Genomic DNA, 40,852 nt, shown 5'->3' on the forward strand with positions numbered 1-40,852 from the left:
CTTGGGCGCGCCGTTCCGCGCCGCCTTCATCGCCGACGCCTGCGTCAGGATCGCTTCGAGGTCGGACGGGTCTGTCTTGTGGATGTCGAGGAAGTGGTTCATCGGTTTATGCTTTTTGTCGGTAGCGGATCCGGGGGCCAGCCCCCGGATCCGCGGAGTATTTTTGCCAAGAAGAAGATCAGGCCGGGGCCTTTGATTTCAGCGAGACGGCGGTGGCGGTGCGGTCGAGGCGGTGCACCGCCTCCGCGATGTCCTCGTCGGTGAGGGTGAGCGGCGGCAGCAGGCGCACCACGTTGTCTCCGGCCGGCACAGCGATGAGCTCGTGCTCGTAGCAGGCCTGCACCACGTCGGTGTTGGGCACGACGCATTTGAGGCCGAGCATCAGGCCGTGGCCACGGACCTCTTCGAAGACGTCGTAATGCGTCGCGACGATGCTCTCGAGCCGCTGTCGCAGCGCTCCGGCCTTGCGGCGCACCTCGGAGAGGAAGTCCGCATCGGCGACATGCTTCATCACCTCGAGCCCGACCGCGCAGCCGAGCGGGTTGCCACCGTAGGTCGAGCCGTGCGTGCCCGCCGTCATGCCCGAGGCGGCCTCCTCGGTCGCGAGGACCGCGCCGAGGGGGAAGCCGCCGCCGATGCCCTTGGCGACCATCATGATGTCGGGCGTGATCCCGGCCCATTCGTGGGCGAAGAGCTTGCCGGTCCGGCCCATGCCGCACTGCACCTCGTCGAGGATCAGCAGGAGCCCCTTCTCGTCGCAGAGCTGGCGGAAGCCTTGAAGGCAGTGATCGGGCATCGTGCGGATGCCGCCCTCGCCCTGAATGGGCTCGAGAAGGATCGCGCCCGTGGTCTCGGTGACGGCGTCGCGGATGCCCTCGTGATCGCCCCAGTCGACATGGGTGAAGCCGGGCAGGACCGGGCCGAAGCCCTTGACCATCTTCTCCGATCCCGCGGCGGCGATCGCGGCGCTGGAGCGGCCGTGGAAGCTGCCCGAGAAAGTGACGATGTCGGTCTTCTCGGGATGCCCCTTCTCGGACCAGTACTTGCGCGCCATCTTGACCGCAAGCTCGCAAGCCTCGGTGCCGGAATTGGTGAAGAACACCGTATCGGCGAAGGTCGCCTCGACCAGCCGGTCCGCCAGCGCCTCCTGCTCCGGGATCTGGTAGAGGTTCGAGACGTGCCAGAGCTTGCCGGCCTGTTCGGTCAGCGCCCTGGTCAGTGCGGGATGCGCATGGCCGAGCGCGTTCACCGCGATGCCGGCCCCCATGTCGAGAAAGCGTCGACCATCCGCCTCGACCAGCCAGGAGCCTTCCCCATGCGTGAAGCTCAACGGGGCGCGGTTGTAGGTGGGCAGGACGGACGGGATCATCGGATCGCTCCTTCGCGACAAGAGCCCAAGAGGTGCCAAGGGCCGTTCATATAGTCAACATGGGATGGGAGGGGTGACGGGCAACGCACCGCGCGCCCGGGCCGGGCGGCGGAGGGGAAAGGCTCAGCGGCCTCGTCGGATCGTGGTGTTGCCGGTCATGACCCGTCTCGAACCATGCGGGCGCCGCCTTGGCAAGAAAAAACCGCGTCAAGCGGGGTTTTCTTTCACGAAGTGACGCGTATAGTCGCGGCCATGACCAGCTTGGCCCATATCGCGACGCGCGTCCGCCCTTCGGCGGCGCTTCCGCTCGGCCTGCTTCTCCTTACCCGCCTCTGAGCGCGGCCTTCTCGGCGCGACCGCTCAGAGGACAGGGAGCCCGCGCCGAGAGAGCCATTCCGAGAAGCAACCAAAATTCCGAGACCCGAGCCATGACCGATAGACCCAAGGACCGCGTGCTGATCTTCGACACCACGCTGCGCGACGGCGAGCAATCGCCCGGCGCCACCATGACCCACGCCGAGAAGCTGGAGATCGCCGAGCTTCTCGACGACATGGGCGTCGACATCATCGAAGCGGGCTTCCCGGTCGCCTCCGAGGGCGATTTCCGTGCGGTGAAGGAGATCGCCGAACGCTCCAAGCAGGCGGTGATCTGCGGGCTGGCCCGCGCCAACCCGACCGATATCGACCGCTGCTGGGAGGCCGTGAAACACGCGGAGCGCCCGCGCATCCACACCTTCATCGGCACCTCGCCGCTGCACCGGGCCATCCCCAACCTCGACAAGGACCAGATGGCCGAGCGGATCGAGCAGACCGTGACCCATGCCCGCAATCTCTGCGACAACGTGCAATGGTCGCCTATGGACGCGACGCGCACCGAGTGGGATTACCTCTGCCGCGTGGTCGAGATCGCGATCAAGGCGGGTGCCACGACGATCAACATCCCCGACACGGTGGGCTACACCGCGCCCAACGAGAGCGCCGACCTCATCCGGCGGCTGATCGCGACGGTGCCGGGCGCGGACGAGATCGTCTTCGCCACGCATTGCCACAACGACCTCGGCATGGCGACGGCCAACAGCCTCGCCGCGGTCGAGGGCGGCGCGCGCCAGATCGAATGCACGATCAACGGCCTCGGTGAGCGCGCGGGCAACACCGCGCTCGAGGAGGTGGTGATGGCGCTGCGCACGCGCGGGGACATCCTGCCGTACGAGACCGGCATCGACACCAGGAAGATCATGCACATCTCGCGCCGCGTCGCGACGGTCTCGGGCTTCCCGGTGCAGTTCAACAAGGCGATCGTGGGCAAGAACGCCTTCGCCCACGAGAGCGGCATCCACCAGGACGGCATGCTCAAGAACGCCGAGACCTTCGAGATCATGCGCCCCGAGGATGTGGGCCTCGCCGCGACCAACCTCGTCATGGGCAAGCATTCGGGCCGCGCCGCGCTGCGCGCCAAGCTGAAGGATCTCGGCGTCGAGGTAGGGGACAACCAGCTCAAGGATCTCTTCGTGCGGTTCAAGGAACTCGCCGACCGCAAGAAGGAGGTCTACGACGAGGACATCCTCGCGCTCGTGACGGCGACCACGACTGACGGGATGGCCGACCGGCTGCAGCTCCTGAATCTCAGCGTCACCTGCGGCACCGGGGGCCCGGCGCGCGCCGAGATCGAGATGGAGATCGACGGCGCGGAACACTCGGCCACCTGCGAGGGCGACGGACCGGTGGATGCGAGCTTCAAGGCGGTCCGCGCCCTGCACGAGACCAACGCGCATCTGCAGCTCTACCAGGTGCACGCAGTGACGGAAGGCACCGACGCGCAGGCGACGGTCAGCGTGCGGCTCGAGGAGGACGGCATGATCGCCACGGGGCAGTCTGCCGACACCGATACCGTTGTCGCCTCGGCCCGCGCCTATATCAACGCGCTGAACCGCCTGCTCGTGCGCCGCGAAAAGACCGGACCCGGCGCCGACGCCCGCGAGATCAGCTACAAGGACGTCGGCTGACCGAGAGGGCGGCGCGTCCTCAGGCGCGCCGTCTCCGCATCACCCAGAGCGCGACGCCGACGATGGCGAGCGGCAGGATCAGGGTGCGCAAGAGCAGAAGACCGATCACCGTCAGTGACGCGGAAAGGATCGTGTCCGCCTCCGAGAGGAAATACCCCACGCTGTCGCGATAGGCTGCGATCCCGTCCCAGACATCGCCGATGCTGTCGCCGCCGAGATCGGAGAACCACGAGCCATCCTCCTCGGGCAGGGCCTGCGGCTCTTCCGGGGTGATGCCGCGCGCCCGGTCCGCGATCTCGGCAAGCTCCGCCCGCGCCTCCGTCAACCGCGTCTCGGTGAGCCTGTCGGCCATCCCGGCGCCGGACCAGAAGAGCAGCGGCAGGACGAAGGCGAGCGCCGCGCCCGCGACCACCGCGCGGTCGAGCAGCATGCCGACCCGCCCCCCGCGCGGCGCGATGAACCAGGGCACGAGAGCGGCCAGCAGCAGCCCCGCGCCGAGCACGCCGAGCGGTCCGACCGCAACCGACAGCGTTGCGGCTACCACCGAGACGGCAAAGACCGCCGCCGCCACGCGCTCGACCGTGTCGTCGACCGGCTCGAGCACCTTGATCGGCTGGGCATTGACCGACGCCACCATCGAGCCGCCAACCTCGATCTCCTGCGCGACCGAAAGCGTCGCGTTGATGGCACGAAGCGAGACGTAGACGGCGCCCGCCGCCACGGCGATGCGGCTGGCCGCGCGTTCGGCGCCGCTCACCGCGGGGTTCTCGACCGACAGCGACAGCACCGCCGCCAGCGCGAGCACAAGAGCGGCCAGTGTCCGGCGCAGGCTCATCACAGCATGGACGGCAGCACCTGATCCGGCGGACGATGCCCGTCGGCGAAGGTCTTGACGTTGATCAGGACCTTCTCGCCCATCTCGGTCCGTCCTTCATGCGTCGCCGAGCCCATATGCGGCAGCAGCACCACGTTCTTCAGCGCCCGAAGCTCCGGGTTCACGTCCGTCCCGCGCTCGTAGACGTCGAGGCCTGCCCCGGCGAGATCGCTTGCCTGCAGCCGGCGGATCAGCGCGTTCTCGTCGATCACCTCGCCGCGGGAGGTGTTCACGATCACCGCCTCCGGCTTCATCAGCCGCAGCCGCCGCGCATTGAGAAGATGGAAGGTCGCCGGTGTGTGCGGGCAGTTCACCGACACCACGTCCATGCGGGCGAGCATCTGGTCGAGACTGTCCCAGTAAGTCGCCTCCAGCGCGCTCTCGGTCTCTTCGCGCAGACGCCGGCGGTTGTGGTAATGCACCTGCATCCCGAAGGCCCTGGCGCGGCGCGCCACCGCCTGCCCGATCCGGCCCATGCCGAGGATCCCGAGCCGCTTGCCGCCGATGCGATGGCCGAGATACGCCGTCGGCGCCCAGCCGGTCCAGGCGCCGTCCTGCATCGTCGCGAGGCCTTCGGGGATGCGCCGCGTCACGCCCAGCATCAGGGCCATGACCATGTCGGCGGTATCCTCGGTCACGACGCCCGGCGTGTTCGAGACCAGGATCCCGCGGGTCCTTGCGGTGTCCACGTCGATGTGGTCCACACCTGCACCATAATTCGCGATCAGCTTGAGCCGCTCGCCCGCCTGACCGATCAGCCCGGCATCGATGGTGTCGGTGAGCGTCGGCACCAGGACGTCGGCATTCTGCATCGCATCGAGCAGCTGCCCCCGGCTCATCGGCGTGTCGTCTTCGTTGAGCGTGACGTCGAAGAGTTCCTTCAACCGCGTCTCGACGACCTGGGGCAGGCGTCGCGTGACGACAACACTCAGGCGCTTTGATGGCATCCCTCGGTCCCCCGATCTTCAAAGCAACATTGTTTCGGCGCACAGTGTCCCAAGACGGATCGGGGCACAAGAACCCCGGCCGGGATAAAACGAGCAGGACGGAAAACGTCATGATCATGAGACGATGGGGATGGGCGCTGGCCTTGGTCCTCGCCGGCCTCGCGCCCGCCCAGGCGGCCGAGCGGGGCCCGGTCACCAACCTCCCGCTGCCGCGCTTCGTGTCGATGAAGGCCTCGGAGGGCAACGTCCGGCGCGGACCGTCGCTCACCCACCGCATCGACTGGGTCTATATGCGCCGCGACATGCCGCTCGAGGTGACCGCCGAATACGGCCACTGGCGCCGGGTGCGCGACCGCGACGGCGCAGGTGGCTGGGTGCATTACTCGCTCCTCTCGGGGGTCCGGACCGTGCTCGTCGAGGAGGACATGCTGCCGCTCTACACCCGTCCCGCCGAAGGTGCGCAGGTGGTCGCGAAGCTCGGCCTCGGGGTCATCGCCCGGCTCGGCGAATGCCTTGAAGCATGGTGCGAACTCGAGGCGGCGGGCCATTCCGGCTGGACCCGCAAGACCGCGCTCTGGGGCGTGGCACCGGACGAGCTCCGCGACTGAAAACCGGCTGGCGGCGGAGCCGGGGGGCCTCCGACCGGTAGGCGTTCAGGCGCCCCGCGCCGCAATGCCCCGGATAGCGTCGCGCGCGACACGTTCTCGTGACTTCATTGACAAGTGTCAATTATCTGCCAGATGAGGACGATGGACAAGCGCCGCCTCCGTTCTCGTCTCCGTCTGCAGAAGGCTCTGCGCGATCTCATGCGCGAGTCGTCGCCGGAGGACGTTTCGGTCGAGACATTGGCCCGGAAGGCGGGCGTCACACGCCAGACCTTCTACACCCATTACGGCAGCATCTCGGCCATGCTCGACGAATATCTCGACGGATTGCTGGACGAGATGGCCCGCCGGCACGCCGCGACCTTCGCCGATACCGCTCCGGGCGAGATCCCGGACAAGCTGCACCGCCACGTGACGTCGGTTCTGACCGATCTCGATGCGGAGGATCCCCGCCTTGGAGCCCTGCTGCTCGGGAGCGCTGCGACGGACACGGAACGCCGGCTTGCCGCCCTTGTGTCGCGCTTTCTCGAACACGGCGATCCCGACGGCAGCAGGTCGCTGTCCGCCACTGTCCAGGAGGTCCAGGCGCACTACTTCGCAGGCGCGTTCCTGGGGCTCCTGCGCTACTGGATCAGCCTCGGCCCCGACAGGCCGCCCCCCGACGTGATGGCCGGACACTTCGCCACCTTCTCCCTCTACGGCCGCAAAGGCCAATGTCTCTCGCCTGACGGAGCCTCCTCATGATCCGCCGCCTTGTCCTTTCGCTGCCGCTCCTCCTTGTGCCGATCCTCGCGGTCGCGCAGGACGAGACCGCGCAGAGCCCCGACCGCCCGCCACGTCCGGCCAAGCTCATGACCCTCGACGGCGGGGCGGACACGATCGCGCGCCGCTTCTACGGCCGCGTCCGCGCCAAGGAGACCGTGGACCTCGCCTTTCAGGTCGGCGGACAGATCGTGACGTTTCCGGCGGAAGAGGGCAGTTCCATTCCCGCGGGCGATCTTGTGGCGCAGCTCGATCTCGACCCGTTCGAGCGGCAGCTCGCCGAGGCCCGGGTGAATCTCGACAAGGCCGAGCGCGACCTTGCGCGCCTGCGGCAGCTCGAGGGCAACGCCGCCTCCGAGGTGCAGGTCGAGAACGCCCGCACGCAGGTCCGCCTGGCCGAGATCGCGGTCGAGAACTCCGAAAGCCAGCTCGAGGACGCGACGCTCGCCGCCCCGTTCGATGCGCTTGTCGCCAGACGGATGACAGCGAACTTCTCGACGGTCTCCGCGGGCACCCCCGTCGTCCGCCTGCACGACATGAGCGAGAAGCGCGTCGCCATCGACGTTCCTGAGGTCCTCTTCCGCCGCGCCGCCGGCGGCTCGAACGTCGAGATCACCGCCACGTTCCCGGAACGCGACGACAGCTTCGAGCTCAAGCCCCGGGAGTTCGAGGCCGAGAGCTCGGATGTGGGCCAGACCTTCCGTCTGACCCTCGCCTTCACCGAGGATCCGGGCGAATGGGTCCTGCCCGGAGCCTCGACCACCGTGACCGTGGTCTCTCCGCTCGGCGGCTCCTCGGGCATCCTGATCCCCGAAACCGCGCTGCTCTACGATCCCGAGCGCAATCCGTCCGTGCTGGTGTTCGAGCCCTCGGAGGAGAACCCCGAGATCGGAACCGTGGCGCGCAGGCCGGTGTCGATCGAGGCGCGCCCCGACGGGCGCATCGCCATGACCGACGGCCCCGAGACCGGGACCGAGATCGTCATGACCGGGGTCAGCCAGCTCGAGGACGGTCAGACCGTCCGCCGCTTCAAGGGCGTCGGGGAGTAACGGCATGCAGATCGCACGCGGCGCCATCGACCGCGCCCTCATCACCTGGCTTCTGATGATCGGCTGCCTTCTCGGCGGGCTCTGGGGCTTTTCGACCATCGGCCGGCTCGAAGACCCGGCCTTCACCATCAAGAACGCCATCGTCCTCACGCAATATCCCGGCGCCTCTGCCGAGGAGGTCGCGCGCGAGGTGTCCGAGCCGCTCGAAAGCGCGATCCAGCAGATGTCCGAGGTCGACACGATCACCTCGTCGAACAAGCCGGGCGTCAGCCGCGTCGAGGTGGAGATCGAGGACACCTTCGACGGCACCGAGCTGCCGCAGATCTGGGACAAGCTGCGCAACCGCGTGAACGACGCGCAGGGCGAGCTACCCGAGGGCGCCCGGCAATCGATCGTCAACGACAGTTTCGGCGACGTCTACGGGCTCTTCTACGCCGTCACGACGCCGGGATTCACCGACGCCGAGACACACGAGCTCGCCAATTACATGCGCCGCGAGCTTCTGGCCGTCGACGGCGTTGCGGACGTGGCGCTTGCCGGGCTGCCCGAAGAGGCGATCTTCGTCGAGCCCGAGACCGCCATCAGTGCCAATATCGGCATCCCTCCGAGCGCCCTTCTGAACGCCATATCGACAGCCGACACGGTGACGCCGGCGGGATCGGTCGATCAGAGCGGTCAGAGCATCCGCATCGCGCCGCCCCAGGGCTCGGATTCCGTCGAGGAGATCCGCAACCTCACCATCGGCGCGAGCGGCGAGGTCATCGACCTCGCCGACATCGCGAACGTGCACCGCGGCCGGGTCGACGATCCGCAGGAGATCATCCGCTTCAACGGCGCGGAGGCGTTCACGCTCGGCGTCTCGGGCAAGCAGGACCTCAACATCGTCGATGTGGGCCGCCGGGTGGACGAGCGCTTCGACCAGATCTTCAACGACATCCCCTTCGGCGTCGAGCTTCACCCGATCTACCAGCAGCATGTGGTGGTCGACGAGGCCTCGACCGGGTTCCTCGTCAACCTCGCCATGTCCGTCGCCATCGTGGTGGTCGTGCTCGCCCTCTTCATGGGCTGGCGCGCGGCGGTCGTGGTGGGGGCGACGCTGCTGCTGACCGTGGTCGGCACGGTCTTCTTCATGGCGATGTTCGGGATCGAGCTGCAGCGCATCTCCCTCGGCGCCCTGATCATCGCGATGGGCATGCTCGTCGACAACGCCATCGTCGTGGCCGAGGGCATGCAGGGTGACATGGCCGAGGGCAAATCCTCGCGCGAGGCCGCCTCGGACGTCGCCGGCAAGACGCAGATCCCGCTGCTCGGCGCGACCGTCATCGGCATCATGGCCTTCGCCGGGATCGGCCTCAGCCCCGATGCGACGGGCGAGTTCCTGTTCTCGCTCTTCGCCGTGATCGGCATCTCGCTGCTGCTCTCCTGGGTGCTGGCGATCACCGCGACACCGCTCCTTGCGCATTACTTCTTCAAGCGCGGCGGCGTCGCGGAGGGCGGCGCCTATAACGGCCCGGTGTTTCGCGCGTATGCCGCCACCCTGCGCCTCGCGCTCAGGCTGCGCTGGCTGGTGGTGGTTGCACTGATCGGCATCACCGTGGTCTGCTACATCGGCTTCGGCCAGGTGAAGCAGCAGTTCTTCCCCGACAGCAACACGCCGCTCTTCTACGTGCATTACAAGCTGCCGCAGGGCGCCGACATCTCGCGCACCGCCGCGGACATGCAGGTGCTGGAGAACTGGCTCGACGATCAGGACGAGGTGGCGTCGGTCGCGACCTTCGTCGGCGGCGGCGCGTCGCGCTTCATGCTGACCTACGCCCCCGAGGAGGCGCTGCCCACTTACGGGCATCTCATCATCCGCACCTCGACGCTCGAGCAGATCCCCCCGCTCCGCGACCGGCTCGAGGAGTTCGGCCGCAGCGCCCTGCCCCAGGGCGAGTTCCGCACCGAACGTCTGGCCTTCGGCCCGGGCGGCGGTGCTCCGATCGCGGTGCGGTTCTCGGGCAGCGATCCGAACGTCTTGCGCGCCCTCGCCGAGGAAGCCTCGTCCCGCATGTCCGAGGCCTCGGACCGGCTCATCGACCTGCGCACTGACTGGCGCGAGCGCGAGATGGTGCTGACGCCGCTCTACGCCGCCGAACGTGCGCAGACGGCGGGGGTCGCGCGCGAGGACGTTGCCGACGCGCTGGCGCTCGCCACCGACGGCACCCGCGCCGGCACCTATCGCGAGGACGACCGGCTGATTCCGATCGTCGTACGCGATCCCGATGCCGGGCGCACCGGGGCGGACCATCTGATCGACCGCCCCGTCTGGTCCGAGCCCGCGGGCACCTACGTGCCGCTCGAGCGGCTCGTCGACGGCTTCGGCTACGAGGTGCACGACACGCTCTACCAGCGCCGCAACCGCGTACCGACCATCGCGGTCGAAGCGGGCGTGCCCCCCGGCGTCAACGCGATGGAAGTCTTCGCCGAGATCCGCGGCACCATCGAGGCGATGACCCTGCCCGAGGGCTACCAGCTCGAATGGGGCGGCGAATACGAAAGCTCGACCGAGGCGCAGGAAAGCCTCGGGCAGCAGCTCCCCGTCTCGCTGCTGATCATGGTGATCATCTCGGTGCTGCTCTTCGGCAAGCTGCGCCAGCCGCTGATCATCTGGCTGCTGGTGCCGATGTCGGTGAACGGCGTGGCGATCGGTCTCTTGGGCACCGGGCTGCCGTTCTCCTTCACCGCTCTCCTGGGCCTGCTGTCGCTGTCGGGCATGCTGATCAAGAACGGCATCGTTCTGGTCGAGGAGATCGACCTTACCCGGGCCGAGGGCGTGCCCTTCCGCGAGGCTGTGGTCCGCGCCTCGACCTCGCGCCTGAGACCGGTGGTGCTCGCGGCGGGCACGACGATCCTCGGGATGACGCCCCTCCTGTGGGACGCGTTCTTCGCCTCGATGGCGGTGACGATCATGGGCGGGCTGGGCTTCGCGTCGATCCTGACGCTGTTCGCGGCGCCGGTCCTCTACGTAATCTTCTTTCCGAAGGCCTGGAAGGCGGACTCCCCGGCGAAGGGGACGTCCTGACCCCGAGGGGGTGCGAGAGGCTCTGCCTCTCGCGCTCTCCCGAGTATTTCTTCCAAGAAGAAGTGGGGATGCTCAGTGTTTGGCCGCGGCCGCGATGAGGTCCGCGGCCTTTTCCGCGATCATCGCGGTCGGGGCGTTCGTGTTGCCGCTGGTGATCGTCGGCATGACGCTCGCATCGACGACCCGCAGGCCCGCGACGCCGCGCAGGCGCAGCTCTGCATCGAGCGGCGCGCCGTCGTCCATGCCCATGCGCACAGTGCCGACCGGGTGGAAGATCGTCGTGCCGATGGCGCCGGCCGCCCGGGCGAGCTCCTCGTCGGATTGCGCATCCGTCCCCGGCTTCACCTCCTCCGGCGCGTAGCGGGCCATGGCGTGCTGCGACATGATCCGGCGGGTGAGGCGGATGGCGTCCGCGGCCGTGCGGCGATCGCCTTCGGTCGAGAGGTAATTCGGCGCGATCTCCGGTGCGGCGCCGGGGTCGGCCGACGTGAGGCGCACCGTTCCGCGGCTTTCCGGGCGCAGGTGGCAAACGCTCGCGGTGATCGCGGGAAAGGTGTCGAGCGGCTGACCGAAAGCCGCGAGCGACAGCGGCTGGACATGGTATTCGAGATCGGCCGTCGCGACGTCGGGGCGGGACTTCGCAAATGCGCCGAGCTGCGAGGGCGCCATGGACATCGGCCCCGACCGGAAGAGCGCGTATTCGAGCCCGATCCGGGCCTTGCCGAAGAGCGTGCTGGCGAGCTCGTTCAGCGTCTTCGCGTTTCCAAGCCGCCAGGAGCAGCGCAATTGCAGATGGTCCTGAAGGTTCCTGCCGATGGCCGGCACGTCCCGCCGCGTCGCGATCCCCTGCTCGGACAGCCATTCCCCCGGGCCGATCCCCGAAAGCTGCAACAGGTGCGGCGAGCCGATCGCACCGGCACAGAGGATGACCTCGGCGCGCGCATGCGCGGTGACGCTCTTGCCGCCGCGGGTGAAGGTCACACCCGTCGCGCGGCCCTCCGAGAGCTCGATGCGGGAGACCTGCGCGTTCGTCTCGATCCGGAGCCGCGTCTTGTCGGCCCCGCGCAGGAAGGCTTTCGCCATGCTCATGCGCCAGCCGTTCTTCTGGCTCACCCGGAAGTAGCTCACACCCTCGTTGTCGCCGGTGTTGAAGTCGTCGACCTTGGGGATGCCGGCGGCCTCGGCCGCGTCGGCGAAATCGTCGAGAACCTTCCATTTGAGCCGCTGGTTCTCGATCCGCCACGGACCGCCCGCGCCGTGGTGCTCGGAGGCGCCGCCGACGTAATCCTCGGAGCGCAGGAAATAGGGTCGCACGTCGTCCCAGCCCCAGCCCGCAAGGCCCCTCTGCCGCCAGCCATCGTAATCCGCGGCCTGGCCGCGGATGTAGAGCATGCCGTTGATCGAGGAGGAGCCGCCGAGGATGCGGCCGCGCGGATAGACGAGCGAGCGGCCGTGCAGGCCCGGCTCCTCGCGCGTGCGAAACATCCAGTCGGTGCGGGGATTGCCGATGCAGTAGAGATAGCCCATCGGGATGTGGACCCAGTGGTAATTGTCGCGTCCCCCGGCCTCGAGCAGCGTGACGCTGTGGCCTGCGTCGCTCAGGCGGCGCGCGAGAACGCAGCCCGCGGTTCCGGCCCCGACGATGACGTAGTCGCTCTCCATGCACCCCTCCCCTTTTGCGCCGCCGCAGACTTGCGCGGGACGGGGGCAAGCGCAAGGCTCTGACATGAGACGCCCCGCCGGTGGGGCGGGGCGTTTCGGGCTTGGGTGTATCTCAGATCATTCCGCCGGATTCGGTGCGGGATCGGGCCGCGGAGGCGGGGTCGGATCGGTTCCGTAGAGCTCGCCGGGAAGCTCGTTCGGCATCGCGTGATCCGCCTCCTCGTCGTTGCGGTAAGCCTTGTTGTGCCGGTAGATCATCAGCGGATCCCAGGAGAGCGCCTTCACCAGCCCGACAAGGATCAGCACCACCACGATGGCGAAGGGGAAGCCCGCGACGACCGCCGCCGCCTGAAGGGCCGAGAGACCGCCAGCCAGCAAAAGGACCGACGCGACCGCGCCCTCGGAGATCGCCCAGAAGATCCGCTGGACTTTCGGGGGATCCGGGTCCCCGCCCGCCGTGAGCATGTCGATCACGAAGGAGCCCGAGTCGGAGGAGGTCACGAACCACAGCACGATCAGGATGATCGCGAAGCCGGACATGAGATCCGAGGCCGGGAAGAAGTCGAGCAGGGCGAACATCGCGTCGCCGTAGCTTTCCTTTGTGGCTTCCACGAGGCTGGTATCGCCGTCGAGCGAGATCTTGAGGGCCGTGCCGCCGAAGGCGCAGAACCAGAAGAACATGATCGAGGCCGGCAGGAGCATGACGCCGATCAGGAACTCGCGGATCGTCCGGCCGCGGCTGATGCGCGCGACGAACACGCCCACGAACGGCGCCCAGCTGACCCACCAGGCCCAGTAGAAGATGGTCCAGGAATTCTGCCAGGTGCCGTCCTCCTGCCACGCCTCGGCCCAGGTGCCCCATTCCACGAGATCGCGGACATAGGCGCCGTAGCTCTGCACGAAGGTGTCGAAGATGAAGAGCGTCGGGCCGACGATCAGCATGAAGGCGAGGAAGACGGCACTGAGGATGATGTTGAGGTTCGAGAGCCGCTTGATGCCGCCGTCGAGACCCGCGACCACCGACATCGTCGCCATCGCCGTGATGACCGCGATGATGATGATCTGAACCACCGGCGATTGCCCGATCCCGAAGACGGTCCCGAGGCCCGAGTTGATCTGCATGGCCCCGAGGCCGAGCGACGTGACGATGCCGAACATCGTACCGAAGACGGCGAGGATGTCGACGACGTCGCCCCAGAACCCGAAGATCTTCTCGCCCAGCAGCGGATAGAGCGCCGAGCGGATCGTCAGCGGCAGCCCCTTGCGGAAGTGGAAATAGGCAAGCGCAAGCGCGACGATCGCGTAGATCGCCCAGGCATGGAAGCCCCAGTGCAGGAACGAGAGCGTCATGGCCTGCCGGGCCGCCGCCTCGGTTTCGGCGTCGCCCACGGGCGGCGCGAAGAAATGGTAGAGCGGCTCCGCGGCCCCCCAGTAGATCAGGCCGATGCCGATCCCTGCCGAGAACAGCATCGCGGTCCAGGAGAAGAGATCGTAGGCGGGCTCCTCCGTCATGCGCCCAAGCCGGATGTCGCCGAACCGCCCGAAGGCGAGCCAGATCACCGCCAGAAGCAGCACGTTCACCAGGATGATCATGGCCCAGCCGAACGTATTGGCGAGCCAGGCCTGCGCCGAGCTGAACACGGTCCCGGCCGTCTCGGAAAACAGCCCGCCGAAGATTATGAAAGCGATGATGAGGATGGCCGAAACGCCGAAGACGCGGCGGTTCACCTTCGGGAAGAACAGGAGCGACTCCTGGTTCATCTTGTCATGCATGACATGTCCCTGTTTGTCGTTTTTTAGTGACGATGTGTCGCGGATATTTGACCGAAGTGGACCGGAACCGGCGGAAGTCCACTCAAACAGGCAGGGCGGTCGTCGAAAACACTGTCCTCAAAGCGAAACTCGACTGCATCTGCGTGACGTTCGGAAGGCGCGTGAGATACTGGCGGTGGATGCGGGCGAAGTCCTCGGTATCCTCGGCCACCACCTTGAGGAGGTAGTCGGCCGATCCAGCCATCAGGTGGCATTCGAGCACGTCGGGCACGCGCCGCACCGCCGTCTCGAAGGCGTCGAGCACCTCGTCGGACTGGCCCGAGAGGGTGATCTCGACGATCACCGTCGTGGGCAGGCGGAACTTGCGGTGATCGAGGAGCGCCACGTAGCCCGAGATGTAGCCCTCGGCTTCAAGCCGATGCACCCGGCGATGGCAGGCCGAGGCCGACAGATGCGCTGCCTCGGCAAGATCGGCGTTCGAGATGCGCCCCCTCTTCTGCAGCACGCGCAGAATCCGCAGATCCGTCTCGTCGAGCGCACTTCGCGCAGAATCCTTTCGCATGACGCGCTCCTTGCCGCAGAACGTTCGATGTTTTCCGCTAACAGCGGAGCAATTTTGCCGGGAAATTGCAAGCCGGCAGCGCCATCTTGAATGTCAGAAGCCGAGAGGAGGTTCGCCATGAAGATCGGATGCCCCACCGAGATCAAGCCGCAGGAGTTCCGCGTCGGCGTGACGCCCGCCGCCGCCGCCGAGGCCGTCGCGCATGGACACGCCGTGCTGATCCAGACCGGCGCAGGCGCCGGAGCCGGGTTCGAGGACGCCGACTACGAAGCCGCCGGCGCCCGGATCGCGAGCAGCGCCGAAGAGGTCTTCGCCGAGGCCGACATGATCGTGAAGGTGAAGGAGCCGCAATCTCCCGAGCGCAAGATGCTGCGCGAGGGGCAGATCCTCTTCACCTACCTCCACCTTGCACCCGATCCCGAACAGACCAAGGAGCTGATGCAATCGGGCGCGACCTGCATCGCGTACGAGACGGTGACCGACGAGCGCGGCGGACTGCCGCTCCTGTCCCCGATGTCCGAGGTCGCGGGCAAGCTCGCGCCTCAGATGGGCGCGTGGACGCTGCAGAAGGCCAATGGCGGCCGCGGCGTTCTCATGGGCGGCGTGCCGGGCGTCACGCCGGCGCGCGTCTGCGTCATTGGCGGCGGCGTGGTCGGCACCCATGCGGCCCGCGTCGCCTCCGGCATGGGCGCGGATGTCACCGTGCTCGACCGGTCCCTGACCCGCCTCAAGCAGCTCGACGACATGTTCCGCGGCGAGTTCAAGACGCTCTACTCCTCCAAGGCGAACATGGCCGAACAGGTGCGCGCCGCCGACATGGTGATCGGCGCGGTGCTGATCCCCGGCGCCGCCGCGCCCAAGCTCGTCAGCCGCGCGGATCTCAAGAGCATGAAGCCCGGCGCGGCACTCGTTGACGTGGCGATCGACCAGGGCGGCTGCTTCGAGACATCCAAGGCGACGACGCACCAGGATCCGATCTACGAGGTCGACGGGATCATGCATTACTGCGTCGCCAACATGCCCGGGGCCGTCGCGCGCACCTCGACGCTCGCGCTCGGCAACGCCACCCTGCCCTTCATGCTCGAGCTTGCCGACAAGGGCTGGAGGCAAGCCTGCGCCGACGATCCGAACCTCCTGAACGGCCTCAACGTCCACGCCGGCAAGCTGACCTACTACGCCGTCGGCCGCGCGCTCGGCATCGACGTGACCTCCCCGCAGGTGGTTCTGAAGGCCGCTTGACCTTGCACCCATGCCGGGGCACCTCGTCCCGGCATGGCGCTTCTGGTCCTCGACAACCTCTTTTCCGACCGCGGGTCGAAATATGCCGCCGCCGGCGGGCCGGCCGCCTCCCGCGGCGAGGCCAAGGCGCTCGTCAAGGAACTGAAGCGCCGCAAGGCCTTCGCCAAGGCGACCCACAATACCTGGGCCGCGCTCCTGCCCGAGGGACCGGTCAAGGACGACGACGGCGAATCCGGGGCCGGCATGGTCATCCTGCGCATGCTCGAACGCGAGGAGCTCCAAAACCACGTGGTGATCGTGACCCGCTGGTTCGGCGGCAAGCATCTCGGTGGGGACCGGTTCCGCCACGTGCAGGCGGCGGTGCGGGCCTATCTCGACGAGATCCGCTAGATTGCCAGCGCGCCGACCTGGTGCGCCTTGTGCTCGGGTTCGACGTGGATCGTGATCCGCGCATCCGGCAGTTCCGATTTCAGACCCGCCTCGATCCGGTCACAGATCCCGTGCGCAAGGTCGACGCTCATCTTTCCCGGCACGACCAGGTGGAACTCGACGAACCTCGCCTGCCCCGCATGGCGGGTGCGGATGTCATGGGCCTCGACTGCGCCCTCGCCCCGGGCCGCGATCACGCGCTTGATCGCCACGATCTCTTCCTCGGGAACGCTCTCGTCCAACAGACCCGAGGCCGAGGCCCAGATGACCTTCCCTCCGGACCACAAGATATAGAAGGCAACGCACGCGGCGAGCGCCGGGTCGAGCCACGCCCATCCCGTCAGCACGGCCGCCGCGACGCCCCCCGCGACGCCGACGCTGGTGACGACGTCCGCCGCGAGATGATGTCCGTCCGCGGAAAGCGCCGGCGAGCGCAGCTGTCGCCCGCGCCGGATCAAAACCGAGGCCCAGCCCCCGTTCAGCGCCCCGGCCAGAAGGTTGAGGCCGATCCCCGCCCAGGGCGCATTCGGCACAGTCAGATCGCGGAGGCTCGAGGCGACCTCGGTCAGGATGAACAACGCCGCGACGACGATCAGGATGCCCTCGGCGACCGCGGAGAGCACCTCGGCCTTGTGATGGCCGAAAGGATGATCGGCGTCGGGCGGCCGAGCCGCCACCCTCACCGCCCAGATCGCCATCAGCGCGGTACCGACGTTCACGATGCTCTCGAGCGCGTCCGACAGGAGCGCGACCGATCCGGTCACGTTCCATGCGGCGAACTTGATCGCGAAGACAACAAGCCCCACGACAAGCGAGGCAAGAGCGAGCCGGGTTGCGGGTCCCATACGCGTCTCCATCTTACGGAGGCGTGTCCCTAGGCCGTCGCGTCCCCGCTGCCAAGCACCTTTCCGCCGCCTTGGTTATTTCCTCAGCGCGTCCCGGATCTCGATCAGGATGTCGAGTTCTGAGGGGCCCGATTTCACATCCGGAGCGACATCGTCAGGCTTTTCCGCCGCCGACTTCACCCGGTTCACCATCTTCACGAGGAGGAAGACGACAAACGCCACGATGAAGAAATTGATCACCGCCATCAGGAAGTTGCCCACCGCAAAGACCGCGGCGCCTGCGCTTTGCGCGGCGGCGACGCTGGCAAAGCCGTCCTCCGGCGCCGAACCGAGCACGTAGAACCAGCCCGAAAAGTCGATACCGCCGGTGAAGATCCCGATCACCGGGTTGATGATGTCCGCCACGAGCGAGGAAACGATGGCCGTGAAGGCTGCGCCGACAATGATGCCGACCGCCATGTCCATGACGTTGCCCTTGGCGATGAAGTCGCGGAATTCCTGGATCATGATACTGTCCTCTGAGTCGTTGGCGGCCCCGCCCGGGCCGCAAACAGGCCTTTACCATGGTCGCAGGGCTCCTGTGCAGATCCGCCCCTGTCGATTTGAATGGCGGCGCCCTACCTCGCCCCGGACATCAGCATCCGACCGGAGCAGCCCATGGCCGACCTTTCCGACTTCCCGATCACCGAACGCTGGGTGCCGCAGGACCCCGGCCGCATCCAGCTCTACGCCTATCCGACGCCGAACGGCGTGAAGGCCTCCATCATGCTCGAGGAGACGGGCCTGCCCTACGAGGCGCACCTCGTCCCTCTCGGCGACGAATACGTCAAGAGCCGGGAGTTCCTGTCGCTCAGCCCCAACAACAAGATCCCCGCGATCATCGATCCCGAAGGTCCGGACGGCGCGCCGGTCGGTCTCTTCGAGTCCGGGGCGATCCTCATCTATCTCGCCGAGAAGACGGGCCGCTTCCTCGGCTCCTCACCGACCCAACGCGCCCACATCATCCAGTGGCTGATGTGGCAGATGGGCGGCGTCGGACCGATGTTCGGCCAGCTCGGTTTCTTCGTGAAGCTCGGCGGCAAGGACATCGAGGATCCCCGTCCGCGCGAGCGCTATATCGGCGAGGCGCAGCGCCTGCTGAAGGTGCTCGATTGCGAACTCGAGGGTCAGGACTGGATCGCTGGCGAATATTCCATCGCCGACATCGCGATCGCCCCATGGATCCGCGCGCTCGACTTCTATGAAGCCAAGGACATGGTGAAGTTCGACGACCTCAAGAACGTGCCGGCATACGTGGAGCGGTTCGAAGCCCGCCCCGCGGTCGAGGTGGGCTTGCAGATTCCGGCGACCGGGGACTGAACGCTGACGCGATCAGCGTTGGGCCCGGCCGGCGTCCGCCGCGGCGCGAAAGGACCCGGCCGGGCCAACGCGCCGACGCACATCGCCCGGCGCTTTGCAGTGAACAGGCCAAACAAGATTGCCGGGCCGGAGGCCTCCGGCCCGGCCCGCAGCGTCCGGAATGATCCAGGTGTCCTGCCGATACCCGGCAAGGTGCCGCTCGGGGCCAAGCGGAGCGGCCTGCCCCGCGAGGCCCTCTAAAATTTACATCGCCGTCGCGACTTTCTGGATCACCCAAATCAGGATTACGGCGCCGACGATATATTCAATGACCTGGGATCGCCGCCGACGATGCGTGTTCTTGCGCTTTTCGCGTTCCGTTTCACTCTTTAACATACCTTACTCCACTTTCTGTGGTCACCTGCCCGAAGCACTTTCCCGCGGGAAAATAGAGCTGTCAGACCGGATTTGAAGATTTCGTATCGAGGCGGATTGCCCAAAATTGGCCTTCATTAAGGCACATGTCGGCATTTTTGGGGCAACTTCATGGCGCTTTGCCGCATTAATTGCATGATTGAGACCCACACGTGTCATGGTTGATCATTCGGGCGATCCGGGCTCTGGTGGGAATTCCGAGATTGCGCTCGTGGGGCAACGCTTTCCGTTTCTCATATGCGAGCGTTTGTCGAAACGGTGGACAGCCGGGCGATGTCTGGTGCAGGCCGTTAATGCGGCCTAGCGGCTGCGAGGTCGCGACCAAACAGCGGCACACGAGGCAAAAAAAGTGAGGCAGGCCCTGAAGAACCGCCGTCACAGTTTCGGTATTCCGGCGCTCCTTGCGCTCGCCATGCTCGCCTCGTGCGGCACCTTTCCGCGAACCACTAGCGAATTCCGGGATGCGCTGGATCGCGCCCCTCAGGTGCAGCGAGGACCGTCGGATGCGTGGGTCTCCGCGCCGGAGATCGACATGGTTCTCGAACGCGCGCTCGGCCCGGTCACGGAACAGCGCATCCTTCTGCCGAACGTCACGTCCGTGTCGGGCGACAACTTCGTCCTGCTGCGCGCACGAGACACGGGTGGCGCCAGCGTCGGCCGGTTCATGCCTCTCGACCTCGTTTACGCAAACGGCGGAACGCCCCCGCCCTTCCCGGAATTCGATGACCTTCTGCTCCGCTCGCGAACCGATTCCGTCGGGGTCCTCAGCTGGGCGACATGGACGAACGATGCGGGGCTGACTTGCGTGTTGGCCTTCCGGCGCCTCGACAACACGTCGCGCATCGTCACCGCGGGCGACGCCACGATCGACATGATGCTGCGCAACTGCGTGCGCGGCGACGCAGAGACGGCGCTTGTCCCTGCCCTTCCGGAAAGCGTCGGGTTCGGGTCCACCGCAGCAGGCACCGGCGCGCCACGCATGCTGTCGCCGCTCGCCGCGCCCAATCCGTGAGATGAGACCGAGATGACGCGTTTCGCTACATGGGGACTGGCGATAATCTGGATCGCACTGATGGTGCCGGTCCTGTTCCTTGCCTCGGTTCCGACATCCATCGTCGCGCAGGGCCTCATGGCGCTGACCACCTGCGCCGTCATCTACGTCCTCAAGCCGTTCGTGACCTCCAACGCGCTGGTGCGCTTCTTTGTGCTCGCGCTCGCGAGCGTCTTCGTGCTCCGCTACTGGCTCTGGCGCCTCCTCGAAACGCTGCCCTCGACCGACAGCCCGCTGTCGCTGGCCGCGGCGCTGGTGCTTTTCGGGGCGGAGACCTTCACCGTCGGTCTGTTCTTCCTGACCGCCCTCGTGACCGGCGATCCGGTCGAGAACCCTCCGCCGCCGAAGGTCAAGCTCCGCGACGCGCCGCGCGTCGACATCCTCGTGCCGTCCTACAACGAGCCCGACGACCTCCTCGCCGTCACGCTCGCTGCCGCGAAGAACGTCACCTACCCCGCCGACAAGAAGACCGTCGTGCTCTGCGACGACGGCGGCACCGACCAGCGCTGCGCGCACGCGGATCCGGAGATCGCCCGCCAGGCAAGAGAGCGGCGCGCACGCCTGCAGAAGCTCTGCGCGGAGCTCGACGTGGTCTACACGACCCGGGCGCGAAACGAGCACGCCAAGGCGGGCAACCTCAACGAGGCGCTCAAGACGCTCGACGGCGAGCTTGTCCTCGTTCTCGACGCGGACCACGTTCCGACCCGCGATTTCCTCGCCCGGACGGTCGGGTACTTTACGGAGAACCCTCGCCTCTTTCTCGTCCAGACGCCCCACTTCTTCACCAACCGCGATCCGATCGAGCGCAATCTCGGCTTCAAGGAGACCTGCCCCTCCGAAAACGAGATGTTCTACGGCCAGATCCACCGGGGGCTCGACCGGCTCGGCGGCGCGTTCTTCTGCGGCTCGGCCGCGCTGCTGAGACGCAGCGCCCTCGACGAGGTCGGAGGCATCTCGGGCGAGACCATCACCGAGGACGCCGAGACGGCGCTCGACATCCACGCCCGCGGCTGGGAGAGCATGTATCTAGATTACGCGATGATCGCCGGGCTCCAGCCCGAGACCTTCGCGTCGTTCATCCAGCAGCGCGGACGCTGGGCCACCGGCATGATCCAGATGCTGATACTGAAGAACCCGGTCTTCCGCAGCGGTCTGACGATCGGCAAGCGCCTCTGCTATCTCAATTCCATGAGCTTCTGGCTCTTCCCGCTGATCCGCACGATCTTCCTCGTCAGCCCGCTCATCTATCTCTTCTTCGGACTGCAGATCTTCGTCGTGAATCCGGCCGAGGTGCTCGGCTACATCCTGCCCTACCTTCTGATCGGCTTCATGGTGCAGAACGCGCTCTTCGCGAACGTCCGCTGGCCCCAGATATCTGAAGTCTACGAGATCGCGCAGACGCCCTACCTCTTCGCCGCGCTGATCGAGACGGTCCGCCACCCGCGGGGCGCCTCGTTCAAGGTGACCGCCAAGGACGACACGCTCGACCGGGCGTTCATGTCGCCGATCGCGATGCCGCTCATGGTTCTGACCGGGCTCTTGCTGGCCGGCATCGTCGCGGCGGTCGCCCGGTACATCGCGTTTCCCGGCGACCGCACCGTCGTGCAGATCGTCGCGGCCTGGAACGTCTACAACTTCCTGCTGGCCGCGCTTGCCCTCCGCGCGGTGTTCGAACGCCCGGCGCGGCTCGTCCGGCCGCGCACGGCCGTCTTTGTCCCGGCGCGGCTGCACATCCCGGGCGCCGACGACGACGCGGCTGATCTCGAAACGACCATCATCTCGGCGAGCCCGACGGTCATCCAGGCGCGGCTGGCTGCCGGCGCGCTGCCGAAAGGTCTCGCCCCAGGCTCCGAGGGTGCCGCCCCGATGCGGGGCAAGCTCTCTCCGGTCCTGCCTAAATCGCCAGCGCTGCAAACGCCCCTGAACGTCACCGTGAACGAGGTCCGCAGCGATCCCGACGGTCTCCTTCTGGAACTCGGGATCTCCGCGGAGCAGATGGTGGACGCAAGCCGCCTCACCGCGGTCATCGTCTACGGCGACAGCTCCCGGTGGGAATTCTTCCGCAAGGTCGTCCCGCGGAGCAGCACGCTCGTCGCCGGCCTCGCCTACGTGCTCGGCAAGGCGGCCTTGTCGCTGCCGAAGACCACTCTCGACCTTCTGCGCGAACCCGGGCGCCGCCAGAGCGAGATGCTCGAGGAGGACGCCGTAAGGGAGAACACGTTCTCCGCGGCGCCGGAGAAGGCCAGAACCAAGCCTGCAGGGCGCGCCGATCTCGACGACGACGGCTATCTGACGGTGGAGGAGTGAGGTCATGACCCGACGCCCCCTTCCGGCTCTCTGCAGCCTCGTCGCGGCGCTGGCCCTCGCTCCGGCGGCGTCCGCCCAGCAGATCGAACTCGACGGCTTCACCGACGGCCCCACGATCGAGGAGCGCTCGCGCCCGGCCCCTGCCGGCCCGGAAGCGGGAAGCGGAGACCCCGCCCCCGAACCCGAAACGCTCGTGCTGCCGCTCCGCCCGCCGCGGCTCGCCGCGAGCGATCCCGAGACCTACCGGATGTCGGGGCAGTACGATCAGGCGTCGTTCACGCTCTTCGTACCCGTGGAGATGTCGGGTGCCGAATTGCGCATCGCCACCCAGAGCGCCATCGACATCCTGCCCCAGCGCTCGGCCATCGAGGTTTCGGTCAATGGAACGCCCGTCGGGACATTGACGCCTGACAATTTCGGGGTTGCGGGCATCGACACGTTCTCCGTCCCCGACGGCCTTCTCACCGCGGGGCGGAACCGCGTGACCCTGTCGGCGCGGCAGGTGCATCGCGTCTTCTGCGGCCCGGATGCCGCCTTCAACCTCTGGACCGACATCGCCCTGCCCGAAAGCGGGATCGAGATGCCGCTCGCCGATCTGCCGGTGGGCCCGCTCGGCTTCCTGGCGGGCGCGTCTGCGCAGATCGCGCGCGACATCCCCCTCCAGCTGCGCATGCCGGATCCCGATGCCACGATGGCGGAGGCGTCCGACCTCATCGCCCGCTTCGATGCGGTCTACGGCCAGGTGCCGCCGGAGATCTCGGTCGGGAACTACTACTCGGCCAGCGAGAACGCGACGCAGCGCGCCCGCATCACGGTGCTTACGGCAGATTACGCGCTCCCCAACGGCCCCGAGTTCCGCCGCGGCGGCGATGGTGCCATCGTCTTCCTGCTGCGGAGCGGCGATTACGACAACGCCGCCCAGGTCTTCACCGGCGCGGTGCCCGCGCCAAGCTCCGAATTCACCACCCCGATCATCGAGCCCGGCCGCCCGACGACCCTGGCCGAGCTCGACACCGACGGCATCGAGGGCCGCGGGCGCTACATCCGCGAGCATGTCCAGTTCCGCCTGCCGAGCGACTGGCTGCTGCTCGCCTCCCAGACCGGCGAGTTGCGGCTGGACTGGCGTTACGACACCGACCTTCCCAAAGGCGGGCTCCTGCTCGTCAAGGTCAACGGCACGACGATCCAGCTTCTTCCGCTCGACGAGCCCGAGAATGCCGGCCGCCCCCTCCCGACGCTGCGCATCCCCTTCGCCGCGAACCTTCTGCGTCCCGGGGCCAACCGCCTCACCTTCGAGGCGCTCGTTCCGGGTGATCCGCCCGATGAGGCCTGTGTGCCGAGCGAGGCCCCGATCTTCGAGATCTCCGGCGGGACGAGCCTGACCATCCCGCCCTCGCCCAGGTTGTCGCTCCCCGGCATCGAGCGCACCCTCCAATTCGCTCCCCGCAGCGCCATCAGCCTCAGCGAGGCGGCCGAGGTCACGCTGTCGCCGGGTCTCCTGCCGCGGCTCTCGAGCGTCCTTGCCGCGCCCACGGGCCAGGACACCGATCTGGACTCGGACATCGAGATCAAGATCGGAATTCCCGCCGACATTGCCGCTCTCGACGGTGACGTCGTGGCGGATCATGCGGAGCAACTCCGCGCGGTCATGCAGTCCGAACGGCAGGAGCGGGGCAGCGCCGAGGATGCATGGTCCCAGGTCGGTGGAAACCAGTGGTGGCGGGGCCTTCTCCAGCGGGACCGGATCACGCAGTTTCCGGCTCGTCTCAACGAGTGGCTGCGCGCGATCTGGACCGGGAACGAAAGCGCACTTGCCCCCTGGCTTGCGGAAAGATCCGCGGATGCGATCCTCCTTCAACCGGACATGGAGCAGCCGGGACATCTCTGGCTCCTGCTCGAACCCGACGGGGATCATCGCGCGGTGATCGCCTCGCTGGCGGAAAGCCGGGACGCCTATCGCGGGCCACATGGGCAGGTCTCCGTGTTCCTGCCCGACACGGGCTGGGAGAGCTGGGACGCGCCAAACCGGCCGCTTCTCCTGCGCGAGCCTCTGACCGCGGCGAACGCGCGGACCGTCGTCGGGAATTACGTCACGATCATTCCGGGGCGGTATATCGGACCGATCCTCATCCTTGCGGTATTGTCGTCGATCGTCGCGTTCGGCATCGCCGTCGTCACACGAAGGAAGCGCGCATGAAGCGCCGTCAGTTTGTCTCCGCCCTGGCCGCCGGTCTCGCCCTCCGCCACTCCCGAGCGAGCGCTCAGCCGGCCGAACTCGGCGATCAGCTTCGCGACGTCTGGTCGGCGTGGCGCGACGCGCACGCCAATGGATCCGGTCGCGTGATCGACGCGCCGCAGCAGTTCGCCAGCCATTCCGAAGGACAATCCTACGGTCTCTTTCTCGCCGCACTCGCGGGGGACCGCAGGACCTTCGATCGCATCGAGACCTGGACGCGGGTGAACCTCGCCATCCGGTCCGACGCGCTCATGGCGTGGCGCTGGTTGCCGGACTCGCCGGTGCGGGTTCCGGACACCAACAATGCCAGCGACGGTGACCTCTTTCGCGCATGGGCCCTGCTGCGCGCGTCGGACCGCTTCCTCGTCCCGGAATACCGCGAGCTCGCGGCGACAATCGCGGCCGACCTGGCCGAGCATTGCATTGCGGAACGCTCCGACGGCACGCCGCTCCTCCTGCCCGCGGCCGACGGCTTTCGCACCGCGGAAGGCTTCATCGTGAATCTCGCCTATTCCATGCCGCTTGCGCTCGAGGAACTCGCTGCCGCCTTCGGTCTTCCCGTACTCGCGCAGGCGGCCGAGGGCGCGGTGCGCCTCTCGGCCGAACTGGCCGAGGGAGGCGTCGTTCCCGATTGGGTCGAAGTGACCGAGAGCGGGCTCATCCAGCCCGAGGGCTTTTCCTTCGACTGCGGCTACGAGGCGATGCGCGTGCCGCTCTTCTACATCTGGTCGGGGCTCGCCGATCACCCCGCGGTGCGCACCTTCGCGCTGGCGCAGCGCGCGGCGCCCGAGAACCGCGCCGCGACGATCATCGAGCGCGGGAGCGGAGCGATCCTCGAAACGAGTTCCGAGGCTGGGTATCGGTCCCTGTCGGCGCTGTCGGCGTGCGTGACGGAAAACAGCCTCGGCTCCGGGATGCTGCCCTTCTCTGTCGAGCAGGCCTATTATCCGGCCACCTTGCAGGTGTTTTCCATGATCGCTCAGGCACAGGGGGCTCCGCGATGCATTCCGCTCTGAAGCCACGTTTCGGGATCCTTGCAACGTCCCTGGTCTTCGCCTGTCTCGTCTGCGCCTCGAGCGCCTCCGCCCAGGAGCCCAGCGACGCGGACCTCGAGGCATTGCGGTTCTACATCGCCGAGGACAACGAGGATGCCATCCGCTCCGAGATCCGTAGGCTTCAGATCCAGTACCCGAACTGGGTGGTGCCCGACGATCTGAGCAACCTGCAGCGCGACGTGCCTTCCGCCAATATCGATCGCATCTACCAGCTCATCGAACAGGGGGAATTCGCGGCGGTGCGCGATGCGATCGACGCCACGGCAACCTCCTATCCCGATTGGTCCCCCTCCGCCGAGCTCCTCCGCACCCTGGCACTTGCCGAGGCTCAGAGCAGTTTCGACACCGCGATCGAAAACCAGGAATCCGAAACCGCGATCGGCATCGCGCGCAGCAATCCGGCCCTGCTGAGCTGCGAGCGTGTGAACAACGCCTGGCTTCTCGCCGAGCGCTACGTCGCGCTGTCGCAAGCGGACACCGCACTCGGCGTCTATTCCGGCGTCGCGCGAACCTGCACCGATCCCGACATACTGGTTTCGACGCTCGAGAAGGCGTCAGCCGTCGCGGATGCGCAGGAGCTTGGCGAGCTTGCCGATGCGGCGCGGCTCCAGGCGCCCGCCGCGGCAGACCGGATCACCACTGTAGAAACACGGCTCCGCGCCGGTATGGGCGCGGAGCCGCGCGCGACCACCGATGGCCAGAGCGCGACGATCCCCCTGCCGGACGCCGCGGCACCCCGTCCCGACGACGCGGAGGCCCAGCCGGATCCCCTCGAGCCCGCCGATACGGCCACCGCATCCGAGACCGCGCCGGCGCTCAGCCTGCGCCCTGCCCTTCGCCCCCGCTCGCTGTCGCGGAGGGTCACCGGCCCGCCGCCCCAAGCTGCCCTGGCGCCGGCGCCGGCAAGCCAGCCCGCCTCGCAAGGCTCGGCGGCTCTGGCGCAGGCCCGGCAGGCGGCCGAACGCGGAGATTGGCGGCAATGCCTTGCGCTCAGCGCCTCGGCCCGCTCGGGCGATATCGTCTCGCAGCGCGGCTGGTGCGCGCTGAACCTGGACCGTCCGATGCAGGCTCTGACCGATTTTCGGACCGGAGCGTCGACCGCGACCACCCAGCGCACGCGCATCGATTCGAGCTACGGTGCCGCCCTCGCGATGCTGCAGTTAGGCATGGTGGAGCAGGCGGCCGGCATAGCCGCGACGACGCATCTTCTCCCCGACCAGAGGCTCGAGATCGAGAGCCAGATCCTCGATAGGCGCGGCGTCGACGCCTTCAATCGCGGCGATTTCCGGCAGGCGATCGCCTATTTCGACGAGCTTGAGCGTGTCACCGGTATCGTGAGGCGCGACCTCGCGCTCCTGCGGGGCTACGCCTTCCTGAATTCCGGTCAGCGGGCTTCGGCCAAGGCCGAGTTCATGCGCCTCCACGACCAGATGGCGACCCCTGCGACAAGGCGCGCCCTCTCGCAAACGCTCGACCGCTAGCCGCCCGAGCCACCCCGAAGCGGTCTACAGCCTGGCCATCCCCTACCGTGGCCGGGTGTTTGCGCGCGGCATCTGCCCGCTCCTAATCCGTCCGGATAGTGACCCTGCCCATCGGGCCGACGCGTGAAGAAACCGGGCAGGGGCGATCGCCCTCCGCGTTCGCGGGTACCCGGCTGCAGGTAGGGCTCCAAGGCGCGCGCCGGATTACAAAAATGACATCGCCGAGGGAAAGCCGCGCGCCGCCTCTCACCACCGACGCCGCCAGATGTGGAGTTAACGATGTCCAAGCAAGAAATCGAACTCGAGCGCACCAAGAGCAACCGGGCCTGGCGCCGCGCACAAGTCCTGGAACTCGTCGTCGGCCTTGCCATCGTCGTCTGGGTTGTCGGCAAGTTCGGAATGGCGATCTGAGCCATTCACCACCGCCAGCAGGCTGTCTGACGGGCAACGCCGCCCGAGAAGCGCCGCTCGCGGCCTCGGCCGGGCGAGCGGCCCGACAGGATCGAATTCCGCTCGCCCCGGTATCTGTCCCGCGGCCGGCCAGCCGCGGATGCCGCGCTCAGCTCATGCCGAGCGCCGCCTTGTACATCTCGAGCACGGCCTCTTCCTCGGCAATGTCGTCGGGCTCGCGCTTGCGCAGGGCGATCACCTTCTTCATCACCTTGGTGTCGTAGCCGCGCCCCTTGGCCTCGGCCATGACTTCCTTCTGCTGCTCCATGATCTCCTTCTTCTCTTCGTCGAGCCGCTCGAAGCGCTCGATGAACTGCTGGAGTTCGCCGGCCGCGACGCCGTAATTGTCCGTGGGTGCACTGTCCTGCATGATCTGTCCCTTGCCTCTGGAAGGCCCCCGATACCCCGCCTGCAGCGCGGCCATCAAGGGGTTGCCCGGACGCGGGCGATGGATTACCCGCCGGGCACCCGACGCAAGCGGAGGCATGCGCATATGGAAAGCCTGATCTGGGGCGGCACGCTCATTTCGGTGATCGGCCTCGTCGGCCTGTTCTACTGCATTCTGCGTGTTGTACGGGCGCGGCGCGCGAACCTGTCCAGCGACACCCTGCGCGCGGAGATGAGCAAGGTCGTTCCGCTGAACATGGGCGCGCTGATGCTGTCGATGTTGGGGCTCGCCGTGGTGATCGTCGGGATCTTCCTCGGCTGAACCGCAGACCCGGATCAGATCGGCAGGTTGTCGAAGCGCGCCTCGAGCGCGTCCTCGCCCACATCAAGATCATCGTTGACGGCGCGTGGACGCATCCAGCCGTCCACCCCGTCGCTCAGCCGACCGAGAAGTTCCCGGCGCAAACCCGGCTCGGCGCGCGACAGATCCTCGGCCAGCGCATCGACGCGCTGCTCGAGCTCCACCTTTCGTTTCATTGCATGGCCCATCCGGTGCTTCCTCCCCATGGTACATGATCCGGCCTCTGGCAGGAGATGCGCGGCAGCGATTCCTCCTACGGTTGTTAGATTGGGCGCGGCGGGGCCGCCAATCAAGTTCCACATGGCCGTTTGAGGCGATTTTCGACGCTGCGCCGCCGCATCGGGCGGCATTTGGGCAATGCCGCGCCCGCGGGTCTCGACAGCCCCGCGGGCGCGCGCTACGCACGCGGCATGGACATTCGCCAGGTCACGCCCCGCTATCACGTCTCGCCGCAGATCTCGGCCGAGGAGGTCGCCGATATCAAAGCGGCGGGCATAACCCGGATCATCTGCAACCGCCCAGACGCCGAGGTCCCGCCGACGCATCAGGCGGATGCCATCCGCGCGGCGGCAGAGGCGGCCGGCCTCGAGTTCGAGGTCCTGCCCCTCACCCACCAGACGATGACGCCCGAGAACATTGCGCGTCAGGTCGAGATGGTCGACGGCGCCTCCGGCCCGGTCCTGGCCTATTGCGCGTCGGGCACCCGCTGCACGGTGATCTGGGCGCTCGGCATGGCAGGAGAGATGCCCGTCGACAGGATCCTCGAAACCGCGTCCAAGGCCGGTTACGATCTGTCGGGCCTGCGTGCGACGCTCGAGGCGAAGGCCGCACAGGCCTGAGCCAAGGCTCCGGCGGCAGGCGCTCATCGCTCTGCGCGAAGTCCTAATCACTCTTCGGATTCGAACGCGGAGAGATCCGGAAGATCTCCCATGGCGGTGGCGAAGTCGGGGAAATCCCCTCCCTCGCCGATGTCACCCCCAAGCGCCGCCTCGAAATCGAGGGGCGGCAGGTCCGGCAACTCGTACTCGTCGTCCCCGAGCTTCATCCCACTGCCCCCCGTCAAGGCCGGGATGCCGAATTCCATGGGCCCTTCCGCAGCCTCCTCCGGCGCGGTCTTCGGCGGCGAGACATCGATCTCGGGCCTCCCGCGCGCCTCTCCTTGCCGGCTCGCGCCGGTCGACTGGGAGATGCGGATCGCCCGTTGCCCGTTGAGCTGGCCGAGGCGGCCACGCGTCACCCGGTAGCCGCCACGCGCCACGAGTTCGGCCTGGTCGAGCACGTCGGCGGGCAGCGGCAGCAGCGCGCCGACCGTCAGCGCCTCGGCCACGGAGACGGGAAGCCGCATCCGGCAGAGCACCGCGTCGATCTCGGCGGGCAGGCTCATCATCAGCTCTTCGTGCCGCGGTGCGACCGTCTCCTCCGGGATGCGCTCGGGCTCCGCCGCCTCGTCGGGTAGTGCAAGCGATACCCGGCCCTGGCGCAGGCCCCCGCCCATGTCGAGCTCGGCCTCGAACAGCCGATAGCGCGAGGCAGAGAGAAGGTTCGCGGCGATCCGCGGGCTTTCGATCATCGCGCCGTACCGGTAAGCGGCGAGGCCCGTCCCGAGCGGGTCATTTCCGAGATAGGCGCAAAGCCGTACCAGCGCGCCCTCGATCAGGGGGGCTGCGACTGCGGCATCGGTCGGCGTGAGGCGCCTGTCGTCGAGCTCCATATCGGTGACGATCCCGAGCGTCTGCACCTCGACGAGCGCGGTTACCGTGGCCCGGTCGAGCACGGCAAAACCAATCGCCTCGCCCGGTCCGTCCAGGAGCAGGATCATGTCGCCCGCCTCGAACACGGCGACGGCCCGGTACTGATCGACCATCTGGATCTGAGCGTTGCGTGCGATCAAGGCCAGGTTCCACGCCTCTTCGGCCGTCCTGGCATAGGCGCGGCGCAGCGCCTTTTCCGCGGACATGCCGCGGGCCTCGATCGCCCGGCGTGCCGCTTGTGCCTTGCGGCTGAGCACCTTCTCCGCGGCTGCCTCCGACATACCTCGCCCGTTCTGGAATCCTGTCCTCGGCCCCGTTTATCGCCGCGACAGGTTACCAAGCCCTTTCGCGCCGCCTCACTGCGCCGCGAGTGCCGCCTCCTGTGCCAGCTCGACGCGGAATGCGGTGCCGCCCTGCCCCGGCAGGTACGAGATACCGCCCCCGAGCCGCGTCATGATCTGGCGGCAGATCGCAAGTCCGAGCCCGGCCCCGCCCGCCTTCTGCTCGGCGATGCGGCTGAACTTCTCGAAGATCGTGTCCCGCGCCTCGGCGCTGATGCCGGGCCCGTTGTCGACGAAATCGACGGTGACCCGGCCCGGCTCCCGCGCCACCCGGATCTGCAGGACCGGATGCGCCGCCTCGCAATACTTGTCGGCGTTCGAGACGAGGTTGATGAAGACCTGCGCCAGCCGGTCGAGATCGGTGTTGAGCCAGACGGCGTCCTCGGCCCGCCGGTCGCGGCGGAGCTCGATCCCGCCCGGCCCGATGCTCGCCGCCGCCACCGCGCGGTCGAGCACCTCCGACAGGCGCCCCTCGCGCAGGTTGAGGTTCACCTGCCCGTTCTCGAGAACGCTTAGATCGAGAAGGTCGTCGAGCAGCCGCGTCAGGCGCACCGCCTCGTCGTGGATGATCGAGGCAAAGCGGCTGCGCTCCTCGGCAGGCAGGGTCTCACTGTCCCGCAGGATCTCGGAGAAGGCGCGGATCGAGGTCATCGGCGTGCGCAGCTCGTGGCTGATCTGGCTGAGAAACGCGTCCTTCTGGACCGAGAGGCGCGTCAGCTTGCGGTTCGCGTCGCGCAGCTGGCTGGCGGTCAGCGCCAGTTCCTCGGACTGCGCCTCGAGCCGCGCCGAATATTCCATCAGCTGCGCGCTTTCGTCGGCGACCGCCATCAGGTCCTCGACGGAAACCGACATTCCGCCGACGATCTGTCCGACCATGGCATGCGCCGTCGCCGCGCCGACCGACCCCGCGAGCTCCCGCTCGAGCGCTCCGAGGAATTCGGGCGTCGGCTCGGGCAGATCGCCCCGTACCCCCTGACGCCGGGCTTCCCGCCGGAAGAGCGCCATGGCGTCCCGCGCCCCGAGGATGCGCTGCGCCATGATCATCAGGTCCTCGGTCTGCGCGACGCCCCCGATCCACGAGCGCGGTCCGGGCGAATGCTGGAAGACGTTGACGAACTGCGCCCCCTGCAGCCGTTCAAGCGGGGTCGGAAAGCTCGCGACGGACGCCACGAAGAAGATGCCCGCGTTGAACGACATCGACCAGAGGATCGCGTGGAGGAGCGGATCGATCCCCTCGATCCCGAAGAGCGCCTGCGGCCGCAGCCAGCCCATGCCCCAGGGCCCGGCCTCGAGCACGGCGGCCGACAGCACGCCCGCCCCTCCGATCGACGGAAGGAAGAGCGTGTAGACCCAGATCGAAAAGCCCGCGACGAGCCCCGCCAGCGCGCCGACCCGCGTCGCCCCCCGCCAGAAGATGCCGCCGAGCATGGCCGGCAGCACCTGCGCGACCCCGGCAAAGGAGACAAGGCCGATCGTGGCAAGCGCGCTCCCCCCGCCCGAAAGCGAGTAGTAGAGGTAACCCAGCATCACCACGCCCGCGATCGAGAGCCGCCGCGCGGTCAGGACCACGTGCCGGACGTCTCCCGAGACCGACGCGCCGCTACCGGTGAGACGCAGCCAGACCGGCATGACGATGTGGTTCGACACCATGGTCGAGAGGGCGATCGCCGCGACGATCACCATGGAGGTGGCAGAGGAGAAGCCGCCGAGGAAGGACAGCGCTGCGAGTCCCTCCTGCCCCTGATCGAGAGGGACCGTCAGCACGAAGAGATCGGGGTTGGCACCTGGCGGCAGGAGATCGAGTCCGACGACGGCGATCGGCACGACGAAGAGCGACATCAGCAGGAGGTAGGCCGGAAACGCCCAGGACGCGACCCGCAGGTGCGACTCGTCGCTCGCTTCGACCACGAGGACCTGGAAGATCCGCGGCAGGCAGAGGAAGGCGGCGGCCGAGAGGAACGTGATCCCCGCCCAGCGTCCGCCGTCCACGCTCCATTGCCCGAGCTCGGAGGCGTCGATCCGCTCCAGCGTCGCGGCGAGCCCGCCCGAAAGTCCCCAGACCACGAAGATGCCGACCGAGAGAAGCGCGATCAGCTTGACCACCGCTTCGACCGCGATGGCCATGACGACCCCATTGTGGCGCTCGTTGGCATCGAGGTTGCGTGTCCCGAAGATGACGGTGAAGAGCCCGAGCCCCACCGCCACCCAGAACGCCGTGGTGTTCTCCGGTCCGGGACGCGGATCGAGCGCCTGCCCGCCCTCGCTGAAGACGGCGAAACTCAGCGTCACCGACTGGAGTTGCAGGGCGATGTAGGGTGTGGTGCCGACAACCGCGAGGATCGTGACGAGGATCGCAAGTGTGTTGGACTTGCCGTAGCGCGCCGAGACGAGGTCGGCGATCGAGGTCACCCGCTGCGACCGGCCGATGCGCACGAGCTTGCGCACGCCCCACCACCAACCGAGCATCACGAGGCTCGGACCGAGATAGATCGTGACGTATTCGAGCCCCGTCCGCGCCGCTGCCCCCACGGCGCCGTAGAAGGTCCACGCCGTGCAGTAGATCGAGAGCGACAGCGTGTAGACCAGCGGCGAGCGCAGCCACCGCACCCGCCCCTCCATCGCCCGACGCTCGGCCACGAAGGCGATGACGAAGAGGAAGAGCACATAGGCGAGGCAGACCGCGACGAGCGCGTTGAGCGTGGTCATGCTCCGCCCCCCTCGGATCGATCCTCCGCGCCCGGCTCGTCACCGTCCCCGGTGAGAACCGACAGTACGGCGCCGACGGCCACGAGGACGACCCAGACCGTGAAGACGTAGATCAGCGCACCCGACACGCTCGGGGAGCCATCTTCTCCCTGGGGCCAGAGCAGCGGGATCGCCCAGGCGAAGAGCCCGAGGACCGGCAGGAGCCGCGCCGCGTCCCGCATCCGCCGCCGCCGGTAGCTGCGCCGCTCGAGAAAGACGAGCGGGGCACTGCGAGGCGGCGGCTCGGGACGCTCGCTCATGAGACCGGAACGAGGGCCCGGACCGCCTCGAGCATCTCGGAATTCGAGAACGGCTTGGTCATGAAGCGGCTGACGCCGGACTGCTCGGCCATTTCTCGGTCGCGTGTCTGGCCGCGGGCGGTCAGCATCATGATCGGCAAGTCTCGGAATTCGGGGCTCGAGCGCAGCTCGCGCAGGATGTCGTAGCCGGACCGCCCCGGCAGCATGACGTCGAGGATCACAACGTCGGGGCGCAGGCTGCGTACCTTCTCGGCGGCATCCACCCCGTTCGAATGGGTCCTGACGCGCCAGCCGTCGCGCGACAGGATGAAGCTGATCGCCTCGATGATGTTCGGCTCATCCTCGATCAGCAGGATCTCTCTGCCCATGCAGGCCACTCCTCCCCTGTCCTGCCCCTGCGCGGCGGTTTCGCCGCCGTTCCCCCCGGGCCGGATGGCTTTTTATCTCCTTTCCGTGAGGCCCTGTCAAAAGAACCGGTCAGCGTCCCCCCAGACCGTCTCGGGCGAGGATCGACGGCTCCCGACGCGCCTGGCACGGATCGTGCGGGCAGATGCGGCAGGTCACCCCGACAGGCATGGGATCCGCCGCTCCCTCCGCATCGGGCGGAACCGGCACGATGAGCATATGCGCCGAATAGAGCGGCACCTGCCCGGGGCGCAACGGCGCAACTGCAGTGGCGATCGCATAGGCCGTGAAGCTGCGCCGCGTCCGCCCCGGCTGCGCGATCGCACGCGCCACAGGCACCATCGGGTGGCTCAGCGACTGGTAGAGCGGCCAGAGCGGGCACCCTGCGCCGAAGCGCGGCAGAGGGAAATCGGGCAGCGGCTTTCGATAGGTCAGCGCCCCGGCGCCGTCGCTGACGACGAGCCCGGCCGGTGCTTCGAGCGCATCTTCGGGCAGCGCCGCGAGCCGCCGCATGACACGGGCGGGATCGGCACCGAGCGCCTCCGCGAGAACGAACGGATCGGGTCCCGCCGCGGCCAGCGCCGGACGCAGCCGCGCGAGCGGCAGCGCAGCGGCGTCGGCCGCATAGCGCGCGAGAATGTCGACGAGCATCTGCCGCGCCGTGGCCGAAGCCTCGCCAGCGAGCCGCGCCGCCATCTCCTCGGGATTGAGCGCCCCAGTCTCGATCAGGGGAAACCGGTGCCCCGCCTGCTCGAGGATCGCGTCGACCTCTTCCTGCGGGACCGTCGCCTCGGCGGAAGCGTCCTCGGCGGCGTCGAGATAGCCGACGAGCGTCCGGCTCGTCTCCGCGAGCCGCGCGGCGTCCTCGTGGATGTTGCGGTGAAAGCGGCGCTGCCAGGCCGGCGGGAGTTCTCCGGGCTCGGCGAGGATCGAGGCCGTGGAGCGGATCGCCGTCACCGTCGAGAGCATCTCGTGCAGCGCCGCCGCAAGGTGCGGATCGTGGGTCAGGCGGTCGGACAGGGTCTCGACGGAATGCTCCAGCGCCCCGACCCGGCGATGGCTCTCGGCGAGCAGGTCGGCCCAGCCCGGAAAGCGCCCGGCGAACTCGTCGATCCGGTCGATCTCGGCCCGGCCTCCGCGGGCATGTGCCGCCGCTTCCCTCAGCCCCGCGATCAGCGTCGCCTCTGCGCCCTCGGTGAGGATGGCGGGCTCGACCTCGAGGATCTGCGCGATGTCGAGCAGCAGCTTGCCGCCGATTCTGCGCCGGTTGTGCTCGATAAGGTTGAGATAGCTCGGCGATATATTCGCCTCGCGTGCAAGGTCCGCCTGCTTCAATCCCGCCATGATCCGGCGCTCCCGGATGCGGCTTCCGGTAAGGGACTCGCCGGGCATGATGTTTTCCCTGCTAACTCAACTCTTTGCTGCGCTGCGACATAAGGTAATTTTCAATCTCCGCAGCGCTCTGTGCATTAATTTACAAAAAAACCCTTTATCACAAGCGCTTTGTTGCGCGGCTTTACGCCGACCCACCATAGTACCTTTGCACCTGATGTGCCTGCGGCCCGGCCGGGAAGAGGAGCCTGGCGGTCGCCAAAGTCCTTAGGGAGGATGACATGACCAATCGTTTCGTGACACGCCGCGGCGTGCTCAAGACCAGTGCGATCGCCGGGGCGGGCCTCGCGCTGCCGACCTACCTGCGGGCGCAGGAAAGCGGCTTCACCAACGCGCCCACCGGCGACACCGTCACGCTTGGCTTCAACGTGCCCCAGACAGGCCCCTATGCCGACGAGGGTGCGGACGAGTTGCGCGCCTTCGAGCTTGCCGTCGAGCATCTGAACGGCGGCGGCGATGGCGGCATGCTGCAGACCTTCTCGGAGAAGAACCTCGACGGCACCGGCATCCTCGGCAAGAAGGTCGAGTTCGTCACCGGCGACACTCAGACGAAATCCGACGCCGCCCGCGCCTCGGCCCGCTCGATGATCGAGAAAGACGGCGCGGTGATGATCTCCGGCGGCTCCTCCTCGGGCGTCGCAGTCGCCGTGCAGGGCCTCTGCCAGGAGGCGGGCGTCATCTTCATGGCCGGCCTCACGCATTCCAACGACACCACCGGCAAGGACAAGAAGGCCAACGGCTTCCGCCACTTCTTCAACGCCTACATGTCCGCGGCGGCAATGGCCCCGGTGCTCGAAAGCCTCTACGGCACCGACCGCAAGGCCTACCACCTGACCGCCGACTACACCTGGGGATGGACGCAGCAGGAATCGATCCAGGCCGCGACCGAAGCTATGGGCTGGGAGACGGTCCAGAACGTGCTGACCCCGCTCGCCCAGACCGACTTCTCCTCCTATATCGCGCCGGTCCTGCAATCGGGCGCCGACGTTCTCGTGCTCAACCATTACGGCGGCAACATGGTCAACTCGCTGACCAACGCCGTGCAGTTCGGCCTGCGCGAGGCCCAGGCCAACGGCAAGGACTTCCAGATCGTCGTGCCGCTCTATTCGGAGCTCATGGCCCGCGGCGCCGGCGAGAACATCAAGGGCATCCCCGGCTCGCAGAACTGGGACTGGAAGATCGAGAACGAGCTCGGCAGCCGCTACGTCGGCACCAATGCCTTCGTGAAGTCCTTCGGCGAGAAATACGGCTTCCCGCCGAGCCAGGCGGCGCAGACCTGCTACGCGCAGACGCTCCTCTATGCCGACGCGGTGAGCCGGGCGAACTCGTTCAACCCCTGCGCCGTCGCCGAGGCGCTCGAGGATTTCGAGTTCGACGGTCTTGGCAACGGCCCGACCTCCTACCGCGGCTCCGACCACCAGTGCTTCAAGGACGTCGTCGTCGTGCGCGGCAAGGAGAATCCCGAGAACGAGTTCGACCTCGTGGAAATCGTCGAGGTCACTCCGACCGAGCAGGTCACCTACGAACCCGATCACCCGATGTTCTCGGGCGGCTCGCTCGGCTCCTGCAACCCGGGCGCCTGATCGGCTGAGACGATGCGGGCCGGCGCACCCCGCGGCCGGTCCACATCGATCCGGCGCGTCCCCCACACCCCGGGGCGCGCCGGACCTTATGCATCTGTCAGAGCCATCCCGAACGGACCCGACCCATGGACGCCATAATCCTTCAGACGCTCAACGGGCTCGACAAGGGCTCTGCCTATGCGCTGATCGCGCTCGGCCTCACGCTCATCTTCGGCACGCTCGGCGTGGTGAACTTCGCGCACGGCGCGCTCTTCATGATCGGGGCGTTCTGCGCGGTGACGCTGCAGCGCATCCTCGGCGCCAGCTTCACAACGATCGACGAGACCCGCACCGACTTCCTCGGCAATCCGATGCAGGTCGAGACGCCCTACGTGCATGCCTGGTTCGGACCAGAGACCGGCGCAAGCATCATCGAATGGTCGGTCCCGCTCGCCATCCTCTTCTCGATCCCGGTGATGCTACTGATCGGCCTCGTGATGGAGCGCGGCCTCATCAAGCACTTCTACAAGCGCCCGCATGCCGACCAGATCCTCGTGACCTTCGGCCTCGCCATCGTGCTGCAGGAGATCATCAAGTATTTCTACGGCGCGAACCCGATCCCGACGCCCGCGCCCGACGCGCTGACCGGCTCCTACGATTTCGGCCTCCTGCTCGGAATGGACCCGAACGTCATCATCTATCCCTACTGGCGGCTCGTCTATTTCGCCTTCGCGGCGCTGGTGATCGGCGGCGTCTTCGCCTTCTTGCAATTCACCACCTTCGGCATGGTCGTCCGCGCCGGCATGGCGGACCGCGAGACGGTGGGCCTTCTCGGCATCAACATCGACAAGCGCTTCACCATCATGTTCGGCCTCGCCGCCGCCGTGGCGGGCCTTGCCGGGGTTATGTACGCGCCGATCAACTCTCCGAACTACCACATGGGCATGGACTTCCTCGTCCTGTCCTTTGTCGTGGTGGTCGTGGGCGGCATGGGCTCGCTGCCGGGCGCGGTGCTCGCGGGGTTCCTCCTCGGCATCCTCGAGAGCTTCGCCTCGATGACGCAGGTCATCAACCTCATCCCCGGCATCAACCAGATCATCATCTACGTCGTCGCCATCATCGTGCTTCTGGCCCGTCCGCGCGGGCTCATGGGGCGCCGCGGCGTGATGGAGGAGTAAGCCAATGCTCGGTCTCGGAAAGAAAGACCTCTCCCTGCTGATCCTGGTCGCGGTGCTGACGATGCTCGCACCCTTCCTGCTCAATCCCTTCCCGACGGACAGCGGCCTCGCGCAGTTCAACGCAGGCTATCCCGACCTGATGCAGCGGTTCGTGATCTTCGGGATCTTCGCCATCGGCTTCAACATCCTCTTCGGCCTGACCGGCTACCTCAGCTTCGGCCACGCCGCCTTTCTCGGGGTCGGCTCCTATGCCGCGGTCTGGATGTTCAAGCTACTGTCGATGAACGTGGTCCCCGCGATCATCCTGTCGGTCATCATCGCGGGCGTCTTCGCGCTGGCCATCGGATACATCTCGCTGCGCCGCTCGGGCATCTATTTCTCGATCCTGACGCTCGCCTTCGCGCAGATGTCCTTCGCGCTCGCCTACTCGGTGCTGACCCCCATCACCAACGGTGAGACCGGCCTGCAGATCGCCCTCGACGACCCACGCATCCTCGGCGTCTCGCAGACCGAGGACGGATCGATCCCGGTCACCCACTTCTTCGGGATCGAGATGCGCGCCACCGAGGTGCTGCGTCTCGGCGGGTGGGAGTTCCAGTTCTCCGCCGGCTACTACCTCTGCGCGCTGGTCATGCTGGTGGCCTTCTACCTTGCCATCCGCATCTTCCGCTCACCCTTCGGGATGATGCTGCGGGCGGTGAAGTCGAACCAGCAGCGGCTCTATTACACCGGCCTCAATGCACGCCCCTACACGCTCGCCGCCTTCGTGATCTCGGGCATGTATGCGGGTCTCGCGGGCGGGCTTCTCGCCTCCATGGACCCGCTCGCGGGCGCCGAGCGGATGCAGTGGACGGCGAGCGGCGAGGTCGTGCTGATGACCATCCTCGGCGGTGCCGGGACGCTCATCGGCCCGGTCCTCGGCGCGGGCTTCATCAAGTATTTCGAGAACATCTTCTCCAAGCTCAACGACAACGTCCTCCATGGCTGGTTCGCCTTCCTGCCCGACGGGCTCGAGGATTTCGTCGTGACCATCGTGCATCCCTTCGTCGGCAAGGGCTGGCACCTGACGCTGGGCCTGATGTTCATGGCCGTCGTGATCTTCCTGCCGGGCGGCCTCGTCGAGGGCGGCCAGCGGATCGCGCGCCTCTTCCGTCGCCGCAAGGCCTCGGACGAGCATCGCGCGGCCCAGGAAACCCCCGCGGAATAAGGAGCGCGCAAGATGGGAATTCTTGACGTCAGGGACGTGAACAAGCGCTTCGGCGGCCTGCAGGCTCTCGGCAACGTCAACCTGTCGGTGGCCGAGAACACCGTCCACGCGATCATCGGGCCGAACGGCGCGGGCAAGTCGACCCTGCTCAACTGCCTCGTCGGCAAGCTCATCCCCGACACCGGCTCGGTGATGTTCGACGGCCAGTCGGTGCTCGGCCGCAAGCCCTACGAGATCAACCAGATGGGCATTTCGCGCGTGTTCCAGACACCGGAGATCTTCGGCGACCTGACCGTCTTCGAGAACATGATGATCCCGCTCTTCGCCAAGCGCGACGGTTCCTTCCGGATGCACGCCTTCGAAGGCGTCAGCCACGAACGGGGTCTCATCGCCGAAGCCGAGAAGATGCTCGATGAGGTCAACATGCTCGACAAGCGGGACTTTCACGCCGGGAGCCTCTCGCGCGGCGACAAGCGGCGGCTCGAGATGGCGATGTGCCTGATCCAGCGCCCGAAGTTGCTGCTCCTCGACGAGCCGACCGCGGGAATGGCGCGGGCGGACACCAACAACACCATCGAGCTTCTCAAGACGATCAAGAAGAGCCGCGACATCACCATGTGCATCATCGAGCACGACATGCACGTCGTCTTCTCGCTCGCCGACCGGATCACGGTCCTCGCGCAGGGCACGCCGCTCGTCGAGGACACGCCCGAGAAGATCAAGGGCCACCCCAAGGTCAAGGAAGCCTACCTGGGCGAAGCGGCGTAAGGAGAGCCAGAGATGAATGTCCGTCCCGATTTCTCGAGACACGCCAACAAGGCCGAGACCGCCCCCGCCTTTCTCTCGGTCTGGGACATGCACTCCTATTACGGTGAGAGCTACATCGTGCAGGGCGTCAGCTTCAACGTGCACGAGGGCGAGATCCTCGCGCTTCTCGGGCGCAACGGCGCGGGCAAGACCACCACGCTGCGCTCCATCGCCCGGCTGGACAACCCGCAGGTCCTGAAGGGCGAGATCTGGCTCGACCACCAGCCCCTGCACAAGATGCGCAGCTTCGAGGCCGCCCAGGCGGGCCTCGGTCTCGTGCCCGAGGACCGGCGCATCATCCCCGGCCTGACGGTCGAGGAGAACCTGCAGCTCGCCCAGATCCAGCCCCCCATCGGCTGGTCCCTCGACCGGATCTACGAGCTCTTCCCGCGACTCGGCGAGCGCCGGCGGCAGGAGGGCGTGACCCTCTCGGGCGGCGAGCAGCAGATGCTCTCGATCGCCCGGGCTCTTGCCCGCGACATCAAGGTGCTGCTGCTCGACGAGCCTTACGAGGGCCTCGCGCCCGTCATCGTCGACGAGATCGAGCGCACGCTCCGGCACATCAAGGAGCAGGGCATGACCACGATCATCGTGGAGCAGAACGCCGTCCGCGCCTTGCAACTCGCCGATCGGGCGATCATCCTCGATACGGGATCCGTCGTTTACGATGGCGACGCGGCCGAGGTGCTCGACAACGCCGATTTGCGCGCCGAGTACCTCGCGATCTGACGAAGCCCGCCGGCTCGCGGCACCGATCCGGTCGGGGGCTCAGGTTCCCGGCCCCTTCATCGGGAACGCCGGGAAAGCGGGCCGCGTTTTCGGCAAGAGGAGGAGGCCGACATGAAAGATACCGTCTACAAGCCGAGCGAGGAGCTCGTCTCGTACGCCCACGTTAATGCTGGGCGTTACGAAGAGATGTA

37 protein-coding genes (1 of these 37 running past the window's edge) are annotated in these 40,852 nt (G+C 67.3%); 21 read left to right on the forward strand and 16 right to left on the reverse strand.

Features of this window, described 5'->3' with window-relative positions:
- Both argF and OCH239_RS13440 read right to left on the reverse strand, forming a co-directional pair.
- Window positions 1–102, reverse strand: partial view of an ornithine carbamoyltransferase gene (gene argF / locus OCH239_RS13435; RefSeq protein WP_037263587.1) — the start only. 825 nt of this gene lie to the left of the window's left edge; the window shows 102 of its 927 coding nt (coding positions 1–102); it begins with the start codon at window positions 100–102; its stop codon lies beyond the left edge, outside the window.
- 76 nt (window positions 103–178) lie between these two features.
- Window positions 179–1,369, reverse strand: coding sequence for an aspartate aminotransferase family protein (locus OCH239_RS13440; RefSeq protein ID WP_037263589.1), 1,191 nt, complete (start codon window positions 1,367–1,369; stop codon window positions 179–181).
- Between the two features lie 428 nt (window positions 1,370–1,797).
- On the opposite strand from OCH239_RS13440, the gene OCH239_RS13445 reads away from it, so the two are divergent.
- The gene (locus OCH239_RS13445; RefSeq protein WP_037263591.1) at window positions 1,798–3,372 is read left to right on the forward strand and encodes a 2-isopropylmalate synthase; all 1,575 of its coding nucleotides are present in this window, start codon (window positions 1,798–1,800) and stop codon (window positions 3,370–3,372) included.
- 19 nt (window positions 3,373–3,391) lie between these two features.
- Here the strand turns inward: OCH239_RS13445 and OCH239_RS13450 are convergent, their stop codons facing one another.
- Window positions 3,392–4,207, reverse strand: a complete 816-nt coding sequence (locus OCH239_RS13450) for a hypothetical protein (protein WP_037263592.1) — start codon at window positions 4,205–4,207, stop codon at window positions 3,392–3,394.
- Entirely contained in the window at window positions 4,207–5,193 is a 987-nt protein-coding gene (locus OCH239_RS13455) for a 2-hydroxyacid dehydrogenase (protein WP_037263595.1), read from the reverse strand. The genes OCH239_RS13450 and OCH239_RS13455 overlap by 1 nt, the downstream gene beginning before the upstream one ends.
- A gap of 116 nt (window positions 5,194–5,309) precedes the next feature.
- Between OCH239_RS13455 and OCH239_RS13460 the strand changes: the two genes are divergently transcribed.
- The 4 genes from OCH239_RS13460 (at window position 5,310) to OCH239_RS13475 (ending at window position 10,673) form a co-directional block, all read left to right on the forward strand.
- Window positions 5,310–5,801 (forward strand): SH3 domain-containing protein, encoded by a 492-nt coding sequence (locus OCH239_RS13460; protein ID WP_051489472.1) that lies wholly within the window; start codon window positions 5,310–5,312, stop codon window positions 5,799–5,801.
- 141 nt (window positions 5,802–5,942) lie between these two features.
- Entirely contained in the window at window positions 5,943–6,542 is a 600-nt protein-coding gene (locus OCH239_RS13465; protein ID WP_037263601.1) for a TetR/AcrR family transcriptional regulator, read from the forward strand.
- Window positions 6,539–7,609, forward strand: coding sequence for an efflux RND transporter periplasmic adaptor subunit (locus tag OCH239_RS13470; protein ID WP_037263604.1), 1,071 nt, complete (start codon window positions 6,539–6,541; stop codon window positions 7,607–7,609). Before OCH239_RS13465 ends, OCH239_RS13470 begins: the two co-directional genes overlap by 4 nt.
- Window positions 7,610–7,613: 4 nt before the next feature.
- Complete coding sequence (locus tag OCH239_RS13475) at window positions 7,614–10,673, forward strand: efflux RND transporter permease subunit (RefSeq protein WP_037263608.1); 3,060 nt, start codon at window positions 7,614–7,616, stop codon at window positions 10,671–10,673.
- A 72-nt stretch (window positions 10,674–10,745) separates the two neighbouring features.
- Here the strand turns inward: OCH239_RS13475 and OCH239_RS13480 are convergent, their stop codons facing one another.
- From OCH239_RS13480 to OCH239_RS13490, 3 genes are all read right to left on the reverse strand, one after another.
- Window positions 10,746–12,335, reverse strand: a complete 1,590-nt coding sequence (locus OCH239_RS13480; RefSeq protein ID WP_037263611.1) for a GMC family oxidoreductase — start codon at window positions 12,333–12,335, stop codon at window positions 10,746–10,748.
- A 117-nt stretch (window positions 12,336–12,452) separates the two neighbouring features.
- The gene (locus tag OCH239_RS13485) at window positions 12,453–14,108 is read right to left on the reverse strand and encodes a BCCT family transporter (protein ID WP_037263613.1); all 1,656 of its coding nucleotides are present in this window, start codon (window positions 14,106–14,108) and stop codon (window positions 12,453–12,455) included.
- Between the two features lie 82 nt (window positions 14,109–14,190).
- Window positions 14,191–14,670 (reverse strand): Lrp/AsnC family transcriptional regulator, encoded by a 480-nt coding sequence (locus OCH239_RS13490; protein ID WP_037263615.1) that lies wholly within the window; start codon window positions 14,668–14,670, stop codon window positions 14,191–14,193.
- 117 nt (window positions 14,671–14,787) lie between these two features.
- Here OCH239_RS13490 and ald point away from each other — a divergent pair, with 117 nt between their 5' ends.
- Together ald and OCH239_RS13500 are read left to right on the forward strand one after the other, a co-directional pair.
- Window positions 14,788–15,909: an alanine dehydrogenase gene (gene ald / locus OCH239_RS13495; protein WP_037263618.1), complete on the forward strand. Its 1,122-nt coding sequence runs from the start codon at window positions 14,788–14,790 to the stop codon at window positions 15,907–15,909.
- Between the two features lie 33 nt (window positions 15,910–15,942).
- Window positions 15,943–16,299, forward strand: a complete 357-nt coding sequence (locus OCH239_RS13500; protein ID WP_037263621.1) for a YigZ family protein — start codon at window positions 15,943–15,945, stop codon at window positions 16,297–16,299.
- Here OCH239_RS13500 and OCH239_RS13505 read toward each other — a convergent pair.
- Complete coding sequence (locus OCH239_RS13505; protein ID WP_037263625.1) at window positions 16,296–17,183, reverse strand: cation diffusion facilitator family transporter; 888 nt, start codon at window positions 17,181–17,183, stop codon at window positions 16,296–16,298. The two genes, OCH239_RS13500 and OCH239_RS13505, sit on opposite strands and share 4 nt — an antisense overlap.
- A 75-nt stretch (window positions 17,184–17,258) precedes the next feature.
- Entirely contained in the window at window positions 17,259–17,690 is a 432-nt protein-coding gene (gene mscL / locus OCH239_RS13510; RefSeq protein WP_037263628.1) for a large conductance mechanosensitive channel protein MscL, read from the reverse strand.
- 150 nt (window positions 17,691–17,840) lie between these two features.
- Between mscL and OCH239_RS13515 the strand changes: the two genes are divergently transcribed.
- The 7 genes from OCH239_RS13515 (at window position 17,841) to OCH239_RS23755 (ending at window position 27,497) form a co-directional block, all read left to right on the forward strand.
- The gene (locus tag OCH239_RS13515) at window positions 17,841–18,542 is read left to right on the forward strand and encodes a glutathione S-transferase family protein (RefSeq protein WP_037263632.1); all 702 of its coding nucleotides are present in this window, start codon (window positions 17,841–17,843) and stop codon (window positions 18,540–18,542) included.
- Between the two features lie 763 nt (window positions 18,543–19,305).
- The gene (locus OCH239_RS13525) at window positions 19,306–19,968 is read left to right on the forward strand and encodes a hypothetical protein (RefSeq protein WP_037263638.1); all 663 of its coding nucleotides are present in this window, start codon (window positions 19,306–19,308) and stop codon (window positions 19,966–19,968) included.
- A 12-nt stretch (window positions 19,969–19,980) separates the two neighbouring features.
- Window positions 19,981–22,314, forward strand: a complete 2,334-nt coding sequence (gene bcsA, locus OCH239_RS13530; RefSeq protein ID WP_051489468.1) for a UDP-forming cellulose synthase catalytic subunit — start codon at window positions 19,981–19,983, stop codon at window positions 22,312–22,314.
- Between the two features lie 4 nt (window positions 22,315–22,318).
- Complete coding sequence (locus tag OCH239_RS13535) at window positions 22,319–24,511, forward strand: cellulose biosynthesis cyclic di-GMP-binding regulatory protein BcsB (protein ID WP_037263641.1); 2,193 nt, start codon at window positions 22,319–22,321, stop codon at window positions 24,509–24,511.
- The gene (locus OCH239_RS13540) at window positions 24,508–25,566 is read left to right on the forward strand and encodes a family 8 glycosyl hydrolase (RefSeq protein WP_037263645.1); all 1,059 of its coding nucleotides are present in this window, start codon (window positions 24,508–24,510) and stop codon (window positions 25,564–25,566) included. Before OCH239_RS13535 ends, OCH239_RS13540 begins: the two co-directional genes overlap by 4 nt.
- Window positions 25,551–27,086, forward strand: coding sequence for an outer membrane protein assembly factor BamD (locus OCH239_RS13545; RefSeq protein ID WP_037263650.1), 1,536 nt, complete (start codon window positions 25,551–25,553; stop codon window positions 27,084–27,086). Before OCH239_RS13540 ends, OCH239_RS13545 begins: the two co-directional genes overlap by 16 nt.
- 279 nt (window positions 27,087–27,365) lie before the next feature.
- On the forward strand, window positions 27,366–27,497 hold the full coding sequence (locus OCH239_RS23755; RefSeq protein ID WP_280111078.1) for a hypothetical protein: 132 nt from the start codon (window positions 27,366–27,368) through the stop codon (window positions 27,495–27,497).
- A gap of 148 nt (window positions 27,498–27,645) precedes the next feature.
- Here OCH239_RS23755 and OCH239_RS13550 read toward each other — a convergent pair whose 3' ends face one another.
- Entirely contained in the window at window positions 27,646–27,906 is a 261-nt protein-coding gene (locus tag OCH239_RS13550) for a DUF2312 domain-containing protein (protein ID WP_037263654.1), read from the reverse strand.
- Between the two features lie 123 nt (window positions 27,907–28,029).
- Here OCH239_RS13550 and OCH239_RS13555 point away from each other — a divergent pair, with 123 nt between their 5' ends.
- A complete protein-coding gene (locus OCH239_RS13555; protein ID WP_037263657.1) occupies window positions 28,030–28,245 on the forward strand; it encodes a hypothetical protein in 216 nt (71 codons plus the stop codon).
- Between the two features lie 14 nt (window positions 28,246–28,259).
- Here OCH239_RS13555 and OCH239_RS13560 read toward each other — a convergent pair whose 3' ends face one another.
- Entirely contained in the window at window positions 28,260–28,460 is a 201-nt protein-coding gene (locus OCH239_RS13560; RefSeq protein WP_157577877.1) for a hypothetical protein, read from the reverse strand.
- A 234-nt stretch (window positions 28,461–28,694) separates the two neighbouring features.
- Between OCH239_RS13560 and OCH239_RS13565 the strand changes: the two genes are divergently transcribed.
- On the forward strand, window positions 28,695–29,123 hold the full coding sequence (locus OCH239_RS13565; RefSeq protein ID WP_037263710.1) for a protein tyrosine phosphatase family protein: 429 nt from the start codon (window positions 28,695–28,697) through the stop codon (window positions 29,121–29,123).
- Between the two features lie 47 nt (window positions 29,124–29,170).
- Here the strand turns inward: OCH239_RS13565 and OCH239_RS13570 are convergent, their stop codons facing one another.
- The 5 genes from OCH239_RS13570 to OCH239_RS13590 all read right to left on the reverse strand — a co-directional run bounded on the left by OCH239_RS13570 (window position 29,171) and on the right by OCH239_RS13590 (window position 35,178).
- Window positions 29,171–30,316, reverse strand: a complete 1,146-nt coding sequence (locus tag OCH239_RS13570) for a flagellar motor switch protein FliM (RefSeq protein ID WP_051489469.1) — start codon at window positions 30,314–30,316, stop codon at window positions 29,171–29,173.
- A 75-nt stretch (window positions 30,317–30,391) separates the two neighbouring features.
- Window positions 30,392–33,082, reverse strand: a complete 2,691-nt coding sequence (locus OCH239_RS13575) for an ATP-binding protein (RefSeq protein WP_037263663.1) — start codon at window positions 33,080–33,082, stop codon at window positions 30,392–30,394.
- Window positions 33,079–33,381, reverse strand: a complete 303-nt coding sequence (locus OCH239_RS13580; RefSeq protein WP_037263666.1) for a hypothetical protein — start codon at window positions 33,379–33,381, stop codon at window positions 33,079–33,081. Before OCH239_RS13580 ends, OCH239_RS13575 begins: the two co-directional genes overlap by 4 nt.
- Window positions 33,378–33,749: a response regulator transcription factor gene (locus OCH239_RS13585; RefSeq protein WP_037263670.1), complete on the reverse strand. Its 372-nt coding sequence runs from the start codon at window positions 33,747–33,749 to the stop codon at window positions 33,378–33,380. Before OCH239_RS13585 ends, OCH239_RS13580 begins: the two co-directional genes overlap by 4 nt.
- A gap of 109 nt (window positions 33,750–33,858) precedes the next feature.
- A complete protein-coding gene (locus OCH239_RS13590; RefSeq protein ID WP_037263673.1) occupies window positions 33,859–35,178 on the reverse strand; it encodes a helix-turn-helix domain-containing protein in 1,320 nt (439 codons plus the stop codon).
- Between the two features lie 221 nt (window positions 35,179–35,399).
- On the opposite strand from OCH239_RS13590, the gene OCH239_RS13595 reads away from it, so the two are divergent.
- The 5 genes from OCH239_RS13595 (at window position 35,400) to OCH239_RS13615 (ending at window position 40,661) form a co-directional block, all read left to right on the forward strand.
- Window positions 35,400–36,761, forward strand: a complete 1,362-nt coding sequence (locus OCH239_RS13595) for a substrate-binding protein (protein WP_037263674.1) — start codon at window positions 35,400–35,402, stop codon at window positions 36,759–36,761.
- A 125-nt stretch (window positions 36,762–36,886) separates the two neighbouring features.
- On the forward strand, window positions 36,887–37,918 hold the full coding sequence (locus tag OCH239_RS13600; RefSeq protein ID WP_037263675.1) for a branched-chain amino acid ABC transporter permease: 1,032 nt from the start codon (window positions 36,887–36,889) through the stop codon (window positions 37,916–37,918).
- A gap of 4 nt (window positions 37,919–37,922) precedes the next feature.
- A complete protein-coding gene (locus OCH239_RS13605; protein ID WP_037263677.1) occupies window positions 37,923–39,125 on the forward strand; it encodes a branched-chain amino acid ABC transporter permease in 1,203 nt (400 codons plus the stop codon).
- A 12-nt stretch (window positions 39,126–39,137) separates the two neighbouring features.
- Window positions 39,138–39,893 (forward strand): ABC transporter ATP-binding protein, encoded by a 756-nt coding sequence (locus tag OCH239_RS13610; protein ID WP_037263680.1) that lies wholly within the window; start codon window positions 39,138–39,140, stop codon window positions 39,891–39,893.
- A gap of 12 nt (window positions 39,894–39,905) precedes the next feature.
- A complete protein-coding gene (locus tag OCH239_RS13615) occupies window positions 39,906–40,661 on the forward strand; it encodes an ABC transporter ATP-binding protein (protein WP_037263683.1) in 756 nt (251 codons plus the stop codon).
- The last annotated feature ends 191 nt before the right edge of the window (window positions 40,662–40,852 follow it).

The sequence above is a fragment of the Roseivivax halodurans JCM 10272 genome (assembly GCF_000521785.1).
GTDB classification, from domain to species: Bacteria; Pseudomonadota; Alphaproteobacteria; order Rhodobacterales; family Rhodobacteraceae; genus Roseivivax; species Roseivivax halodurans.

Coding starts and splice junctions, on each gene's coding strand:
- OCH239_RS13440 (WP_037263589.1), bottom strand. CDS start 1,369: ATGATCCCGTCCGTCCTGCCCACCTACAACCGCGCCCCGTTGAGCTTC.
- OCH239_RS13445 (WP_037263591.1), top strand. CDS start 1,798: ATGACCGATAGACCCAAGGACCGCGTGCTGATCTTCGACACCACGCTG.
- OCH239_RS13450 (WP_037263592.1), bottom strand. CDS start 4,207: ATGAGCCTGCGCCGGACACTGGCCGCTCTTGTGCTCGCGCTGGCGGCG.
- OCH239_RS13455 (WP_037263595.1), bottom strand. CDS start 5,193: ATGCCATCAAAGCGCCTGAGTGTTGTCGTCACGCGACGCCTGCCCCAG.
- OCH239_RS13460 (WP_051489472.1), top strand. CDS start 5,310: ATGAGACGATGGGGATGGGCGCTGGCCTTGGTCCTCGCCGGCCTCGCG.
- OCH239_RS13465 (WP_037263601.1), top strand. CDS start 5,943: ATGGACAAGCGCCGCCTCCGTTCTCGTCTCCGTCTGCAGAAGGCTCTG.
- OCH239_RS13470 (WP_037263604.1), top strand. CDS start 6,539: ATGATCCGCCGCCTTGTCCTTTCGCTGCCGCTCCTCCTTGTGCCGATC.
- OCH239_RS13475 (WP_037263608.1), top strand. CDS start 7,614: ATGCAGATCGCACGCGGCGCCATCGACCGCGCCCTCATCACCTGGCTT.
- OCH239_RS13480 (WP_037263611.1), bottom strand. CDS start 12,335: ATGGAGAGCGACTACGTCATCGTCGGGGCCGGAACCGCGGGCTGCGTT.
- OCH239_RS13485 (WP_037263613.1), bottom strand. CDS start 14,108: ATGCATGACAAGATGAACCAGGAGTCGCTCCTGTTCTTCCCGAAGGTG.
- OCH239_RS13490 (WP_037263615.1), bottom strand. CDS start 14,670: ATGCGAAAGGATTCTGCGCGAAGTGCGCTCGACGAGACGGATCTGCGG.
- ald (WP_037263618.1), top strand. CDS start 14,788: ATGAAGATCGGATGCCCCACCGAGATCAAGCCGCAGGAGTTCCGCGTC.
- OCH239_RS13500 (WP_037263621.1), top strand. CDS start 15,943: ATGGCGCTTCTGGTCCTCGACAACCTCTTTTCCGACCGCGGGTCGAAA.
- OCH239_RS13505 (WP_037263625.1), bottom strand. CDS start 17,183: ATGGGACCCGCAACCCGGCTCGCTCTTGCCTCGCTTGTCGTGGGGCTT.
- mscL (WP_037263628.1), bottom strand. CDS start 17,690: ATGATCCAGGAATTCCGCGACTTCATCGCCAAGGGCAACGTCATGGAC.
- OCH239_RS13515 (WP_037263632.1), top strand. CDS start 17,841: ATGGCCGACCTTTCCGACTTCCCGATCACCGAACGCTGGGTGCCGCAG.
- bcsA (WP_051489468.1), top strand. CDS start 19,981: ATGACGCGTTTCGCTACATGGGGACTGGCGATAATCTGGATCGCACTG.
- OCH239_RS13535 (WP_037263641.1), top strand. CDS start 22,319: ATGACCCGACGCCCCCTTCCGGCTCTCTGCAGCCTCGTCGCGGCGCTG.
- OCH239_RS13540 (WP_037263645.1), top strand. CDS start 24,508: ATGAAGCGCCGTCAGTTTGTCTCCGCCCTGGCCGCCGGTCTCGCCCTC.
- OCH239_RS13545 (WP_037263650.1), top strand. CDS start 25,551: ATGCATTCCGCTCTGAAGCCACGTTTCGGGATCCTTGCAACGTCCCTG.
- OCH239_RS23755 (WP_280111078.1), top strand. CDS start 27,366: ATGTCCAAGCAAGAAATCGAACTCGAGCGCACCAAGAGCAACCGGGCC.
- OCH239_RS13550 (WP_037263654.1), bottom strand. CDS start 27,906: ATGCAGGACAGTGCACCCACGGACAATTACGGCGTCGCGGCCGGCGAA.
- OCH239_RS13555 (WP_037263657.1), top strand. CDS start 28,030: ATGGAAAGCCTGATCTGGGGCGGCACGCTCATTTCGGTGATCGGCCTC.
- OCH239_RS13560 (WP_157577877.1), bottom strand. CDS start 28,460: ATGAAACGAAAGGTGGAGCTCGAGCAGCGCGTCGATGCGCTGGCCGAG.
- OCH239_RS13565 (WP_037263710.1), top strand. CDS start 28,695: ATGGACATTCGCCAGGTCACGCCCCGCTATCACGTCTCGCCGCAGATC.
- OCH239_RS13570 (WP_051489469.1), bottom strand. CDS start 30,316: ATGTCGGAGGCAGCCGCGGAGAAGGTGCTCAGCCGCAAGGCACAAGCG.
- OCH239_RS13575 (WP_037263663.1), bottom strand. CDS start 33,082: ATGACCACGCTCAACGCGCTCGTCGCGGTCTGCCTCGCCTATGTGCTC.
- OCH239_RS13580 (WP_037263666.1), bottom strand. CDS start 33,381: ATGAGCGAGCGTCCCGAGCCGCCGCCTCGCAGTGCCCCGCTCGTCTTT.
- OCH239_RS13585 (WP_037263670.1), bottom strand. CDS start 33,749: ATGGGCAGAGAGATCCTGCTGATCGAGGATGAGCCGAACATCATCGAG.
- OCH239_RS13590 (WP_037263673.1), bottom strand. CDS start 35,178: ATGCCCGGCGAGTCCCTTACCGGAAGCCGCATCCGGGAGCGCCGGATC.
- OCH239_RS13595 (WP_037263674.1), top strand. CDS start 35,400: ATGACCAATCGTTTCGTGACACGCCGCGGCGTGCTCAAGACCAGTGCG.
- OCH239_RS13600 (WP_037263675.1), top strand. CDS start 36,887: ATGGACGCCATAATCCTTCAGACGCTCAACGGGCTCGACAAGGGCTCT.
- OCH239_RS13605 (WP_037263677.1), top strand. CDS start 37,923: ATGCTCGGTCTCGGAAAGAAAGACCTCTCCCTGCTGATCCTGGTCGCG.
- OCH239_RS13610 (WP_037263680.1), top strand. CDS start 39,138: ATGGGAATTCTTGACGTCAGGGACGTGAACAAGCGCTTCGGCGGCCTG.
- OCH239_RS13615 (WP_037263683.1), top strand. CDS start 39,906: ATGAATGTCCGTCCCGATTTCTCGAGACACGCCAACAAGGCCGAGACC.